Source organism: Microbacterium sp. Y547, from assembly GCF_057669785.1.
Genome location: NZ_JBYHFN010000001.1, coordinates 507635 through 563615, shown reverse-complemented (window position 1 = coordinate 563615; position 55981 = coordinate 507635). Strand labels below are relative to the sequence as shown.

The 55981-nt window shown below is 71.1% G+C and carries 52 protein-coding genes (2 of these 52 cut by a window edge); 20 read left to right on the top strand and 32 right to left on the bottom strand.

What is annotated here, in order from left to right; all coding sequences use genetic code 11:
* On the top strand, window positions 1–725 hold the 3' portion of the coding sequence (locus tag AC25Y0_RS02755) for a tryptophan-rich sensory protein (RefSeq protein WP_488134147.1). Its footprint begins 82 nt before the window's first position; only the last 725 of its 807 coding nucleotides appear in the window; its start codon lies off the left edge, out of view; the stop codon is at window positions 723–725.
* Window position 726: 1 nt separating this feature from the next.
* Here the strand turns inward: AC25Y0_RS02755 and AC25Y0_RS02750 are convergent, their stop codons facing one another.
* Window positions 727–1467 (bottom strand): glutamine amidotransferase-related protein, encoded by a 741-nt coding sequence (locus AC25Y0_RS02750; protein ID WP_488122819.1) that lies wholly within the window; start codon window positions 1465–1467, stop codon window positions 727–729.
* A gap of 114 nt (window positions 1468–1581) precedes the next feature.
* Here AC25Y0_RS02750 and AC25Y0_RS02745 point away from each other — a divergent pair, with 114 nt between their 5' ends.
* The 4 genes from AC25Y0_RS02745 to AC25Y0_RS02730 are packed head-to-tail and all read left to right on the top strand — an operon-like array spanning window position 1582 to window position 6899.
* Window positions 1582–2199 (top strand): RNA polymerase sigma factor, encoded by a 618-nt coding sequence (locus AC25Y0_RS02745; protein WP_488122818.1) that lies wholly within the window; start codon window positions 1582–1584, stop codon window positions 2197–2199.
* Window positions 2189–2659, top strand: coding sequence for a hypothetical protein (locus AC25Y0_RS02740; protein WP_488122817.1), 471 nt, complete (start codon window positions 2189–2191; stop codon window positions 2657–2659). The genes AC25Y0_RS02745 and AC25Y0_RS02740 overlap by 11 nt, the downstream gene beginning before the upstream one ends.
* Window positions 2660–2679: 20 nt before the next feature.
* Window positions 2680–4371, top strand: coding sequence for a S8 family peptidase (locus tag AC25Y0_RS02735; RefSeq protein WP_488134146.1), 1692 nt, complete (start codon window positions 2680–2682; stop codon window positions 4369–4371).
* A 29-nt stretch (window positions 4372–4400) separates the two neighbouring features.
* A complete protein-coding gene (locus AC25Y0_RS02730; RefSeq protein WP_488134145.1) occupies window positions 4401–6899 on the top strand; it encodes a CHAT domain-containing protein in 2499 nt (832 codons plus the stop codon).
* A 244-nt stretch (window positions 6900–7143) separates the two neighbouring features.
* Here the strand turns inward: AC25Y0_RS02730 and AC25Y0_RS02725 are convergent, their stop codons facing one another.
* The 3 genes from AC25Y0_RS02725 to AC25Y0_RS02715 all read right to left on the bottom strand — a co-directional run bounded on the left by AC25Y0_RS02725 (window position 7144) and on the right by AC25Y0_RS02715 (window position 8422).
* Complete coding sequence (locus AC25Y0_RS02725; protein WP_488134144.1) at window positions 7144–7860, bottom strand: LysR substrate-binding domain-containing protein; 717 nt, start codon at window positions 7858–7860, stop codon at window positions 7144–7146.
* A gap of 60 nt (window positions 7861–7920) precedes the next feature.
* Window positions 7921–8091 (bottom strand): hypothetical protein, encoded by a 171-nt coding sequence (locus AC25Y0_RS02720; protein ID WP_488122813.1) that lies wholly within the window; start codon window positions 8089–8091, stop codon window positions 7921–7923.
* Window positions 8092–8173: 82 nt separating this feature from the next.
* Window positions 8174–8422 carry a hypothetical protein gene (locus AC25Y0_RS02715; protein ID WP_488122812.1) on the bottom strand — a complete coding sequence of 83 codons (249 nt, stop codon included), beginning with the start codon at window positions 8420–8422 and terminating at the stop codon, window positions 8174–8176.
* A 43-nt stretch (window positions 8423–8465) separates the two neighbouring features.
* On the opposite strand from AC25Y0_RS02715, the gene AC25Y0_RS02710 reads away from it, so the two are divergent.
* From AC25Y0_RS02710 to AC25Y0_RS02695, 4 genes are all read left to right on the top strand, one after another.
* Window positions 8466–8921, top strand: coding sequence for a MarR family winged helix-turn-helix transcriptional regulator (locus tag AC25Y0_RS02710; protein ID WP_488134143.1), 456 nt, complete (start codon window positions 8466–8468; stop codon window positions 8919–8921).
* An 87-nt stretch (window positions 8922–9008) separates the two neighbouring features.
* Entirely contained in the window at window positions 9009–9485 is a 477-nt protein-coding gene (locus AC25Y0_RS02705) for a DUF2975 domain-containing protein (protein ID WP_488122810.1), read from the top strand.
* The gene (locus AC25Y0_RS02700) at window positions 9485–9706 is read left to right on the top strand and encodes a helix-turn-helix domain-containing protein (RefSeq protein ID WP_488122809.1); all 222 of its coding nucleotides are present in this window, start codon (window positions 9485–9487) and stop codon (window positions 9704–9706) included. Before AC25Y0_RS02705 ends, AC25Y0_RS02700 begins: the two co-directional genes overlap by 1 nt.
* Window positions 9703–13281 (top strand): SCO7613 C-terminal domain-containing membrane protein, encoded by a 3579-nt coding sequence (locus tag AC25Y0_RS02695; protein ID WP_488134142.1) that lies wholly within the window; start codon window positions 9703–9705, stop codon window positions 13279–13281. The genes AC25Y0_RS02700 and AC25Y0_RS02695 overlap by 4 nt, the downstream gene beginning before the upstream one ends.
* 40 nt (window positions 13282–13321) lie before the next feature.
* Here the strand turns inward: AC25Y0_RS02695 and AC25Y0_RS02690 are convergent, their stop codons facing one another.
* A complete protein-coding gene (locus AC25Y0_RS02690) occupies window positions 13322–13729 on the bottom strand; it encodes an LbetaH domain-containing protein (RefSeq protein ID WP_488122807.1) in 408 nt (135 codons plus the stop codon).
* Window positions 13730–13805: 76 nt separating this feature from the next.
* On the opposite strand from AC25Y0_RS02690, the gene AC25Y0_RS02685 reads away from it, so the two are divergent.
* The gene (locus AC25Y0_RS02685) at window positions 13806–14549 is read left to right on the top strand and encodes a formylglycine-generating enzyme family protein (protein WP_488134141.1); all 744 of its coding nucleotides are present in this window, start codon (window positions 13806–13808) and stop codon (window positions 14547–14549) included.
* A 120-nt stretch (window positions 14550–14669) separates the two neighbouring features.
* Window positions 14670–16289 carry a PucR family transcriptional regulator gene (locus AC25Y0_RS02680; RefSeq protein WP_488134140.1) on the top strand — a complete coding sequence of 540 codons (1620 nt, stop codon included), beginning with the start codon at window positions 14670–14672 and terminating at the stop codon, window positions 16287–16289.
* Window positions 16290–16311: 22 nt separating this feature from the next.
* Here the strand turns inward: AC25Y0_RS02680 and AC25Y0_RS02675 are convergent, their stop codons facing one another.
* From AC25Y0_RS02675 to AC25Y0_RS02615, 13 genes are all read right to left on the bottom strand, one after another.
* A complete protein-coding gene (locus AC25Y0_RS02675) occupies window positions 16312–16662 on the bottom strand; it encodes a cupin domain-containing protein (protein WP_488122804.1) in 351 nt (116 codons plus the stop codon).
* Complete coding sequence (locus tag AC25Y0_RS02670) at window positions 16659–18095, bottom strand: NAD(P)/FAD-dependent oxidoreductase (RefSeq protein WP_488122803.1); 1437 nt, start codon at window positions 18093–18095, stop codon at window positions 16659–16661. The genes AC25Y0_RS02675 and AC25Y0_RS02670 overlap by 4 nt, the downstream gene beginning before the upstream one ends.
* On the bottom strand, window positions 18092–19753 hold the full coding sequence (locus AC25Y0_RS02665) for an amidohydrolase (RefSeq protein ID WP_488122802.1): 1662 nt from the start codon (window positions 19751–19753) through the stop codon (window positions 18092–18094). The genes AC25Y0_RS02670 and AC25Y0_RS02665 overlap by 4 nt, the downstream gene beginning before the upstream one ends.
* A gap of 17 nt (window positions 19754–19770) precedes the next feature.
* Window positions 19771–20673: an ABC transporter permease gene (locus AC25Y0_RS02660; RefSeq protein WP_488122801.1), complete on the bottom strand. Its 903-nt coding sequence runs from the start codon at window positions 20671–20673 to the stop codon at window positions 19771–19773.
* The gene (locus AC25Y0_RS02655) at window positions 20670–21614 is read right to left on the bottom strand and encodes an ABC transporter permease (RefSeq protein ID WP_488134139.1); all 945 of its coding nucleotides are present in this window, start codon (window positions 21612–21614) and stop codon (window positions 20670–20672) included. The genes AC25Y0_RS02660 and AC25Y0_RS02655 overlap by 4 nt, the downstream gene beginning before the upstream one ends.
* Window positions 21607–22791, bottom strand: a complete 1185-nt coding sequence (locus AC25Y0_RS02650; RefSeq protein WP_488122799.1) for a polyamine ABC transporter substrate-binding protein — start codon at window positions 22789–22791, stop codon at window positions 21607–21609. Before AC25Y0_RS02650 ends, AC25Y0_RS02655 begins: the two co-directional genes overlap by 8 nt.
* A 50-nt stretch (window positions 22792–22841) precedes the next feature.
* A complete protein-coding gene (locus tag AC25Y0_RS02645) occupies window positions 22842–24008 on the bottom strand; it encodes an ABC transporter ATP-binding protein (RefSeq protein WP_488122798.1) in 1167 nt (388 codons plus the stop codon).
* A gap of 147 nt (window positions 24009–24155) precedes the next feature.
* Entirely contained in the window at window positions 24156–24929 is a 774-nt protein-coding gene (locus AC25Y0_RS02640) for a DNA-formamidopyrimidine glycosylase family protein (RefSeq protein WP_488134138.1), read from the bottom strand.
* Complete coding sequence (locus tag AC25Y0_RS02635; protein ID WP_488134137.1) at window positions 24922–29643, bottom strand: ATP-dependent helicase; 4722 nt, start codon at window positions 29641–29643, stop codon at window positions 24922–24924. The genes AC25Y0_RS02640 and AC25Y0_RS02635 overlap by 8 nt, the downstream gene beginning before the upstream one ends.
* A gap of 207 nt (window positions 29644–29850) precedes the next feature.
* Window positions 29851–31461 (bottom strand): ABC-F family ATP-binding cassette domain-containing protein, encoded by a 1611-nt coding sequence (locus tag AC25Y0_RS02630; RefSeq protein ID WP_488134136.1) that lies wholly within the window; start codon window positions 31459–31461, stop codon window positions 29851–29853.
* A 400-nt stretch (window positions 31462–31861) separates the two neighbouring features.
* Window positions 31862–32899: an alanine racemase gene (locus tag AC25Y0_RS02625; RefSeq protein WP_488134135.1), complete on the bottom strand. Its 1038-nt coding sequence runs from the start codon at window positions 32897–32899 to the stop codon at window positions 31862–31864.
* A complete protein-coding gene (locus AC25Y0_RS02620) occupies window positions 32896–33558 on the bottom strand; it encodes an alanine racemase (RefSeq protein WP_488122793.1) in 663 nt (220 codons plus the stop codon). The genes AC25Y0_RS02625 and AC25Y0_RS02620 overlap by 4 nt, the downstream gene beginning before the upstream one ends.
* Window positions 33555–34226, bottom strand: coding sequence for an alpha/beta hydrolase (locus AC25Y0_RS02615; RefSeq protein WP_488134134.1), 672 nt, complete (start codon window positions 34224–34226; stop codon window positions 33555–33557). The genes AC25Y0_RS02620 and AC25Y0_RS02615 overlap by 4 nt, the downstream gene beginning before the upstream one ends.
* A gap of 39 nt (window positions 34227–34265) precedes the next feature.
* Between AC25Y0_RS02615 and AC25Y0_RS02610 the strand changes: the two genes are divergently transcribed.
* Entirely contained in the window at window positions 34266–34853 is a 588-nt protein-coding gene (locus tag AC25Y0_RS02610; protein WP_488122791.1) for an NUDIX hydrolase family protein, read from the top strand.
* A gap of 57 nt (window positions 34854–34910) precedes the next feature.
* On the opposite strand, the gene AC25Y0_RS02605 is transcribed toward AC25Y0_RS02610, so the two are convergent.
* The 3 genes from AC25Y0_RS02605 to AC25Y0_RS02595 are packed head-to-tail and all read right to left on the bottom strand — an operon-like array spanning window position 34911 to window position 38184.
* Window positions 34911–36008 (bottom strand): threonine aldolase family protein, encoded by a 1098-nt coding sequence (locus tag AC25Y0_RS02605; RefSeq protein WP_488122790.1) that lies wholly within the window; start codon window positions 36006–36008, stop codon window positions 34911–34913.
* Between the two features lie 27 nt (window positions 36009–36035).
* Window positions 36036–36761 (bottom strand): SDR family NAD(P)-dependent oxidoreductase, encoded by a 726-nt coding sequence (locus AC25Y0_RS02600; protein ID WP_488134133.1) that lies wholly within the window; start codon window positions 36759–36761, stop codon window positions 36036–36038.
* A complete protein-coding gene (locus AC25Y0_RS02595; protein ID WP_488134132.1) occupies window positions 36754–38184 on the bottom strand; it encodes a DUF6421 family protein in 1431 nt (476 codons plus the stop codon). The genes AC25Y0_RS02600 and AC25Y0_RS02595 overlap by 8 nt, the downstream gene beginning before the upstream one ends.
* 79 nt (window positions 38185–38263) lie before the next feature.
* Here AC25Y0_RS02595 and AC25Y0_RS02590 point away from each other — a divergent pair, with 79 nt between their 5' ends.
* Window positions 38264–38710 (top strand): Lrp/AsnC family transcriptional regulator, encoded by a 447-nt coding sequence (locus tag AC25Y0_RS02590; protein ID WP_488122787.1) that lies wholly within the window; start codon window positions 38264–38266, stop codon window positions 38708–38710.
* 5 nt (window positions 38711–38715) lie between these two features.
* Here the strand turns inward: AC25Y0_RS02590 and AC25Y0_RS02585 are convergent, their stop codons facing one another.
* The 6 genes from AC25Y0_RS02585 to AC25Y0_RS02560 all read right to left on the bottom strand — a co-directional run bounded on the left by AC25Y0_RS02585 (window position 38716) and on the right by AC25Y0_RS02560 (window position 46055).
* Window positions 38716–40215 carry a CoA-acylating methylmalonate-semialdehyde dehydrogenase gene (locus AC25Y0_RS02585; RefSeq protein WP_488134131.1) on the bottom strand — a complete coding sequence of 500 codons (1500 nt, stop codon included), beginning with the start codon at window positions 40213–40215 and terminating at the stop codon, window positions 38716–38718.
* Between the two features lie 47 nt (window positions 40216–40262).
* Window positions 40263–41579, bottom strand: a complete 1317-nt coding sequence (locus tag AC25Y0_RS02580) for an aminotransferase class III-fold pyridoxal phosphate-dependent enzyme (RefSeq protein WP_488134130.1) — start codon at window positions 41577–41579, stop codon at window positions 40263–40265.
* A gap of 120 nt (window positions 41580–41699) precedes the next feature.
* Window positions 41700–42650 (bottom strand): ABC transporter substrate-binding protein, encoded by a 951-nt coding sequence (locus AC25Y0_RS02575; RefSeq protein ID WP_488134129.1) that lies wholly within the window; start codon window positions 42648–42650, stop codon window positions 41700–41702.
* A 78-nt stretch (window positions 42651–42728) separates the two neighbouring features.
* Window positions 42729–43745 (bottom strand): TIGR03842 family LLM class F420-dependent oxidoreductase, encoded by a 1017-nt coding sequence (locus AC25Y0_RS02570; protein WP_488134128.1) that lies wholly within the window; start codon window positions 43743–43745, stop codon window positions 42729–42731.
* Between the two features lies 1 nt (window position 43746).
* Complete coding sequence (gene hydA / locus AC25Y0_RS02565) at window positions 43747–45210, bottom strand: dihydropyrimidinase (RefSeq protein WP_488134127.1); 1464 nt, start codon at window positions 45208–45210, stop codon at window positions 43747–43749.
* A complete protein-coding gene (locus tag AC25Y0_RS02560; RefSeq protein WP_488122781.1) occupies window positions 45207–46055 on the bottom strand; it encodes a nitrilase-related carbon-nitrogen hydrolase in 849 nt (282 codons plus the stop codon). Before AC25Y0_RS02560 ends, hydA begins: the two co-directional genes overlap by 4 nt.
* Before the next feature lie 162 nt (window positions 46056–46217).
* On the opposite strand from AC25Y0_RS02560, the gene AC25Y0_RS02555 reads away from it, so the two are divergent.
* Window positions 46218–47390 carry a sensor histidine kinase gene (locus AC25Y0_RS02555; RefSeq protein ID WP_488134126.1) on the top strand — a complete coding sequence of 391 codons (1173 nt, stop codon included), beginning with the start codon at window positions 46218–46220 and terminating at the stop codon, window positions 47388–47390.
* Between the two features lie 43 nt (window positions 47391–47433).
* Entirely contained in the window at window positions 47434–48072 is a 639-nt protein-coding gene (locus AC25Y0_RS02550; RefSeq protein ID WP_488122779.1) for a response regulator, read from the top strand.
* 28 nt (window positions 48073–48100) lie between these two features.
* Here AC25Y0_RS02550 and AC25Y0_RS02545 read toward each other — a convergent pair whose 3' ends face one another.
* A complete protein-coding gene (locus AC25Y0_RS02545; RefSeq protein ID WP_488122778.1) occupies window positions 48101–48790 on the bottom strand; it encodes a hemerythrin domain-containing protein in 690 nt (229 codons plus the stop codon).
* 134 nt (window positions 48791–48924) lie between these two features.
* On the opposite strand from AC25Y0_RS02545, the gene AC25Y0_RS02540 reads away from it, so the two are divergent.
* Window positions 48925–49698, top strand: coding sequence for an ABC transporter ATP-binding protein (locus AC25Y0_RS02540; protein ID WP_488134125.1), 774 nt, complete (start codon window positions 48925–48927; stop codon window positions 49696–49698).
* Complete coding sequence (locus AC25Y0_RS02535) at window positions 49695–51164, top strand: ABC transporter permease (RefSeq protein WP_488134124.1); 1470 nt, start codon at window positions 49695–49697, stop codon at window positions 51162–51164. Before AC25Y0_RS02540 ends, AC25Y0_RS02535 begins: the two co-directional genes overlap by 4 nt.
* A gap of 15 nt (window positions 51165–51179) precedes the next feature.
* Here AC25Y0_RS02535 and AC25Y0_RS02530 read toward each other — a convergent pair whose 3' ends face one another.
* Window positions 51180–51677, bottom strand: coding sequence for a hypothetical protein (locus tag AC25Y0_RS02530; protein WP_488122775.1), 498 nt, complete (start codon window positions 51675–51677; stop codon window positions 51180–51182).
* 33 nt (window positions 51678–51710) lie between these two features.
* On the opposite strand from AC25Y0_RS02530, the gene AC25Y0_RS02525 reads away from it, so the two are divergent.
* A complete protein-coding gene (locus tag AC25Y0_RS02525) occupies window positions 51711–52337 on the top strand; it encodes a 2-phosphosulfolactate phosphatase (RefSeq protein ID WP_488122774.1) in 627 nt (208 codons plus the stop codon).
* Between the two features lie 4 nt (window positions 52338–52341).
* On the opposite strand, the gene AC25Y0_RS02520 is transcribed toward AC25Y0_RS02525, so the two are convergent.
* The 3 genes from AC25Y0_RS02520 to AC25Y0_RS02510 form a co-directional block, all read right to left on the bottom strand.
* Window positions 52342–52830 (bottom strand): SprT-like domain-containing protein, encoded by a 489-nt coding sequence (locus AC25Y0_RS02520; RefSeq protein ID WP_488122773.1) that lies wholly within the window; start codon window positions 52828–52830, stop codon window positions 52342–52344.
* Window positions 52831–52859: 29 nt separating this feature from the next.
* Window positions 52860–53384 (bottom strand): CD225/dispanin family protein, encoded by a 525-nt coding sequence (locus tag AC25Y0_RS02515; protein ID WP_488122772.1) that lies wholly within the window; start codon window positions 53382–53384, stop codon window positions 52860–52862.
* Between the two features lie 91 nt (window positions 53385–53475).
* Window positions 53476–54342 carry a spermidine synthase gene (locus AC25Y0_RS02510; RefSeq protein WP_488134123.1) on the bottom strand — a complete coding sequence of 289 codons (867 nt, stop codon included), beginning with the start codon at window positions 54340–54342 and terminating at the stop codon, window positions 53476–53478.
* Between the two features lie 65 nt (window positions 54343–54407).
* Between AC25Y0_RS02510 and AC25Y0_RS02505 the strand changes: the two genes are divergently transcribed.
* Together AC25Y0_RS02505 and AC25Y0_RS02500 are read left to right on the top strand one after the other, a co-directional pair.
* Window positions 54408–55163: a 5-oxoprolinase subunit PxpA gene (locus tag AC25Y0_RS02505; protein ID WP_488122770.1), complete on the top strand. Its 756-nt coding sequence runs from the start codon at window positions 54408–54410 to the stop codon at window positions 55161–55163.
* Window positions 55157–55981 carry the 5' portion of a 5-oxoprolinase subunit B/C family protein gene (locus tag AC25Y0_RS02500; protein ID WP_488134122.1) on the top strand. Its footprint extends 774 nt past the window's final position, so 825 of the gene's 1599 nt are visible here — the first part of the coding sequence; it begins with the start codon at window positions 55157–55159; its stop codon lies off the right edge, out of view. Before AC25Y0_RS02505 ends, AC25Y0_RS02500 begins: the two co-directional genes overlap by 7 nt.

Sequence of the window (55981 nt, the reverse complement as noted above, 5' to 3'; positions counted from 1 at the left end):
GCCAGGGACTGATCGGCGGCACCGCGGTTGCTGACGCGCAGGGCGGTGCGCTCGGATCAGAGGCGACCCTGCTCACCCCCGCCTCGACGGCGTTCGCGATCTGGAGCGCCATCTATGCGCTGATGATCTGGTACGCCATTTGGCAGGCGCTGCCGTCGCAGCGGACGCGTGAGCGCCAGCGCGCCGTCGGCTGGTGGATCGCGCTGTCGGCCGTGCTCAACGGAGTCTGGATCCTCCTCGCCCTGTACGCGACGCTGCTCGTGAGCGTCATCGGCATCGTCGCGCTGCTCATCGTGCTGTGCGTCGCCTTCCAGCGCACGGTCGCCTACCCCGCCGAGACCTTCCTCGATTCGTTCGTGACCGATCTGGGCGTGGGGCTGCACCTGGGGTGGGTCTCGCTGGCGACGGCGGCTAACGTGTCCTCCTGGCTCACCGAAGAGGGGCCCGCCGAGTGGGCTGATTACGGGACGCCGCTCGGCGTCGCCGTCGTCATCGCCGTCGGAGTGATCGGGCTCGCCGTCGCATGGCGATCGGGCTGGCACGTGTCCCCCGGCCTCGCCCTCGCGTGGGGCTTGGGCTGGCTCGCCTACAACCGGCTGGCGCTCGAACCGCGCGACACCGCGATCGGTGCGACGGCGATCATCGTGGGCGTCCTCGTCATCCTTGTGCCGGTGGTCGCGATGCTCGCGAGCCGCCTCAGCGGCGCTCGCAACGCCTCGGCGTGAGTCAGGCGGGGCCGAACCGCTTCGCGAACGCACGCAAGAGGCGCGGCGGCTCGGTGACGGAGGCCGCCAGCACGCGCCCCGCGACGATGTCGTAGTCGTCGGTGTCGAAGTAGCCGTCGTCGCGGTACACGGCCATCCGATCGACCAGTGCGCGCGGCGTGAGCTCGGGGTGGAACTGCGTCGCATAGAGGTTGTCGCCGACGCGGTACGCCTGCACGGGACAGGCCTCGTTCGTCGCAAGCAGGACCGCGCCGGGAGGAGCGACCGCGGCGCCTTCCTTGTGCGCCGTCAGCGCGGTGAACCGGTGCGCGAGCCCTCCGAAGAGGGGATCGCTCGTGCCGGCGTCGGTGAGCTCGATGACCGTTGGGCCGGTTCCTTCGGGGTGTGCGCGGCTGACCTCACCGCCGAGGAGTCGCGTCACGATGCCGATCCCGTAGCACGTGAACAGTGCCGCCGTGCGGCCTTCGAGCGTGGCCTGGGCGAGCTCGGCGAGTTCGCGCTCGACGCGTAGCTGGGTGTCGGGCTTGGTCGACTCGGGGTCGGTCACGCTGAAAGGGCTGCCGCCGACGACGAATCCGCTGTAGCGGTCGAGGGCGTCTTCGGGCAGGGGCGCCTCGACGAGGTCGTGCTGCGAGATGCCGTCGACGTCAAGTCGCATGCCCGCCCGAAACGACTCGTATTCGGCCTCGGCGGTCTCGCGCTGCGGTCGTACGCAGAGATAGAGCAACGGGGCGTTCGTCATGGCGCGAGTCTAGGTCGAGCCGCTCGCAGTCGCGAGACGGTCACGTCGACGGGATATCCGATGTATCGGAGCAGGTCTTCCGTGCTCTGTATCCGTGTGGACACAATGGGCGTCATGACGCACACCGGGTCTGAGGCATCCGCCCCTGCGACCGAGCCGAGCCGCTGGGAACGAGCCGCCGACCTCTTCGAGCACTGGCGAGACGGCGACAGCCGCGCCATGGACGAACTCGTGCGTCTCATGACGCCCGTGCTGTGGCACGTCGTGCGCGGCTACGGACTCGAACGCACGCTCGCCGAAGACGTCGTGCAGACGACCTGGCTGACCCTCGTGCGGGCGCACGCGTCGATCTCGCAGCCACGCGCGGTGGCCGGGTGGCTCACGATGTGCGCCCGCCGTGAAGCGTGGAAGGTCAGCAAACTGCACAGGCGCGTGGACGCCACCGACGCCGACGCGCTCGAACCGCATCTGCCGACGGGCGAATCCGCTGAGCGGACGGCCGTGCGCGACGACGAGACCCGCCGGCTCTGGGCAGGCGTGCGCTCGCTCGACGAGCGTTGCCGTCGACTGCTGCGGGTCGTGGCATTCGAGGAACGCCCCGACTACGCCCGCATCGCCGAAGACCTCGCGATGCCGGTCGGATCGATCGGTCCGACCCGGCAGCGGTGCCTCGGCAAGCTCCGCAAGAAGCTTGAGAGTGACGGATGGGATGAGGGTGCTCATGGCAACTGAGGATTTCGCTGCGGACGCGGCATTGTTCGCACGACTGCGTGGTGTGTGGGATGCCGTGGATCCCGCACCGGCTGACCTCGTCGACCGGATGGTCGCGGCGGTCGCCGTCGCTGACCTCTCGCGCGAGTACTCCTTGCTGACCCTCGTCGAATCGTCCGAGCGCTCGGCCGTGCGCACCGAGAGCGACACATCGACGCTGCAATTCAGCGACGGCACGACGACCGTGCTGCTGCACGTGACGAGAGCGGCCAGGGACAGCCGTCGCGTCGATGGGTGGGTCGATGCCCCTGCGCTGGCGGTGAGTCTGGTCCAGGATGGACACGTGCAGACGACGCAGGCGACCGAGCACGGACGGTTCGCCTTCGCCGACGTCGCCGCCGGTCTCTGGCGGCTGCGGCTCGCGGTGAAAGACGCCGCAGGCGAGTTCCGCGACTTCCAGACCCCGCAGTTCGAGGTCTGACCCCGACGAAAGGCGTGTTCATGGCGGACGACTCCGGCTTCCGGTCCTGGCGGGAGCGCGAAGCGGCCGCACTGGCTCGCGGCGTCGCGCTGGATCCACGGCGCGACCCGGTTCCCGGGATTCCGGCGTTCGGCACGGTGTACGCAGCAGGCCACCTGATCATCTCGGGCGAACCCGACGACGCGTACGCGACGCTGCGCGATGCGGGCGCCGAGCTCGGCTGGGACGTCGAGCTCGAGCCGATCCGCACGAGCGGTGAGCAACTCACCCGCGCGCGCATCGTCGAGGCGCCGAGGCCTCAGCGTGACGACGAGCCCGTGCCGCCGGTCGACGCATGGCGGCTGTTGCAGCATGCGCGTCGGCGCTCGCTCGAGCCGCGCGCCAAGAAGAGAGGGCGCCGCGAGGGAGAGAAGCTGGCCGACGCGAGGCGCCGTATCTCGCTCGCGGCATCGCGGTCCCTCGACCGGCCGGTGCGCGATCGGACCGCGGAGTCCGAGCGCGACGCCATCGCGGGCGACGAGGCACTGCGACGCACGGGCTTGGACCACGTGCTGTCGGTCGCTCCGATCGGGCTCAATCCGCACGGCAAGACGAATCCGCACGGCAAGACGAACCCGCACGGCAAGACCAATCCGCATGGCAAGACGAACCCGTCGGGCACCGACGGGTACGCCTACCCGGGTTCGGGCGGCCTCGAGGTCGTCGACTACATCGGCCCGGGTCCTGTGCGCACCGCGTCGCTCGCCCGGGGCGGGCGACGCCCCGTCATCGCGTTCTTCGATACCGGATGCGGCGTACACGAGCCGTGGCTGCCGGCCGAGACCGGGTCCCGCGACGTCGTCCGGCGACGCGTGCCGTCGCCCACGCGCCCGGGTGAGGTGATCGGCGTCGAGAACCCACTGACCGACCCCGAGGTGTACGGCGATCAGGCGGGTCCGCGCGACGGTTGCCTCGACGACGCGGCCGGCCACGGCACATTCGTCGCCGGCATCCTGCGTCAGGTCTGTCCCGAGGCCGATCTCGTCTCGATCCGGGTCGCCGACAGCAACGGCACGGTGCTCGAGAGCGAGCTCATCGACGCGGTCGAAGAACTCGTGGTGTGGGCCCGGAGCAACCCGCTCGACGTCGTCAATCTGTCGCTCGGCTACTACCACGAGACCCCCGAGGACGGCCTGTTCTCGCTGCGGCTCTATGACGCGCTGCGCCGCCTGCGCGCCCTCGGCGTCGTGGTCGTGTGCTCGGCGGGCAACGATGCGACCGACCGGCCGATCTTCCCTGCGGCGCTGTACGGGTGGGGTGACCCCGACCTCGGCATCGACGAGAAGAAAGGGCTCGCCCGACACCTCGCGGTGGGGGCGCTCAATCCCCAGCGCACGTCGGTCGCGCTGTACAGCAACATCGGAGCGTGGGTGAACGTCTACGGCCGCGGCACGTCGGTGCTGAGCGCCTTTCCCGCGCTGACGGGCGGTATGCAGTCGGGCTCGCGTGCCGACCTGCTCGGGCGCCGTCGGCAGAGCCTCGATCCCGATGACTACTCGGCGGGGTACGCGATCTGGAGCGGCACCTCGTTCGCCGCCCCGTACGTTGCCGCGCGCGTCGCCGCGTCGCTCGCGCCCGGGCTCATGGCGAACGCGGCGCACAGGCCGCGCGATGTCGTCGGAAAGGCGCTGGAAGGGATCGCGGCCGAGGACCGCTCGCGCATCGAGTCCTGACGATGCGCGGCCCGCCCCGACGGGCCATCATGGGGACCGTGACCTCGAGCGCCGAACACCTCTCTGCGCGCGGCGTCGAACTCGTCAACGCGGGTCGGTACACCGCAGCGCGGGCGGTGCTGACGGATGCCGCCGCCGCAGCCGCGCGCGAGGGCGACAGCGACATGCAGGCCAAGGTCGCCGGCACGACGGCGTACCTGCTCGCGCGACGAGGTGACGTCGACGGTGGTGTGGCGCTGTGCCGCGAGGCGCTCGCGCGTCCCGGCCTCAGCGCGGAGACGCGCGCGATCCTCGCCGGGCAGATGGGCGCCCTCGAGCTCGAGCGAGGGGCACTGGACAGCGCCGTCTCGTGGCTCACCGACGCGATCGACGCGTTCGACGGTGATTCCGTGCGCGCGGCCAACATGCGCATGAACCGCAGCGTGGCCGACATGCAGCGCGGACGGTGGGAGGACGCCGCCGCCGATCTGCACTGGGCCGAAGCGGCGTATCGCGCCGCGGGGCGCCCGCGCGAAGCCGAGCAGGCGGTGCACAACCGCGGGTACATCGCGATGCTCGCCGGCGACCTCGTCACGGCGCTGTCGCTCATGCAGGCGGTGCGGGAGCCGCTCAATGAGGTGTCGGACTTCTGGGCAGCCGTCAACGAGATCGACCACGCCGAAGTGCTGCGGGACGCGGGCCTGCAGACCGAGGCCGAACACGCCCTCACCCACGTCGCGAGCGCGCTCGGACGCCACCGCGCCCCGGGGGAGCGGGCGCGTGCCGAGTACCAGCTTGCGCGCTCGCTGCTCGACCATGACCCCGGCCGTGCCGCCGCGGTCGCCCTCGCATCGGCGCGCCGGTTCCGCGGTCAGGGCAGCCACGCCTGGGCGGCCCGTGCCGACGGCATCCGACTGCGGGCACGTCTCTCGCGCGGTCGCCTCGACCGCACCGGAACGCCGCTCGCGGTCGGTCGCGCCCCGTCGCCGGGCGCCGTCGTGGTCGTCGCTGACGCGCTGGAGGAGCACGGGTTTCCGCACGATGCCGCCGCCCTGCGGCTGACCGCGGCCCTGGCCGCACTGCGCCGGGGCGAAGAACCCGGCATCCGGGTACCGCGCCTGCGGCCGGGCGCACCGCTGGAGACCGCCCTGCTGACGCACGAGGTCGCCGCCGAGCGTGCTCGGCGCGACGGACGCGAGAGCGTCGCACGCCGGCGCGCTGCCCGGGGCATCGAGGCGCTCGAGCAGTCCCAGCGGCTCGGCGCGAGCCTCGAGCAGTCGGGGTCGATCGCTCGGCAAGGACTCGGGCTCATCGTGACGGGGCTCGCGTCGGCGCTGCGGTCGCGGCGGCCCGACGTCGTGTTCGAGTGGTCGGAACGCTCGCGGCACCTGCACACGCAGGTCGTGCCTCTGCGGCCGCCGCCCGATCCGGTGCTGGCCGCCGAGCTCGAAGAGCTGCGTCGCATCCGCCTCGCCGACCCCGACGGGGACTGGCTCGCCGACGCGCGCGTCGACGTGCTGCGCGCCCGTGCCCGCGAGCGGCAATGGGCGGCCATGCGAACGGCGGCCGTGCACGACCGCGTCACGCTCGCTGCGGCCCGCGCGGCTCTCAGCGAGGACACCGTGCTCGTGTCCTTCGTCTTCGACGGGCGGTCGCTCGTCTCCCTCGTCGCCGATCGCACCTCCGAGCGGCTCGTCGACCTCGACGCGGCGGGTGTGCGGACCGCGATCGAGGGGCTGCGCGCCGACCTCGACGTCTCAGCCGCGGTGCGCTCGGGTCCGATGGCGGGGGTCGTGCAGCACGCGCTCGCGAGGCGCCTCGAGCAGCTCTCGCGCGAGACGGTGGGCAAGGTGCTGGCGGACGCGGGCGATCCGGCGCGCGTCGTACTCACGGCTCCCGGGCTGCTCACCGGCATCCCGTGGACGATGCTGCCCGCCATGCAGGGGCGCGCGCTCACGATCGCGCCGTCGGCGTCGCGGTGGGTGGCCGAGTCGAGGTCGAGCGCGCGACGGGTGGGAAGTGCCGTGTTCGTCGCCGGGCCGCGCGTCGCCCGCGGCGACGAAGAGGTGCTCACGGCGGCCGATGCGTGGGACGAGCGCATCGTGCTGCGCGGCGGCGAAGCGACGGTCGCCGCGCTGGCGGCGTCGGCGGCGACCGCCGACGTGCTGCACGTCGCGGCGCACGGCCGGCACGCCGCCGACCATCCGCTCTTCTCGGGGCTCGAACTGGCCGACGGCACGCTGTTCGGGTACGACGTCGACCTCATTCCCGAGGTGCCGCAGACGGTCGTGCTGTCGGCGTGCGAAGTCGGCCGCTCAACCGTGAGGTGGGGCGAGGAGGCGGTCGGCATGACCCGCGTGTGGTTGCACGCCGGCGCGCGCGCCGTGGTCGCAGCGCCCGTCGTCGTGGCTGACGACATCGCCTGCGAACTGCTCGCCGCGATGCACGCGGGCCTCGCAGCGGGCGAGAGTCCGTCCGTGGCGCTCGCGTCGGCGACCTCGCGCACCGGGATCATGGCGCCCTTCCAAGTGCACGGCACGGGGTTCTGAAAGATCGGTGCCGGCATGTATCACCGCCGCAGGACCCCGCTCTTCTCCTAGCGGACGGTCCATGCCGGTGAGGCTCAGGGGTTTCTCGCCGTCGGGGGCACCGAAGACTCAGGGGCGCACGATCCGTGCGTGTCATCGGGGACCGATCCGTCGGGGGATGCCGCGGTTCGGCTTCGCGCGCGGCATCCCCCGGATTCCGCTCTCCCCGCTGGGCTCGCCGCTCGCTCGATCTCGGTGTGAGGGGTCAGGTGCGGGAGGAGTTCGCGGTGCGACCGCGCACGATGCCGACGAAGGTCTCGACCGACGGCGTCGTGCGATCGGCGACCCACGCCAGCGCCACGGTCGAGGATGGGCCGTCGCGCAACGGTCGCGCGGTGGCGTCCTTGCGCTGGTGCATCCGGGCCAGCGACATCGGCACGATGACGACCCCGACGCCGGCGGCGACCGTCGCGATGGCCTCCTCGGTCGTCGCGGGCGGCGCGAACGCCGGTGCGACTGCGCCCGGCACCGTCGTATGCAGCACGTCGTCGAGAGGCGTGATGAGAACCTCGCCCACGAGGTCGTCGAGCGTCAGCTCGTCGGCCGCCGTGAGATGCGACTCGCTCGAGGTCACGACGACCGGAACCTCGTCGTAGAGCGAGATGACGTGCAGTTCGTCGCGCTCGATCGGCAGCCGTACGAGGGCCGCGTCGACGTCGCCCGCCATGAGGGCCGCGCGCTGATCAGGGACGGCGAGCGGCACGAGGTCGATGGGCTGGCGAGGCATCCGCTCGATCCAACGGTCGATCCATGTGCCCGGCGTCGCGCCGGGGATCAGGCCGAGGCGGAACGGCCCGGCGGGAGGTTCGGGTGCGGCGGCCGGCGCGGGCGCCGGCTTACGGCGCGGGCTCGCGGATGCCGCGCGTCTCGGTCTCTGCGCCGGTTTGCGCCCGCCGCCTCGCGGATTGCCGCCCTTCGCCATGTGCTCCAGCGTATCGGCGTGAGCGGCGGCATCCGTTCGCCGCGGTGACGGCGCGACAGATCAGCGCGCGTTCTTCTCGCCCCGGTGGTCGAGAGCGCTGGCGATGAGCGGCGTCGCGAGAGCCGCCGACACCATCAGGATCCCGAGCACGAAAAGCAGCGGGGCGAACTCGGGGATGTTGAACGACAGGCCCGTGACGTACATGCCGCCGACGAGCAAGATGAAACTCAACGCAAACAACATTGCGCCACCTCCTTGGTTTTTCTCACTCTAGGGGTGGCGCGTCGCCAGGGCCAGCACGGCGGTGACACCGTCACGGGCAGTGCATGAGGGGCTTGGGCCCGGACCGGTCGAACGTGTGCTGGTTGACGGGGTGGCCGCACAGCGGGCAGGCGCGTTCGGCGCGTGCTGCCGAACTCGGCGGCGGCGTGGTCTCGTAGGGTCCCACCGAGGCGGGGCCGGCCAACCGGATCAGCCGTGAGTTCCACCAGGCGTACCAGCCGCCGGCGGCCTTCACGCGCTCACGGAACGAGCGCGGCGGTTCGTGGGGATCGGTCGTCATGATGGTTAGTGTACTAATGATCTGTGTGCGATACAGTCCGGGCATGAGTTTCCCGTCTACAGAAGCCGATGACGACCTGCTTCTGCTCGAGAACCAGCTGTGCTTCGCGATCGTGACCGCTGCCCGCAACATCGTTGCGCTCTACCGACCCGTGCTCGAGCCGCTCGGCCTCACTCATCCGCAGTACCTGGTGATGCTCGCCCTCTGGGAGCGCTCGCCCCGATCGCTGCGCGGTCTCGCCGACGATCTGGCGATGGAGCCGGCGACTCTCTCGCCGCTCGTGAAACGACTCGAAGCACAGGGGCGCGTGACCCGGTCACGCAGAGCAGACGACGAGCGCATGCTGGACATCGCCCTCACCGATGCAGGTCGCTCGCTGCGCACGCAGGCACTGCGGGTGCCCGAGCAGATCCTCGAGGCCGTGGACATGGACGTCGCCGACCTCGAGCGGTTGCGCGACGGACTCATTCCCTTCGCGGGTCGTCGCTACCCGGAGTGACGTCGGCTGCACGGCGGCGCTTGCGGACGGGTCGGCGGTAGCCTATCGTTTTGCGATAGATCATTGCCGTATATCGATAGGTAGCCCATGAACCGCGCCACGATCGTCTGCCTCAAAGCCCTCATCGCCGTGCTCATCGGCCTGCTGCTGTTCTGCCAGGTGCTCGTCATCCCGGCGACCGCGGCCGCCATGGCCGACCGCTACCCCGAGCTGGCGCAGCTGCAGATCCCGGGCATCCTCATCGGGACCGTGTTCACGCTGTGCGCGCAGGTGCTGCTCGTCTGCGTGTGGCGGCTGCTGTCGCTCGTCGGCGTCGACAGCATCTTCACGCCGCGTGCGTTCGTCTGGGTCGACGTCGCGCTCGCGGTCGTGGTCGTGGCATCCCTGCTCGTCGTCGCAGCCCTCGCCCTGCTGTGGGCTGCCGGCGCCGCGCCGCCGTCGATCGCCATCCTCTGCCTCATCGGCATCGTCGTCGGTGCGGGACTGTCGCTCCTGATCGTCGTGCTGCGCGGGCTGCTGCGCAAGGCGACGCAGCTCGAGCAGGACCTGTCGGAGGTCGTGTGATGCCCATCATCATCAACCTCGACGTCGAGCTCGCGAAGAAGAAGATGTCGGTCGGCGACTTCGCCGCCGCGATCGACATCACCCCCGCGAACGTCGCGGTGCTGAAGAACGGCCGGGCCAAGGCCATCCGCTTCACGACGCTCGACGCGATCTGCCGCGTGCTCGACTGTCAGCCCGGCGACATCCTGCAGTGGGTCGACGACGATCCGGAGTCCCCGTGAGCACCGTCGCGATCCGGCCGGGGTGGAGTGAGGCGGCCATCGCCCATCTCGACGATCAGCTGTCCTGCCCGCGCTGCGGATTCCGCGTCGATGAGCAGTACTGCCGCCGCTGCGGAGCCGACTTCACCGGCACGATCGGGGCAGAGCTGTGGGATGCCTCGCAGACGGCCTCGGCCGCCCTTCGCGCTCGTCAGGCGGTGCTCGACCGCGTGCCCTCGCTCGTCGCCGCTCCGCGCCTCGCACCGGCGTCCGCCGCTGCGCGCACCCTGACGCCCGCCACGCCGGCGGGGGCCAGTGCGACCGTGCAGTCCGTCCTCGCCGTCGCGGGGGCCGGGCTCGTCGCCGTCGCCGCCGTCGTCTTCACGTTCTTCAACCCCGACCTCACCGACCCGCTCGCGCGCGGCCTGATCGTCGCCGCCGTGACCGTCGTCTTCCTCGCCGGCGCTGCCGTGCTCGTGCGCCGCGGCCTGCGGTTCTCGGCCGAAGCGGTCGGCGGGCTCGGTGTCGTCTTCGTCGCGCTCGATGTGCGTGCCCTCGCGCTCGCGGCGCCCGGTGCCGAATGGGGTGTCGCGGCCGGGACCACCCTCGTCGTCGGCGCGGTGCTTGCGGCCGCTGCCCTCGCGCTGCGGCTGCGCGCCTGGCTGTGGGCATCGCTCGTCGCGCTCGCCCTCGTGCCGGCCATGAGCGGCGCGGCCGCCACCGCGCCCGTGCTCGGCGCCCTCGGCACGGCGCTCGCGGCGTTCGCCCTGCTCGCGCTCACGCCACGTTTCGCCGCGCGGCTGTCGACGACGCTGCGCACAGAGCGGGTGAGCCTCACGGCCCTCGAATTCGGCGCGATCCTGCTCGCCCCCGTGCAGGGCGTGTTCTTCGGGGCGTTCCCCGCCGACGCGATCGCCCCGGCGCTGTGCGGCGTGCTCGCGGCATCCGCCCTGCTCGCCGTGTTCTCGACGCGACACCCGGCGCGCCGGATGTGGAGCTTCACAGCGGGGCTCCTCGGCACCGCGGCGGTCGTCGTGCTGCCCTTCACGGTGCTTCCCGTGAGCACGTGGTGGGTGACGGCACTGACCGCAGCCGCCGTCGTGGGCGCCATCACGGTCGCCGTGCTCGCGCCGATGCCCTCGGCGGTCGCGCGCGGCGCCCTCGCGGGCGGCGCGATCGCCACCGTCGCTGTCACGGCCGTCCCGCCGACGATGGCCGCGGCGATCTTCGGCGGCGCGGCGGTGCTCGGCACCGACATGCTCTCGGCCGACGATCCGGCATCGATCGCCGTCGCGCTCGGTTCGCTCGCTGTCGGCCTCGTCATGTTCGCGCTGCTGCGCGAGCGCCTGCACGGCCCGCACGTGCGTGCCGACGGCATGACGGTGCCGACCGGCACGCGCTGGGTCGGCTACCTCGGCCTCTGGTACGCCGCGATCGCCGTGCTCACCGTCATGACGATCCCCAGCATCACGGTGCCCGGTCGCGTCGCGCTGGGACTCGCCGTCGCCGCCGCCGTGAGTCTCATGACCTTCCGGATGCCGCGGCTGCGGCCCGTCGCCGTGCGAACACCGCTCGTGGTCGGCGCGCACGTGCTCGTGCTCTTCGCGCTGATCCTGTCGTGGCGCGAGAGCGCGCTCGCGGTCGCGGCGGGCGTCTTCGTCGTCGCAGCGATCGGCGCGCTCGCGCTCTCCGTTTCGGCTCGGGCCCGGTTCGTGCACGTGGGGGTCGCGTACGCGTACGCGCTCATCGTGCTGGCGACGGCGCTCGGACTGGCCGGTGCCGGCGACATCGCCCGCCTGTGCCTGACGACGTCGGCGGGCGCCGTCGTCGCGATCGTCGTGACGTTCGTCGGCCGTATCGGCGTGCGGGCGTGGCATGCGATCCTCGTCGTGACCGCCGTGCCCTTCCTGATCGGCGTCGCGCAGGTCGTGTTCGAGCGCAGCGGCTGGACGGCGCTGTCGACCGGGCTCATCTTCCTGCTCGCGCTCACCCTCGTGACGACTCGCCGCGCGGGGCTCGGCACGGTGCTGCGCCTCGCGGCCGCTGCCGTGCTCGTTCCGGCGCTCGCCGTCGTCGTGGTGTGCCTCGGCGCACAGCTGTTGGTCGGAAGCGGGTCGCCGGTCGTGCTGCCCGTCGTCGCTGTCATCGTCGCGGTCGCGCTCGCCAGCGGATCCGTCGTGCACGCCGGTCTCGCGCCTCGCGTGGGGGAGCGCGACGCCGCGCTCGTGCGCATCGCGGTCGAGGCGTCCGCCCTCGTGACGGCCGCGATCGCCGTGCTGCTCTCGGTGCTGCGCGCCGCCGCGGGCGCCGAGACGGCCCTCGTCGTCCTGACGATCCTCGGCGTCGGAGGTCTCGCGACCGCGGTCGGAGCGGGCCGTCGGTACGGATGGTGGTTCGCGGGGGCCGCTTTCACGGGCGCACTGTGGAGCGTCTGGCAGCTGACCGGTGTCACCCTCGTCGAGGCATATCTGCTGCCGCCCGCGCTCGCCGCTGCCGTCGTGGGCGCCGTGCTGACCGTGCTCGGGATGCGCGGCGTCCGGCTGTACGCGGTCGGGCTGTTCGCCGCGATCGCGCCCGTGCTCGTGCTCGCCGCCGTCGTCGGCCCTTCGGTCCGGGCTCTCGCCCTCGTCGGCGCGGCGTGGGTGCTGCTACTGATCGGCGCGGCATCCCGCGGGCGGATGCGACGGCTTCGACCTGTGACGCTCGCGGCGGTCATCGTCGCGGGCGCGGCGGGAGCCGTCGCCGGTGTGCGGCTGGGTCTGGGGCTCGACACGGCGCCGATCGCGGGGCCGCTCGTGCTCGTGTGCCTCGGCGTCGCCGCCGCGGGAGCGCTGCCGTCGCTGCTCGCGGGTCGCAGCCTGCGCCGGTCCGCGGCGGCGCGAACCCGGTGGCTCACCGCCCCGGCGTTTGCGATGCTCGCCGTGGGCACGTGGCCCGCGATCGAGCGTGACTGGCTCACGATCTGGACGATGTGGGGCCTCATGCTCGCCCTGCTCGTCGCCGTCGTCGTCATCGCCCGCCGCGGTATGCGCGGCGAGACGGCTCTGCCGCCGGTCTGGTTCGTCTTCGCGCTCGCCTTCGCGACGGCCGTCGTCGCGTGGAGTCCGCGCGACCTGCGCGTCGAGTGGTTCTCGCTGCCGCTCGGCGTCGCCCTGCTGGCGGCCGGGGCGTGGGCGTTGTCATCGACGGATGCCGCGGGTCGCGGCATCCGCTCACTGGGCGCATGGCCTGCCGGTTTCCGCGGGTCGTGGGCGCTGCTCGCGCCGGGGCTTGGCGTGCTGCTGAGCGCGTCGATCGCGGCGACGTTCACCGACCCGCTGACGTGGCGGGCGATCCTCGTCATCGCGCTCGCACTGCTCGCGATCCTCGTGGGGGCGTCTCAGCGCCTCGCGGCGCCGTTCCTCATCGGCATCGTCGTGCTGCCGGTCGAGAACGTCTTCGCGTTCGTCGTGCAGATCGGTCGCGGAATCGAGTCGATGCCGTGGTGGATCACGCTCGCCGTCGTCGGCGCCGTGCTGCTCATCATTGCGGTGACCTACGAGCGCCGCGCGGGCGAGCAGTCGGGCCTGGCCGCACGCCTGCGCGATCTCGCGTGAGATACGGACGGTTCGGGTGGGCCTGGGGGTTTGGGGAGGATCAGGCCGCCAGACGGAGTCCGCGCGGGTCGGTCGCGACGCGCTCGCCATCGGCGATCGTCTCGTCATCGCCGATGAGCGCGCCCCCCGCGACCCTGGCGCCGACGCCGACCTGGACGCGGATGCCGATCTTGGCCCCCGCACCGATGGCGGCACCCGTGCAGATGTGCGCGTGCGGGGCAATCTGCGCCGCGGGTCCGATGACGGCGTCGGTCTCGACCCACACACCGCGGCTGACGCGGGCGCCCGCCGCGATCTGCACACCCGGTTCGACATACGCACCCGCCTCGACGACGGCTGAGGGGTGCACCTTCGCGCCGTGCGCGACGAGCCCCCGGCCGTTGACGTGCTTGCGGTAGCGCAGCACTTCTCCGCGGTCGTTTTCGATGTCGATATAGTTCTTGCCCACAGATCCCTCCCGATCGAGCGAACAATGACATAACCTCGCCGCGTCACGGTCCATTCCCGCATGGCATACTTCCGCCGTGGCGGACATCGAGATGGCGGCGATCCCGGCGGGATCGGTCGCGCTGCACGACGCGCGGCGCGACCGGCGCTGGAGGGTCGAGCTCGAGCCCTTCGAGGTCGGGGTGTACCCCGTGACGCAGGCGCAGATGGCCGAACTGCTCGGCGAGACGGCGACGCACCCCCGGCGGCCGGCCGTCGACGTCAGCTGGCTGCGTGCCGTGCGGGTGTGCAACGCGGCATCCGAATGGGAAGGGCTCGATCCCGCCTACACATTCGAGGGCGAGCAGGTGACGTGGCACATCGACTCCGACGGCTACCGTCTGCCGACCGAGGCGGAGTGGGAGTACGCCTGCCGCGCGGGTTCGACCGGGCCCCACTACGGACCGCTCGCCGATGTCGCCTGGACGGCCGCCGACGGCGTGACGCAACCGCAGCCGGTCGGTGGGCGGCATCCCAACCTCTTCGGGCTCTTCGACACGCTCGGCAACGTGTGGGAATGGTGCTGGGACCCGCTCGATCCGGCGCGTTACGACGACTACCGCGTGTTCCGCGGTGGCGGGTTCGCCGACGATGCGTGGAGCGTGCGGGCGTCGACGCGGCGCGGCGGCGCGCCGCGGATGCACCACGACGACGTGGGTCTGCGCTTCGCGCGCGGCGGCTTCGACGCCGTCGACGCGGCGCAGGGCTGGTCGGCGCGGGCTGACCGCGAACGGTCCCTCGCCGATGGTCCGAGACCCTCGGGCTGGACGCCGCGGCGCTGAGGGGCGCGTCGGGACGGATCCACGGCGTCGTCTACGCTGAGGGCGTCCCGTGTCGATGGAGAGGCGGACGCGATGCTTCCCGCACCTCGTGATGAGAGTCCGATCCCGACGGATCGCCCGGTGGCCCGGGCCGCGCACGAGACCCGGCCGACGGTGCGCGACGTGCTGGCGCTCGACGCGGTCGCCGCCGGCGTTCCCGAAGTGCTCGTGGGCGGTGTCGCCCTCGATGCCCGCGTGCGGTGGCTTCACGTGTCGGACAGTGCGGGCGTGGCGCGTCTGCTCGACGGCCAAGAGCTGCTGCTGTCGACGGGGTCATCCTGGCCGGATGCCGCCGAGGACCGAGCCGCCTTCGCGCACGGCCTCGCCGACGCCGGTGTCGCGGGAATCGTGCTCGAACTGGGCACGCGACATCGGGCCGCTCCGCCGGAGATCGTCGCGGTGGCCGCGGACCGCGGGATGGCCATGATCGTGCTGCACCGAGAAGTGAAGTTCGTGAATCTGACGCAGGCCGTGCACAGCCGCATCATCTCGGATCAGCACGACGCACTGCGCGCCCGCGACGAGGTGCACGAGCGCTTCACGATGCTCGCCCTGCGCGGATCACCCGCGGATTTCATCGTGCATCAGCTCGCTCAGACCCTCGGCGCGCCCGTCGTGCTCGAGAATCGCGCGCACGAGGTCGTCGCCGCCGAAGTGCCGCTCTCCCTCGAGGAGGAGCTGTTCGCGCAGTGGGAGCTGCGCTCGCGCGCCGCGCACCGCCGCGCCGACCAGCGACGCGACAGGGGCGAGCTCGATGACGCCGAGGACTGGGCGGTCGTGCCCGTCGAAGCACGCGGCATCCGGTGGGGGCACCTCGTCGTGCTGCCGGGGCCGACGCACCCCGCCGGACGCACAGCCGTGCTCGAGCAGGCCGCGATCGCGCTCGCCGTCGGGCGTCTGGCCGACGGCGATGCCGATGAATGGGGCCGGATCGGGCGGCGCCGGCTCATCGACGGACTGCTCGCTGGACGCTTCGCCGGCATCGGCGGCGCATCCGCGCGCCTCGAGGCGGCGGGCATCCCGCTGCGCGGCGCGCACCTGTACGGCATCGTCGCCTGCGGCGTGCCCGTGTCAGCCGAAGCCGTCGATGGGGCCGCTCGCGCGCTGCGCGGTCGCGCCGTCGCGGGATCGGCGCCCGAGGGCATGGCGGCCCCTGCGACGACGATCCTGCTGTCGCTGCCCGCCGACGTCGCGTTCGACGATGCGACCGCCACGGGCTTCGCCCGCTCGCTCGTGGATTCGCCTGAGGCCGCCGACCGCCTCCTCGTGTCGATCGGGCAGGCCGCCGACACCGTCGAACGCGCTCTGGTCTCGCTGCACGACGCCGTCGACCTCGCGCACGGGCGACGTCGACGCGGGGGCCGCGGACCCGTGCTGCGCCGCTCGGACGACCGGCCGCTCGTGCACCTCGTGAGCGCGCTGCGCGGCGACCCGCGCGTGCTGGACCACGGCGAACGGATGCTGGCGCCGCTCATCGTGCACGACCTCGGCCGCGGCGGCGACCTGCTCGATGTACTCGAGGCGATGCTCGCGCATCCCGGCAACCGCACCGCCGCGGCGTCCGCTTCGCACCTCTCCCGGTCGGTGTTCTATCAGCGCATCGCCCTCATCGAGGAGCTGCTGGGTGTTGACCTCGATGACGGAGAAGTGCAGACGGCGCTGCACATCGCGCTGCTCGTGCGCCGGTCGGCGGGGCGCTGACGCGTCCGTCGCCGGTGGCCCATCACGGCGCGACGTAGACCTTGCGGAGGGTCTCGCGCACGGTCCAGACCGTGCGCATCCCCTCCTCGAGGCGCACGATCGACCCCGCGCGCAGCACGATCGGCGGTAGCAGCGGATGCTCGAACTCGACCGTCGCGTCGCCCGCGAGGACGACGAACACCTCGTCTGACTCGACATCGCGCGAGACGCCGGGCGTGTGCTCCCACACCCCGACGACCCGGCCCGCCGCGTCGTCGAGGTCGACGGCGCGTGTCGCGGGGGAGCCGGCCACGACGTGGTCGAGCGGCACGGTCTCGAACGGCACCGGCAGGTGCGCGGCGTCGGCAGCGACCCCCGACGTCAGCCGGGTCATGAGTCGAACCCCAGTCCGAGCACGTCGAGGCTCTTCAGCAGCAGGTTGCGGCGCCCCTGGTCATGGTCGGCCCGGTCGAGCGACCAGCGCGTCGCCTGGATGCCGATCGAGGCGAGAGGCTCGGGCGGAAAGGGGAGCGGGCGGGTGCGCACCATCTGCAGCTGAGTGCGCGCCGTCTGCTCGCCGGCGAGCAGATCGAGCATGACCTCGCCCGCGAAGCGGGTCGCCGCGACGCCCAGCCCCGTGAAGCCCGCGGCGTAGGCGACGCGTCCGCCGCGGGCCGAGCCGAAGAAGGCGCTGAACTGCGTCGACGTGTCGATCGCGCCCGCCCAGCGGTGAGTGAACCGCAGTCCTTCGAGCTGCGGGAACAGCGTGAAGAAGTGGCTCGCCAGCCGCCGCCACGACTCGGGCCGGTTCTCGTACGCCGAGCGCACGCGGCGGCCGTAGTGGTAGACGGCGTCGTAGCCGCCGAAGAGGAGACGGTTGTCACGGCTCAGCCGCACGTAGTGGAACTGGTTCGCGAGATCGCTGAACCCCTGCCGCCCGGCCCATCCCACCGACGCGAGCTGCGCGCTCGACAACGGCTCGGTCATGAGCACGTAGTCATAGACCGGCACCGTCATGAGTCGGTTGCGCCGCAGCAGCGACGGGAAGACGTTCGTCGCGAGAGCGACCCGCGACGCGATGACCCGTCCCTGCGGCATCTGGACCGCGACATCGCCGCCCGCATCAGAGAGACCTCGCACGAGCGAATGCTCGTAGATCTCGACGCCGGCTTCTTCGGCGGCGCGCGCGAGCCCCGCCGCGAGCTTGCCCGGATGCACGAGCGCCGTGGACTGCTTCTCGAACACCGCGCCCAGGAACGCCGGAGACGCGATAGCCGCTCGCGTCTCGTCGACGCTCAGCCGCTCGATGCTCGTGTCGCCGCGGCGCGCGGCATCGGCCGCCCACTCGTCGAGCCAGGCGAGCTGGTGCGGTTCGGTCGCGACGCCGAGGGCTCCGGTGCGCTCCCAGTCGGCGTCGATGCCGTACGCGGCGATGTCCGCGCCCATCGCTTCGAGGTTGGCCATGCCCAGTCGATCGAGCTCATCGATCTCGCCGGGCCAGCGCGATGCTCCGTTGTCGCGGCCGTGCGTCAGGCTCGCGTCGCAGAATCCGCCGTTGCGTCCCGACGCCGCCCACCCGACCGTGCGCGCTTCAACGACGATGACGCGGGCATCCGGTGCGCGCCGCTTCGCGAGCAGGGCGGTCCACAGGCCCGTGTATCCGCCGCCGACGACGACGAGCTCGGCGGCACCCGTGCCCGTGAAGACCGGCCGCTGCGGCTGAGCGGGCAGGTCATCGAGCCAGAAGACGCTGTGCCGGGTGTCGGCGAGGCTCTCGGCGATGACGGATGCCGCGGGCCGCTGCCGCTCGTAGACCGTCGTGCTCATCGGGTCGCCCCTGCCTCGTAGACGCGCTCGCCCGCGACGAAGGTCTGCAGAACCCCGGTCGCGCCGATCTCGTCGGCGGGACCGGCGAAGGGGTCTCGGTCGAGCACCACCAGATCGGCGTGCTTGCCGACCTCGATCGTGCCCGTCACGTCGTCCAGGTGGTTCACCCACGCCGAGCCCGCCGTGTACGCCGTGAGCGAGGTCGCGAGATCGATCGCCTGCTCGGGCAGGAACGGGTCGTACTCGCCCTCTTCGTAGCCGGGCGCTGCCGTGCGGTTGACGGCGGTGTGGATCGCGGCGAGCGGGTTCGGCGTCGACACCGACCAGTCGCTGCCCGCCGCGAGCACGGCCCCCGCGCGCAGCAGATCGCCGAAGGGGTACTGCCACGCGCTGCGCGGCTGCCCGAGGAAGGGCAGCGTGAGATCGACCATCTGCGGCTCGAGCGTCGCCCACAGGGACTGCATGTTCGCCGCGACCCCCAGTTCGCGAAACCGCGGCACGTCATCGGGGTGCACGACCTGGATGTGGGCGATGTGGTGACGGTTGTCGCCGCGGCCGTTGCGCGCGATCGCGTGCTCGACGGCATCGAGGCACTCGCGCACGGCCCGGTCGCCGATCGCGTGGAAGTGCACCTGGAACCCCGCAGCATCCAGCAGCGGCACGGCCTCGTTCAGCACGTCGGGGGGCACGAACGAGATGCCGGAGTTGTCGGTGGGGTGGCCGTGCCCGTCGCCGTAGGGCTCGAGCATGGCGGCGGTGAAGCTCTCGGCGACCCCGTCTTGCATGATCTTGACGCTCGTCGCGGCGAAGCGTCCTCCACGGTAGCGGTCGCGGCGCTCGACGAGCGAGGGGATCTGCTCGATGCCCTTCGTGCGGTCCCACCACAGTGCTCCGACGACGCGCGCCGTCAGTGTGCCAGCCGCCGCGGCGGCGAGGTAGGCGGGGCCGGGATCGCCGGCGTCGCCGTACGGACCGACGATCGCGTCCTGCCAGGCCGTGATGCCGTACGAGTGCAGGTGGCGCTGACCGGTGAGGAGGGCTTCGACGAGTCGCTCCGGCGGTTCTTCCGGCAGGAGCCGGTTGACCAGCGACATCGCGCCCTCGTGGAGGGTTCCGGTCGCATGACCGTCGATGTCGCGCTCGATGCGGCCGTCTGCGGGGTCGGGGGTGGCCCGGTCGATCCCGGCGAGCCGCATCGCGGCGGAGTTGACCCACGCGCCGTGCCCGTCGCGATTGGGGAAGAAGGCGGGGCGATCAGCCACGACGGCATCGAGCGCGGCGGCTGTCGGGGTGCCCCCGGGAAACGCCGACATCTGCCAGCCGCCCCCGAGGATCCACGCGTCGTCAGGGTGAGATGCCGCATAGCGCGCGATCGCGGCGAGATACTCCTCAGCTGTCGCGTGGTCGGACAGGTCGCAGCGCAGCATGTCCAGTCCGCCCCAGACCGGATGCACGTGCGCGTCCTGGAACCCGGGCACGAGCAGGCGCCCGGCGAGGTCGACGACCTCGGTGCGGGGCCCGATGAGGCTGCCGATGTCGTCGCCGCCGACCGCGACGATCCGTCCGCCGGTGACGGCGACCGATCGCGCGCGCGAGCGCACGGCATCCGCGGTGAACACGGCCCCTCCGCGGAAGACCAGGTCTGCTTCGGGTCGCATGGGGGAAGAGGACACGATCAGCCGCCCGTCATCGTGCGGGCGATCTGGGTCGCCGAGTCGCCGGCGCGCTTGAGGACGAGCGCTACGAGGGCCAGGGCGACGAGTGTGAGCAGCAGCATGATCGTCGACACCGCAGCGATCTCGGGACGCAACCCGGAACGCACAGCGCTCAGCACGTAGACGGGCCACGGCGTCGTGCCCGACACCTGTACGAACGCCGCGACGATCGTGTTGTCCAGTGCGAGGGTGAACGCCAGCAGGAAGCCCGCGAGCACGGCGGGCATCGCGAGCGCGAGCGTGATGCGGCGGAACGTCGTGACCGGCTTCGCGTACAGGTCGCCCGAGGCCTCTTCGAGGTTCGCGTCCTGCCCGATCAGCCGCGCTCGCACGATGTACGACACGACCGCCGTCGAGAACAGCGACGAGCCCACCGAGAGGCGCACGATGCCGTCGTTGAACATCGACAGACCGAGGTCCTGCCCGAGCCAGACGAGGAACGGCAGCAGGGCGACGGCGTCGACGATCTCGGGTGTGACCGATACGAGCAGCAGCAGTCCCAGTAGCCACCACGCCCACTTGCCCGGGTAGCGTGCCATCGCGATGCCGGCGAGCGTGCCGAGCACCGTCGCGATGAGCGCCGAGATGACAGCCGTGATGATCGACACGCGCACGGCATTCTGGATCGCGGGCTTGTCGAGGATCGTCCGGAACGCGTCGAACCCGAAGCCGTCCCACGCGACGAGCAGCCGCCCCGTGTTGAACGAGTAGATGACGATGACGATGATCGGCGCGAACAGGAAGAGCAGCACGAGGATGCCCCACACGTTCAGCAGCACGTCGGTCCAGGGCCGCTTCGCACGCGGCCCCTTGGTGCGGCTGCGTGCCCGCAGGATCGTCTCGGTCGAGGGGTGGGTGCTCATACCCGCACCTTCTCGCCCGCGGGAGCGGGGGCATCCGTCGTCTCCGTCGTCGCGGGCGCCGGCCCCAGCACGAGGCGGTTCGCCGATCGGAACGGCAGCGTCACGAGCCACAGCACGAGGCCGACGAGGGCGATCGTGGCGGTGATGACGAGCATGAGCAGCACCGCCATCGCCGAGCCCAGAGCCCAGTTCTGGGCCGTCTGGAACTGGCTCGCGACGAGCTGTCCGACCATGTTGCCCTTCGCCCCGCCGAGCACCGTCGCGGTGATGTAGTCACCCATCAGCGGGATGAACACGAGCAGCACACCCGCGATGACACCGGGCCGCGACAGCGGCAGCGTGACCCGCAGGAACGTGCGCACCTTGCCGGCACCGAGATCCTTGGATGCCTCGCGCAGGGCCGGCCCCACCCGGTCGAACGCGACGAACAGCGGCAGCACCATGAGCGGCAGGTAGTTGTAGACGACGCCGATGACGACGGCCGTGCGCGTGTACAGCAGATCGAGCGGGCCGTCGAGCACGCCGGTCGACTGCAGCATGGTCGACAGCCATCCCTCGGGGGCGATGATCACCTGCCAGCCGATCGTCCGCACGAGGAAGTTGGTCCAGAACGGCACGAGGACGAGCGCGATCAGAAGTCCGCGGCGGCGAGGGGGCACCTTGAAGGCCATCCAGTACGCCACCGGGGCGCCGATCAGAAAGCACAGGACCGTGCCGATCAGCCCGACCCACAGGGTGTTCTGAAACGTCGTGAAAAACGTCGGCGACATCGCCTCGATGTAGCGATCGAACGACAGGACGTCATTGGCGTGGGTGCCGAAGATGCCGGGCTTGTAACCGAAGCTGAACCACACGACCATCGCCACGGGGGCGACGAAGAAGATGACCAGCCACAGCCACGCGGGAATCGCGAGGAGGGGGCCCGGGGAGCGTCTACTCACCCGCGGCGGCCTTCATCGCGTTCCAGATCTCGACGCGCACGGTCTGCGAGTCGTTGAGCACCTGCTCATGCATCGTCTCGAGCTGGTCGGGGGTGAAGAAGATGAGATCGGTCAGCTCCAGGCCGGCATCGATCGCGCCCTGCTCCATGTCCTTCCCGCCGACGTGATATCCGATGTAGTCGAGGTTCAGGAAGAGGTTCTCGGGAGCGAGAGAGAAGTTGATGAAGGCGTGTGCGGCCTCGGGGTTGGGAGCGCCCTCGGCGATGCACCAGTTATCCATCCACAGCTCGGTCACCGGCCCGGGCAGTACCCACTGCCACCGCTCGGGATCGGGACTCTCGAGGATGCCGAGGCGCGCATCGCCGTTCCATGACTGCACGAGCGCCTGCGTGCCCTGCGGGATGGCGTTCGTGCCGGGGTACGAGTCGAACGCCGAGATGTGCGGGGCGATCTGGGTGATGAGGAACTCGCGGCATGCCTCGAGCTCGGCGGGATCCTCGGTGTTCCAGTCCATGTCGTTGGCCCAGAAGTACGCGCCGACGATCCCGGCCGGATCATCGGACATCGAGGTGCGGCCGCTCGCCTCGTTCTGGGCGGCGTCGAAGAAGTCCCCCCACGTCGACAGCTCCCGCGTGATGACGTTCTTGTCGTAGACGAATCCCGTCGTGCCCCATGCCTTGCAGATCGAGTAGGCGTTGTCGGGATCCCACGCGCGGCCGAGCACCGACGGGTCCATGTTGTCGATGTTGGGGAGCAGCTCCTTGGTGAACGGCAGGAGCAGGCCGTTCTCGATCATCTGCGGGATGAAGACGCCCGTCGGCACGATGATGTCGTACCCGCTCGTTCCGCGCGCGGCGATGAGCTTGGCGATGAGCTCTTCGTTGGATGAGTACGAGTCCAACGTGACGCGCGGACCGAGCTGCTCGGTGAACGCCGTGATGACCTCGGGGGCGTCGTAGTCACCCCACGTGTAGACCGACAGGTTGGCTTCGAGGTCGCCCCCCGTCGCGCCGGGCGCGGGCGCGGCGCTGCCGCCCGGGGAGCACGCCGCGAGCATCGCGGTGCCGCCGGCGAGGGCGGCGAGACCGAGGAAGCGCCGCCGGGACAGTTCTTGCGCGATACGCGGCACGGCGCTGTCGTGCGCGAGGATGCGGACGGGGGTGCGTGAGGCGGTCATCGGTGTCTCCTTGTTCGGGTCGGAGCGCGAGCGCCGGTGTGAGGCGCGGGCTAGAGGGTCGGTGGCGCGAGGTACCCGCCCTCCTCAGCGGCAGCGTCGGCGGGAAAGAGCATGACGTGCGCGGCCGACCACGTGCACGTGACGGTGTCACCGACCTGCAGAGCGGGTGCCTCAGGCGTCGGGCGCCGCACGATGAAGGACTGGTCGAGGCCGAGTCGCACGAGGTACTGCATCGTGTCGCCGAGGTGGGACAGTCCGATCAGTTCACCGCTGACGGTGTTGGCCCCCCGAGTCGTGGCGGCATTGCGCTCGATCGCGATGAATTCGGGACGGATGGCGGCTTCGCCGTGCGTCTTGCCGGCCAGGGCCGCCTCGACTCCGCGGACCGTGGCGTGCGGAGTCGTCACGGTCGTACCACCGTCGGCGACCTCGCCGCGGAAGAAGTTCTGCTGTCCGACGAATGCCGCGACGTACGCCGACGCAGGGCGTGCATAGATCGTGTCGGCGTCGGCCAGCTGCTCGATGTGGCCGGCGCGCATGATGGCGATGCGGTCGCTCATCGACAGCGCCTCACCCTGGTCGTGCGTCACGAAGACGAAAGTGATGCCGAGGCGGGACTGCAGCAGCTTCAGCTCGAGCTGCATCTCTTCGCGAAGCTGCCGGTCCAGCGCCCCGAGCGGTTCGTCGAGCAGCAGTACGGCCGGACGATTGACGAGCGCCCGGGCCAAGGCGACCCGCTGCTGCTGGCCGCCGGAGAGCTGTGTCGGCCTGCGGTCGGCGAACGGACGCATCTGCACGAGCGCGAGCGCGTCGGCGACCCGCTCGCGCACCTCGCTCTTGGGCGTGCGGCGCTGCTGCAGTCCGTACGCGACGTTCTCGGCGACGGAGAGGTGGGGGAAGAGGGCGTACGCCTGGAAGACCGTGTTGACATCGCGGCGATAAGGCGGGGCCGACAGCACGGACTGACCGGAGATGCGGATGTCGCCCTCATCGGGATTCTCGAACCCGGCGATCATGCGCAGCGTCGTCGTCTTGCCGCAGCCCGACGGGCCCAGGAACGAGATGAACTCGCCGGGCTGGATCACGAGCGACAGATCATCGACGGCGGTCTGGTCGCCGTAGCGCTTCGTGATCGCGTCGAGGACGACGGATCCGCGCGCGGTGGGCGCATCGCTCGGAGAGTCACGGGTCGCCTGCACGTCGGTCGCGGTCGCCACGTCGAGCCTCCTGGTCACCGCGCCTCAGTGCGCAGTACCGGGTATTCAATCCAGCGAAATCCGCGCGGCGCAACGCCCCGGCGACCGAACCGGACGATCCGAAAGGGCGGTGTGCGGTGTCTGACAGATCGTCCGGGAGAGGTGGCTTCAGGTCTGGCAGACAGGACACCAGAACACGTTGCGCTCACGGGTCGCGTCGGCGCCGAGTGTCGTCGTGCGGATCGGGGTTCCGCAGCGTCGGCACGGGGCGTTCTCACGCCGGTACACCCACGTGCGGCGGCCTGGGCGGGAGTCTCCGGTGAAGGTGCGGCCCGATCGGTCCCGGTTCGCGCGGATCATGCGCACGCCCGTGTCGATGAGCGCAGCGGCGTCGACCTCGTTCGCCGGGGTGGTCGGCAGGATCCCGCGGACGAACAGCATCTCGTTCGCGTAGACGTTGCCCCACCCCGCGACGTTGCGCTGGTCGAGGATCGCGACGTGCGCGGCTCGCGGATCGGACTGCAGCCGGCGGACCGCCTCGCCGGCATCCCATTCGGAGGAGAGCGGGTCGGGGCCGAGGTATCCGACGAGGTCGTCTTCGCGCGCCGTCGGCACGACCTCGATGTCGGCGAGGTCGAAGCCGACCGCCTCGTGCCCTGCCGTGCCGATGACGGCGCGGGCTCGGAAAGCGGGCGCGCGCCAGCGCTCGCCGCGGCGATAGATGTGCCACTCGCCCTCCATCTTGAGGTGCGAGTGCAGCGACCACGGCCCGATGCGGTGCAGCAGGTGCTTGCCGCGGGGCACGACCCCGTGCACCGTGAGTCCCGTGAGGTCGATCGTGGCGGCCTGCGGCACGCGCAGTTCGAAGCGCGTCACTTCGGCGCCGGCGAGCACGTCGTCAAGCCGCCGTGCCGCGCGGTAGACGGTGTCGCCCTCAGGCACGCGTCGCCTGCCGTGCGGCATCGCCGGCCGTGAGCCGGCGCAGCGTGAGGCCTCGGGGCGACTCGACGAAGCCCGCCGCTCGCAGCAGACGGTCGACCGCCGTGCCGAAGACGAGCGTGCCGTTGACCTGCTCGATCGTCAGGGTCTCGAGTCGACGCGCGCGCGCCGTGGCGGCGAGCTCGCGCGTCGCCGCCTCGAGAGCCTGCTCGTCGTCGGTGAACGCCAGCGCCGACTTGCCGCCGCGCTCGAGGTAGAGCACGAGCGCGCCGTCGACGAGGACGACGAGGGCGCCGGCCTTTCGCCCGGGGCGATGCGATACGCCCTCGAGGGCCGGCCACGCCAGTGCCGCTCCGTACGGATTCGCCGGATCGGTCGCCGCGAGCGCGACGGCGTGCCGCGGCGGCGGGTCGGGCAGACCCGCGAACTCGCGCAGCCGGTCGACGGTCGCCGAGGCGGCGAACTGGGCGGCGCCGAGCTTCTCGATGACATAGCCGCGGCGGCAGTGGCCGGCCTCTTCGAACCTGGCCAGCACGCGGTACACCTGCGCGAATCCACCCGGCACGCCCTCGGACTGCACGGACCCGCGGGTGACGACGCCGTACCGGTCCAGGAGCAGGCTCGCGCTCGCCGTCGCGCGCAGCGTCGGGTCGGTCTCAGCCGCAGGCAGCAGCGACCACCGACCCCCGAGAGCGGGAGGCCGCGGCGGCACCGAGGCTGCGAGGGTGCGCGAGGCGGTGCCGCGATACATGCGTGCCCGCGGTGCGCGGCGGGCCACCCGATGGGCCTGCGAGCCCCCGCCGGTGAGGGTGCGCACGGGCGAGAACGTGTCGTTCGTGATGCGCCCGGCCCACGTGAGGCTCCAGAGTGCATCGATGACGGCCTGCTCGCTGGCGGCTCCGGTGAGCTGCCTGAGCTGGGCGGCGAAGTACGCCCCGCCCGCCGACAGGGTCTGCAGCAGCTGGTCTTCGAGTGAGCCGGGCGCGACGTCGTCGTCGGGCAGCGCGAGGGTGAGGGGTGCGGCATCGACGGGATGCAGGGCGATCCAGCCGTCGCGACCGGGCAGCGTGCCGTGGCCCGACCACACGACCTCGCCCGACGACGTGAGCTCGTCGAGCATCGCCGGGGCGTAGTCGGCCACGCGGGCGGGCAGGATGAGCGACTCCCACGCACTCGCGGGGATCGGTACGCCCGCGAGCTGCTCGATGACAGCGGCGACGCCGTCGACGCCCTCGAGAGGGCGGGTGACGTGCTGCCACACGGGAAGGAACCGGGCGAACGCGTCGGGGGGCACGGGCTCGACGCTTCCGCGGATGGCGGCGAGCGAGCGCATCCGCAGACGCCGGAGCACTTCGGAGTCGCACCATTCGAGGTCATCGCCCGCGGGTTCGTCGCCGACCCGGGACCCGGTCGATGGCTCGGGCAGGAAGTAGCCGCTGGAGACCCGCCCCTGGGACTCGAGTCGCTGCAGGGTGAGACGGGCGACGGCAGGGCCGATGCCGAGCCGCTGGGCCGCGGCATCCGCACGGAAGGGTCCGTGGGTGCGGGCGTAGCGAGCGACGAGGTCGCCGAGCGGGTCGGGCAGCGGCTCGAGGAACGCCGTCGGGATTCCGACGGGAAGCGCGACTCCGAGCGCGTCGCGCAGTCGCCCGGCGTCTTCGATCGCGGCGTAGCGGACCGTGCCTGCGATGGTCACCCGGATCGCCCGCCGCGCATCGACGAGCGCGTCGAGCAGGGCGGCTGCATCGTCGCGGGTCGCGTGCTCCGGCACCGTGTCGTCTGCAGGCACGTCGTCGCTCTGCAGACGCAGAGCCGCCTCGTCGGCGTCGAGGGGGCCGAGCAGGCGCAGAAGATCCGCCGTGCCCTCGATTCCGCGGGCGCGACGCTCGGGGTCGAGTCGCTGCACTTCGCGGGCGAACTGGGCGATGATGTCGGGGTCGAGCAGCTCGCGCATCTCGACCTTGCCGAGCAGTTCGCCCAACAGTGCGGGGTCGACCGACAGCGCGGCGGCGCGTCGCTCGGCGAGCGGGGAATCACCCTCGTACATGAACGCGCCGACGTAGCCGAACAGCAGGTCGCGCGCGTACGGCGACGGCTGAGCGGGCTCGGTCTCGACGAGACGGATGCGACGGTCGCCGATGCTGCGGGCGATGCGCAGGAGCGCGGGCACGTCGTAGACGTCTTGCAGCACTTCGCGGAGCGTTTCGAGGATCACCGGGAAGGTCGGGTAACGCCGAGCCACCTCGAGCAGCTGCGCCGAGCGCTGGCGCTGCTGCCACAGCGGACTGCGCCGGCCCGGATTGCGGCGCGGCAGCAGCAGGGCGCGCGCTGCGCACTCGCGGAAGCGGGAGGCGAACAGCGCCGACCCGCCGACCTCGTCGGTCACGAGCTGTTCGAGCTCGTCGGGTTCGAAGACGAAGAGCTCGGCGCCGGGGGGTTCTGCCGTGGCATCGGGAACCCGCGCGATGATGCCGTCGTCGCTGGCCACCGCCGACCCCTCGACTCCGAGGCGCTCGCGGATGCGCGCATTGACGGCGAGAGCCCAGGGTGCGTGAACCTTCATTCCGTATGGGGAATGCAAGATGATCCGCCAGTCGCCGACCTCGTCGCGACCGCGCTCGACGGTCAGTGAGCGGTCAGTCGGCAAGGTGCCGGTGGCTTCACGCTGTTCGGCGAGATAAGCCAGCAGGTTGCCCTGTGCGAGCGGGTCGAGCCCGGCTTCTTCCAGCCGGGCGCGGGACTTCTCGGGCTTCGCGGTCGAGAGCTCGCGCGCGAAGCCGCCGAGTGCTTCGCCGAGCTCGGCCGGTCGGCCGATTCCGTCGCCGTGCCAGAACGGCAGCTTGCCCGGCTGCCCGAATGCCGGCACGACGTTGACCCGGTCGTGCGTGATCTCGACGATCCGCCAGCTGGTCGTGCCGAGGGTGAAGACGTCGTTGATACGCGACTCGTAGACCATCTCTTCATCGAGCTCGCCGACGCGCGCGTTCTGCGATTCGCCCGCGATGAAGACACCGAACAGTCCCCGGTCGGGGATCGTGCCGCCGCTCGTGACGGCGATGCGCTGCGAGCCGGGTCGACCCGTGAGTGTTCCGTGGTCTCGGTCCCAGACCAGGCGCGGCCGCAGTTCGGCGAACTCGTCGGACGGGAACCGGCCCGCGAGCAGATCGAGCGTGGCCTCGTAGGCCGACCGCGGCAGCGAGCGGAAGGGCGCCGAGCGCTTGAGCGTGTCGTACCACTCCTCGACATCGAGCGGCTCGAGGGCGCTTGCGGCGACCGTCTGCTGCGCGAGGATGTCGAGCGGGTTCTGCGGGATCGAGATGGACTCGATCTGCCCCGCCAGCATCCGCTCTGTGACGATCGCCGTGTGCAGGACATCGGCGCGATTCTTGGGGAACAGGGCCGCACGGCTGACCTCGCCGACCTGGTGGCCGGCGCGCCCGATGCGTTGCAGACCGGATGCGGCACTCGGTGGCGCCTCGACCTGGATGACGAGGTCGACCGCCCCCATGTCGATACCGAGCTCGAGGCTGCTCGTCGCGACGACGCAGCGCAGGACACCGCTCTTGAGCTCTTCTTCGACCTGCGCACGCTGCTCTTTCGACACCGAGCCGTGATGCGCTTTCGCGAGCACCGGCTCTGCACCCGCCGAGGAGCCCGCCTGTGCCATCATCTCGGCGGGGACGGCTGGCTCGGGCAGGTCGAGGCCGAGCCGTTCGGAGTAGATCTCGTTGAGGCGGCCGGTGAGGCGCTCGCCGAGCCTGCGCGAGTTGACGAAGACGATCGTGGATCGATGCTGCAGGATGCGGTCGACGATGGCCTCTTCGACGTGCGGCCACACCGAACCGGTCACCTCGGTCTGACCGGCGTCTGCGAACCAGTCCGCGTCGCCCTCGGCGCCGGGCTCAGGGGTGCCCGGCGGGGGCGGCGGGTTGAGCATGTCTTCGACCGGCACGACGACGGACATGTCGAAGGCCTTCGTCGAACGTGGCGCGACGATCTCGACGGGCGACGAGCCGCCGAGGAACCGGGCGACCTCGTCGATGGGCCGCACCGTCGCCGACAGTCCGATGCGCTGCGCGGGACCGATCTTCGGATCGTGCGCGCGGCGCAGCGCGTCGAGCCGCTCGAGGCTGACGGCGAGGTGCGCACCTCGCTTCGTCGCGGCGACGGCGTGGACCTCATCGATGATGACGGTGTGCACGTCGCGCAGGGTTTCGCGCGCCTGGCTGGTCAGCATGAGGTACAGAGATTCGGGCGTCGTGATGAGGATATCGGGCGGGGCCGTGACGAGCTTGCGGCGATCCGACGACGTCGTGTCGCCCGAACGCACGCCCACCGAGACGCCCGGCACCGCGATACCGAGGCGCCGGGCGGACTGGTCGATTCCGACGAGCGGCGAGCGCAGGTTGCGCTCGACATCGACGCCGAGCGCTTTGAGGGGCGAGATGTACAGGATGTGCGTGCCGGGCGCAGGACCGGAGCGGCGCCGGCCTTTCGCGGCGGGCGGGCGTGCGGCATCCTTCTCGCGGAAGATCCGGTCGATCGCCCACAGGAACGCCGCGAGGGTCTTGCCTGAGCCCGTCGGAGCGACCACGAGCGCGTGCTTTCCGGCGGACACGGCTCGCCACGCGCCCGCCTGAGCTTCGGTCGGCGCGGCGAACGCCCCGCGGAACCAGTCCTGGGTCGCGGGGCCGAAACGCTCGAGCACGTCGCTCACCCCTCCATCTTCGTCGCTGCCACCGACATCGGGCCGGGCCTTGCAAGATCCGTCGTGCGGGGGATAGCCGGCGCTGCGCCGAGGCGTACCGATGCCCGTGCACCGTGTCGGGTCTGTGCCGCGACACGCCGGCCCGGCGTTCCTGCTTCACGGCGTGTCGTCCCGCGGGCCCGACAGTGTGCCCGCTCGGTGCTCTATGCCCCGGGCTCACACCTCTCTCAGCGTCCCATCGCGCGACAGCTCGACCGTCAGGTCGACGCCGATCCGCTTGAGGAACGCGTCGTCGTGGCTCACGACGAGCACGGCGCCGCGGTACGCCGACAGCGCCGCGACGAAGCGGTCGACCGTGTCGAGGTCGAGGTTGTTCGTCGGCTCGTCGAAGACGAGCAGCTGCGGCGGCGGGTCAGCCAGCAGCAGCCGCGCGAGCGCGACCCGGAACCGCTCCCCGCCCGACAGCGTCGACACGGGCCGTTCGACGGCCGCGCCGCGGATGAGGAACCGAGCGAGCCGGTTACGCAGCTCGACCGCTCCGACCCCCGGGGCGACCGCCGCGACGTTCTCGAGAACGGATGCCGCCTCATCGAGCCCGTCGACGCGTTGCGGCAGGTACCCCACGCGGTCGGTGTGCAGCTCTGCGTAGGCGCCGCCGAGCGCGGCGGCGCGAGGCGGGGACGCCCCGACGAGCCGCTCGAGCAGCGTCGTCTTGCCGCTGCCGTTCGGGCCGATGAGGGCGACCCGCTCGGGCCCCTGCACGATCCAGGCGCGCTCGCCGTCGACGAGTGTCGCGATGCGGCGCCCCGCCGCGACACCGGGGTCGGGCAGGTCGATCACGACGGCGTCATCGTCGCGCACGCGCCGCTCGGCGGCGTCGAGCGCTGAGCGCGCCGCCGCTTCGCGCTCGGCCTTCTCGCCGCGCAGCTTGCCGGCCGAGACCTGCGCCTCGCGCTTGCGTGCGTTCATGACGATCTTCGGCAGTCGCTTCTCGGCGTGCGCCTTTCGGCCCATCTGCTGTCGCCGGGCGATCGTCGTCTCGGCCTCGATCCGCTCGCGCTTCTCGCGGCGCACGGCCTGGACCGCCGCGCGCTCCGCCTGACGCGCGGCATCCTGCTCGGTGTCGAGCCACTCCCGCCACGCCGAGTAGGGGCCGCCGAAGACCGACAGCTCGCTGTCGTACAGCTCGGCGGTGTCATCCATCAGGTCGAGCAGCGCCGTGTCGTGACTGACGACGACGAGGGCGCCGCGCCACGTGCGCACCATGTCGTACAGCCGAACCCGGGCGTCGCGGTCGAGGTTGTTGGTCGGCTCATCGAGCAGTACGATCGGCGCCGCCGAGAGACGGATGCCGGCGATCGCGGTCAGCACGGCTTCGCCGCCGGATAGCTCGCCGACGCACCGGTCGAGCATGGTGGGGTCGAGCCCCGCCTCGGCGAGGGCCGCGTGGGCGCGCGCCTCGACGTCCCACTCGTCGCCGACGGCGTCGAAGCGTCGCGGGTCGGGGTCTCCGGACTCGATCGCCCGCAGGCCGCGCAGCGCGTCGCCCACGCCGAGTAGGTCGGCGACAGGGCGTGCGACGTCGAGGGTGAGGCGCTGCGGAAGGTATGCGGCATCCGCTGTTCTCGTGATGTGCCCGCTGTCGGGCACGAGGTCGCCCGCGATGAGGCGCAGCAGCGTCGACTTGCCCGAGCCGTTGCGGCCGACCAGGCCCGTGCGGCCGGAGCCGAACGCGCCCGAGACGTCGCTGACGGCGATCGTGCCGTCGGACCAGGCGTACGAGACGCGGTCGAGGATGAGGGAGGGGGTGAGGGTGTGAGCAGGCATGCGGCTCCGTTCGTGTCGGGTGCGCAGACACACGACACCGACGCGGCACGCACGGCGAAGCCGGGTGCAGAGCGGAGGATCGACTGTCAGCGCGAGGGGAGGGGCGCCGACAGCGGGTCCTGAGCAGCCGTGGCTGCGTCGAAGGACGACGGATGCGGCGCGATTACAGCGCGGGCGCGTCGATTCTCTTCAACGGACTTCCTCACACGAGGGACAGGAGCGCACGACACGATACCGGATGCGGTGCGCCGGCGCACCTGTGCCCGGTGCCCCGTGCCTCGCGCGCCGTGCACAGTGTCGGGTGGTCGTGGCGACACGCCGGTAGGGACGAGCTGCGACGCGGAGTGTCGGCTGGCAGGCCCGACGCTGTGCACGCCCACGCCCCCGCCGCCGGCTCCGATCAGCCGCCCGTGTACTCGCGGGGGATGAGCGGCGAGACCCGCACGAGGATCTCTTCGCCGACCGTGTCGATCGCCTCGCCGAGCGTCGTCGGGTCGGATTCGCCGTGCGTGCCGGGACCGAACAGGGTCACCTCGTCGCCGACCTGCGCGTGCGGCCACGCGTCGACGACGCTTTCGGCGAGGTCGACGCGACGCAGCGCGCGTGCTCCCGCAGGCGTCCCCACCGTGATCCGGCCGCCGAGTGTCGAGGGCAGTCCGTCGAGGGCCCCGAGACCGACGACGGCATCGTCGCCGTCGACGCGTACGACGGGGGCGACGAGCGCCGCGGAGGGCACGATGCCCGGCAGCACAGGACCGTCGGCGGACCGCACGCCGTAGCCGAACGCCCCGAAGCGCACGAGGTCGTTGCGGAACTCGGGTCGCGCGTGGCCCGCGGCGCTCGCCGCGAGGTGCCGCACGTCAGGGGTGAGGCCCGCGGCGCGGGCGAGATCCACGGCGCGGTCGAACTCTGCGCGGGCGCGGTCGTCGTCGGCGTCGCTCGCTTCGGCGATGTGGCTCCAGATGCCCGCCACGACGATGTCGCCCGCCGCCTCGTACTCGGCCGCCCGCCCGACGAAGACCGGCCAGTCTTCGGGCCGCACGCCGTTGCGGTGCAGTCCCGTGTCGATCTTGAGGTGCACGCGCACGGCGCGCCCCGCGGCGCGCGCCGCGACGAGGTCGAGATACCCGGCGTCGCCGACACCCAGGTCGAGGCGCGCATCGATCGCCGCGTCGACCTCGGCGGCGGATGACGTCGCCCACGCGAAGATCCGTGCGGCCGGCACTGCCTCGCGGACGCGCAGGCCCGTTGCGATGCTGAACGATCCGAACCAGTCGATTCCCGCCGCCGCAGCGGTCAGGGCCACGGCGTCCACTCCGTGCCCGTATGCGTCGTCCTTCACGACGAACATGACATCGGCCGGGGCGACGCGCTGCCGCAGCGTGTTGAGGTTCGCTCGGATCCGGTCGAGATCCACGCGCAGGACGGGGCCGCTCATGCGGCATCCACCCGTCTCGTGTGCAGCCCGATGGCGCAGACGATCTCGGCGGCGCTCAGCCCCGACGCCTCCGCCCATCCCGCCAGCCCAGCCCTCCGGCCCTCGCCGCCGAAGTACACGACCTCGGCGCCGACGCCGACGGGGGCCTCGCCGATGTCGACGACGCAGACGTCCATCGCGATGCGACCGACGACGGGGTGCGCTGCGCCCTCGATGTCGACCGACACGGCGTTGCCGATCGCGCGGGGGAGTCCCTGACCATACCCCCCCTCGACGAGCGCGACGCGCGTGTCCCTCGCTGCGCGGTGGGTGAACCCGTACGAGACGCCCTCACCGCGGCGCAGCGACTTGATCGACAGCACGCGCGCGGACAGCCGGAGCACGGGTATGCCGCCTGACCCGGGCAACCCGAACAGCAGGGCGCCGTTGATCGTCGGCTCGGTCGCCGCCGTGAGTCCGGCCGCCGTCAGGGCGGCACGATCGACCTCATCGATCGCGGCCGCACGCACGCCCGCGCCCGCGAGCACGTCGGCGACGAGGGGCAACCCGTGCCCCCACGCGTCGCGGCGCAGGTCGGCGACCCCGTCGCCCTGCGCGAGGGCGGATGTCGCGTTGCCGGCCAGCGCCGACCGCGAGATGTGCGCCGTGAGGCTCGTCACGCGTCGCCTGACTCGAGCTGCTTCGTCAGGAAGGCCCGCACATCGGCGACCTCGTCTTCGGAGACCCCGTGCGCCAAGCCGGGATAGACGCGGCCGCTCAGCTCGACATGGTCGGGCATCCACTGCGTCGTGTGCATGACCAGCGGGGCGGGAATGACCTCGTCGAGCGTGCCGCGCCCCCAGAAGACGGGCGGGCGCCGTTCGGCGAGCTCTTCGTCGCGGGGCAGCTCGCCGGGCGAGACATAGCCGCTCAGTGCGACGGCGAAGGCGAACCGCGCGGGGTCGAGGCGCATCGCCTGCACGGCGATGGCGGCGCCCTGTGAGAACCCGAGCAGCCCGACGGTCTCGCTCTCGGCCGTGGCATCCACCCACTCGAGCACCCGGGATGCCGCCGCGGTGAGGTGCCGCGGGTCGCGGCTGTCGAGGCCTTCGATCGGGTACCACGAGTAGCCCGGCGAGGGCCACGGCGGGGCGAGCGGAGCGCGCACGGAGGCGACGACGTATTCGTCGGGGAAGTGCGTCGCGAGCCCGAACAGGTCGTGCTCATCGGCCCCGTAGCCGTGCAGCAGCACGAGCAGAGGCCGACCTGCACGCTCACCGCGCGGGACCGACCACTGCACGACGGTGGAATCCAGTGCCGGCGTCTCGAGTGCGGGGAACTCAGCCATGCGACCATCTTTCCAGGCATCGTGAGGTATACAGAAAGCATGTCCGTGCGCACCCCTGATCCCGAACCGGCAGACGAGCAGCCGTTCGGCTCGTCGCAGGGCGATGTCTCGAATCCCGGCTGGCTGTCCGACGTCGAGCTCGCCGAGTGCCGTCGCCGCCTGCCGATGCTCTATGTCGAGGGCATCCCGGTGCGCGTCGACGGCATGGGGCAGGTCATCGATGTCGGCATCCTGCTGCGTGCGACGCCTCTCGGCGAAATCAAGCGCACGATCGTGTCCGGCCGCGTGCGCTACGGAGAGACGGTGCGCGACGCGCTGTTCCGCCACCTCGAAGATGACCTGGGGCCCATGGCGTTCCCCCTCCTGCCGCCGCAGCCGACGCCGTTCACGGTCGCCGAGTACTTTCCGATCCCGGGCGTGAGCCCGTACCACGACGACCGGCAGCACGCCGTGTCGCTCGCGTTCGTCGTGCCCGTCACGGGCACGTGCGAACCGCGCCAGGATGCCCTCGAAGTGACGTGGATGCCGCCGGAAGAAGCAGCATCCGACAGTCTCGCCGCCGAGATGGAGGGCGGTCGGGGCACGCTCATCCGCCTCGCTCTCGCGAGTGTGGGCGCGCTGCGCTGACGCCGGGACCACGATGCGGCCCCGGCGCCGCGTCGATGGTCAGCCCGCGAGCTAGATCTACGCGGCCGCCGTCTCGCGCGCGATCGCCGCGACGAAGGCGTCGATATCGGACTCGGTCGTGTCGAACGAGCACATCCAGCGCACCTCGGTCTCACCCGTCGGCTTGCCGTCGTCGTCGGTGGCGGCGCCCCAGTCGTAGAAGCGGAATGTCTCACGCAGACGGTCGCCGACGCCGGCGGGCAGCGTTGCGAACACGCCGTTGGCCTGCGTCGGCTGCGTGAACGCGACACCGCGGATCGAGCCGTCGGCGAGTCCCGCCTCGACGCCGGCACGCAGACGCTGCGCCATGGCGTTCGAGTGCGACGCGTTGCGCAGCCACAGGTCGCCGTCCAGAAGGGCGATGAGCTGCGCCGAGACGAACCGCATCTTCGACGCGAGCTGCATGTCGAGCTTGCGCAGGTAGGTGAGGCCGGTCGACGCGGCGGGATCGAGGACGACGACGGCCTCGCCGAGCATCGCGCCGTTCTTCGTGCCGCCGAAGCTCAGCACGTCGACGCCGGCGTCGCGCGTGAACGCGCGCAGCGGCAGGCCCAGCGAGGCGGCGGCGTTCGAGATGCGTGCGCCGTCCAGGTGCACGCGCATGCCGAGCGCGTGGGCGTGGGCGGTGATCGCCTGAATCTCGTCGACCGTGTACAGGGTGCCGAGCTCGGTCGACTGCGTGATCGACACGACGAGCGGCTGCGCCCGGTGCTCGTCGCCCCAGCCCCACGCCTCTCGGTCGATCAGGTCGGGGGTGAGCTTTCCATCGTCGGTCGGCACCGTGAGCAGCTTGATGCCGGCGACGCGCTCGGGGGCCCCGCCCTCGTCGACGTTGATGTGCGCCGTGCCGGCGGCGATGACGGCGCCCCAGCGGGGGAGCATCGACTGCAGACCGACGACGTTGGCTCCCGTTCCGTTGAACACGGGGAACGCTTCGACTCCGTCACCGAAGTGCTGCGCCATCACGGCCTGCAGGCGTTCTGTGTAGACGTCTTCGCCGTAGGCCACCTGGTGCCCGTCGTTCGCTGCGGCGATGGCCGCGAGCACGTCGGGGTGGATGCCGGAGTAGTTGTCCGAGGCGAAGCCGCGGACGGCGGAGTCGTGGAGCGTGGTCACGAGGGTCCAATCTAGTTCGAGATCAGGTCACAGGGTGGGGTCGGTGAGCTCGACGACCGTGTCATTCACCTCGGCGGCGTCGGTCATCCACAGATCGGTGAACCTTTGCGCGAGGGCCTCCTCGAGACCGGACAGGCTCTTCACGCGAAAGACCACGGATGCCGCCCGCAGCGGCTCGTCTGCGTCACGGGCCGCCTTCGCGAAGCCCTGAGCCACGGCGCGCGCCCAGGCCTCGCTCGCGGCTTTCACGGCAGCGTAGTTCGCCCCGCCCGCGAGGGGACGTGCGACCGCGGTCGACGACACGATCGCGAGGCGTCCGGCCTCGGAGGACCGCAGATCCGCGTCGAAGGCGCGCGACACGTGGCGAAGCGCCGTGAACGACTGTTCGAGGAACCGGTAGTCCGCGTCGGACTGTCCGGCCAGGCCTCCGCCTCCGCGCCATCCGCCGACGAGGTGCGCGACGCCGTCGACCGGACCGTCTGCCTCGTGCACGCGCTCCGCGAGCGTCTCGACGGCAGCTTCGTCGGTGAGGTCGCACAGCTCGGTCCGGACGCCGCCGACATCGCTCGCCGGTTCGTCGGCTCGCCGAGGGGCCGCCCCGAGGTCTTCGAGCCGCTGCAACGCCGCGGCATCCCGCCCCACCGCGACGACGCGGGCGCCGGCAGCGACCAGCGCCCGCGTCAGCGCCAGACCGGCGTCGCTGGTCGCCCCCGCGATCAGGACGAGGCGTCCGCGCACCCCGGGCTCACTCATCGCCCGCGCGGATTCCCGTCGTCGACTCGATGACCGGACGCATCTTCTTCTCGAGCGCCTCGAAGAACATCGACAGCGGGAACTCATCGTCCATCACGGCGTCGGTGTAGCCCTTCGGGGGCCCGGCGAGCACTTCGGTCGGCAGTCCGCGCGCCCATTGCGACGCCGGGTTCGGCGTCAGAGTGCCGCGCACGAGGTCATAGGCGGCGAGCCAGTGCGCCGTCTTCGGGCGGTCGATCGAGCGCCAGTACAGGTCGTCGATCGCATCGCCGAGTGCGACGACGGCGGACGGCACGTCGTCCCAGTCGAATGTGAGGGCCGTATCGGTCCAGTGCAGCACGCCGCGCTGGTGGAGCCACGCGAACAGCAGCTGCCCCCCGAGCCCGTCGTAGTTGCGCACGCGCGAGCCCGTGATCGCGAACCGGAAGATCCGGTCGAAGATGACGGCGTACTGCACGAGCCCGGCGTGTTCGAGCATCTCGGATTCGGTCGGCGTGAGGGCATCCGCGGCGTTCAGGCGCTTCTCGATCGCAACGCTCTCGCGGAAGGCCGTGAGATCGCAGCGCAGCTCTTCGAGCGAATACAGGAAGTACGGCATCCGCTGCTTGATCATGAAGGGGTCGAACGGCAGGTCGCCGCGCATGTGCGTGCGGTCGTGGATGATGTCCCACATCACGAACGTCTTCTCCGTGAGGTCCTGGTCATCGAGCATGCGCGCCGCATCGGCCGGCAGGTCGAGCTTCGTGATGTCAGCCGCCGCACGTACGACCCGCCGATAGCGCGCCGCTTCGCGGTCCTGGAAGATCGCACCCCACGTGAACGTGGGGACCTCGCGCATCGCCACGGTCTCGGGAAAGAGCACGGCCGAGTTCGTGTCGTACCCCGGCGTGAAGTCGACGAGCCGCAGCGAGACGAAGAGCCGGTTGGTGTACTCGGTCTCGAGCTGGGCGATGAACTCCGGCCAGATCGCCTGAACGATGAGCGCCTCGACGAAGCGGTTCGGCGACCCGTTCTGCGTGTACATCGGAAAGACGACGAGGTGGCGGGTGCCGTCGATGCGGTTCCGCTGTGGCTGGAAGGCCACGAGAGAGTCGTAGAAGTCCGGCACGCCGAAATCCGCGGCGGCCCAGCGCTCGAAGTCGCGCACGCTGGCCTCGAGGTACTCCGCGTCGTGCGGGAATCGCGGTCTGAGCTCGCGGATCGCTCCCGTGATCGCCTCGACGTGGTCGCGGGCGGCGTCGTGGTCCGGGGCCGCGGGGACGGAACCGTCCTTGGCCTGGATGGCCTGCAGTGCGATCGCGGCATCTTTCAGACGCAGCCATGCGGCGCTGGTCTCGACGCCGGCGCTGGTCGGGGCGTCGTCGACGACCTCGGGCTCACCGACGACGACCTGCGCGGCACGGGTGTGCTGGGTCAGGGACATGGAGACCTCCGATCGCTCTTGGCTGCAGCCACCGGAATATTTCCGGCAAACAGGCTCTGCTGCCGGTATTCTTCCACGTATGGAAGATGCTGTCGACCTCCGCATCATCGAAGCGGTCTCGCTCGATGCGCGCGCCACCCTCGCTCAGATCTCCCACGCCGTGGGGCTGTCGGTGTCGGCGGTGCAAGCGCGACTGCGGCGGCTCGAGACGCGCGGCGTCATCGTGGGATACCGGGCGCTCCTCAACCCCGAGGCGGTCGGAAAATCGCTGTCGGCGTTCATCGAGATCACGCCGCTCGACCCGGGCCAGCCCGACAACGCTCCCGAGCTGCTGGAGCACCTCCGCGAGATCGAGGCGTGTCACTCGGTCGCCGGTGAGGCCGCGTACATGCTGTTCGTTCGCGTCGCGAGCCCGCGCGACCTTGAAACGCTCATCCGGGACATCCGCCAGGCGGCATCTGTCAGCACCCGGACGACGGTCGTGCTGCAGACCTTTTTCGAGAACCGCCCCGTCGAACCGGCGTGAGCCGGTCAGTCGTGCTGGGGGAAGCCCAGGTTGAGGCCGCCGTGCGACGGGTCGAGCCAGCGTGACGTGATGGCCTTCTCGGCGGTGAAGAAGTCAAACCCGTGGGGGCCGTATGCCTTCGCATCACCGAACAGCGACGCCTTCCACCCGCCGAACGAGTGGTACGCGACGGGAACCGGGATCGGCACATTGACGCCGATCATCCCCACCGTCGCCTCGCGCTGGAAGCGTCGAGCCGCGCCGCCGTCGTTGGTGAAGATCGCCGTGCCGTTCGCATACGGGCTGCCGTTGATGATCGCCACGCCCTCTTCGTAGCCCTCCACGCGCACGATCGACAGCACAGGGCCGAAGATCTCGTCGGTGTACACGGTCGACGACGTGGGCACCCGGTCGATGAGGGTGGGGCCGAGCCAGAAACCGTCGGCCTCGCCGTCGACCTCGACGTCTCGTCCGTCGACGACGACCTCGGCGCCATCGGATGCCGCGACATCGATGTAGGACGCGACCTTGTCGCGGTGCACCTTCGTGATGAGGGGCCCCATGTCGCAGCCGCGCATGCCGTCACCCGTGCGCAGCGTGCTCATCCGCTCGGCGATCTTGGCGGCGAGCACGTCGGCGACCGCGTCGACGGCGAGCACGACCGAGATGGCCATGCAGCGTTCTCCGGCCGAGCCGAACCCGGCGTTGACGGCGGCATCGGCGGCGAGGTCGAGGTCGGCGTCAGGCAGCACGAGCATGTGGTTCTTCGCGCCGCCGAAGGCCTGCACGCGCTTGCCGGAGGCCGTCGCCGTCTCGTAGACGTACTTTGCGATGGGCGTCGAGCCCACGAACGAGACGGCGCTCACGTCGGGGCTCGCCAGCAGCGCGTCAACGGCTTCCTTGTCGCCGTGCACGACGTTGAACACTCCGTCCGGAAGCCCTGCCTCGGTGAAGAGCTCGGCGAGCCAGTTCGCCGCGCTCGGGTCCTTCTCGCTGGGCTTCAGCACGACGGCGTTGCCCGCCGCGACCGCGATCGAGAAGAACCACAGCGGCACCATCGCCGGAAAGTTGAAGGGGCTGATGATGCCCACGACGCCGAGCGGCTGGCACAGCGTGTACACGTCGATCTGGGTCGAGACGTTCTCGGAGTACGCGCCCTTCGTCAGGTGCCCCAGTCCGCACGCGAACTCGACGACCTCCAGGCCTCGCGCGATCTCGCCGAGGGCGTCCGAGAGCACCTTGCCGTGCTCGGCGGTGAGGATCTCGGCGAGTTCCTGTTTGCGCGCATTGAGCAGCTCTCGGAAGGCGAACATGACGGTCTGGCGCTTGGCGATTGACGCGTCGCGCCAGGACAGTGCGGCATCCGACGCGATGTCGACCACCGCGGCGACATCATCGGCCGAGGCGAAGCGCACCGACTTCTGCACGGTGCCCCGTGCGGGGTTGTAGACATCGCCCATGCGGGTCCCGGTACCGGCCCAGGCAGCCCCGCCGACCCAGTGATCGAGGATCGTGTGCTCGGTCATCGTGTTTCCCTCCTCGTCGACAGATTCGAACGAGCGAACGCGCCTGCTCAGGCGAGATCCGCTTCGACGCTCGCCAGCGCATCGTCGTAGATCGCCATGGCTTCGGCCACCTCATCGACCGTGACGATGCACGGCGGCACGACGTGGATGCGGTTCTCCGCCGTGAAAGGCATGAGCCCTCGTGCCATGAGCTCCTTCTTGAGCCGGGCGATGGTGTCGCCCCCGACGGGTTCGCGCGTCTCGCGATCACTCACGAGGTCGAGCGCCCAGAACACGCCCTCGCCGCGCACCTCGCCGATGAGTGGATGGTCCTCGGCGAGCTGCGCGAGGCCGGGCCCGATGGCCTCGTCGCCGATGCGCCGTGCGTTCTCGACGATCCCTTCGTTCTGCATGGCATCGATCGCCGCGATGATGGATGCCGCCGCCAGCGGGTGCCCCGAATACGTCAGGCCACCGGGGAACACGCGGTCATCGAAGGTCTCCGCGATCGCGTCGGAGATGATGACGCCGCCGACGGGGACATAGCCGGAGTTGACGCCCTTCGCGAAAGCGATGAGGTCGGGCTCGCCACCGTGGCCCTCGAAGGCGAACCAGTTGCCCGTGCGGCCGAAGCCGGCCATCACCTCGTCGAGGATGAGGACGATGCCGTGCTTGTCGGCCAGCGCCCGCACGCCGGCGAGGTACCCCGGCGGCGGAGGAATGATCCCCGCCGTGCCCGGCACCGACTCGAGCAGGATCGCCGCGATCGTCTGCGGCCCCTCGGACTCGATGACGCGCGACAGGTGGTGCAGAGCGCGCTCGCATTCCTTTTCGGGCGTCGTGGCCCAGAACTCGGTGCGGTACAGGAAGGGCCCGAAGAAGTGCACGTGTCCGCGCGCGTACTGGTTGGGAAAGCGGCGCCAGTCGCCGGTCGCAACGATCGCCGCGCCGGTGTTGCCGTGGTACGACCGGTACGTCGACAGCACGGTGTCCCGGCCCGTGTGCAGGCGGGCCATGCGGATCGCGTTCTCGACGGCGTCGGCGCCGCCGTTGGTGAAGAAGACCTTGTTCATCCCCTCGGGCGCCTTCTGCGCGATGCGCTCGGCGGCGCGCGCCCGCGTCAGATTCGCCGTTGCGGGGCCGATCGTGGCGAGCGTCGCGGCCTGCTCCTGGATGGCCGCGACGACGGCCGGATGCTGGTGACCGATGTTGACGTTGACGAGCTGGCTCGAGAAGTCGAGCAGGCGGTTGCCGGCGTGATCCCACACCCGCGCGCCCTGGGCGCCGGCGACGACCGGCAGCGACAGCGAGCCCTGCGCCGACCACGAGTGGAACACATGAGCGCGGTCGAGGCGCGTCGTCTCAGCATCCAGGTCTTCTGTCATGTCGTTCTCCAACCGGTGGCGCGGGGTCTCCTGGCTACGTTGGTCCCCCGGCGGCGCGGGGTCAAGGTACAGAAGAGGTCATCGACGGCGGATGCGAGACGGAACGTCCGGCCGCGGACTTCAGCGGCCGTCGCCGGTGATGTCGATGCGCTCGCCCTCGAGGGCGTCCAGCGCCCGCTCGATGTACTCGTTCGTGTACGGCACGGCCGGGCCGTCGCCATCGAGAAGACGACGGGGCGCGTCGGCCAGCGTCTCACGGGCGGCCTCGACGGCTTCCTGCCATTCTTCGTCGTCGATGATGCCGAAGCCCGCTTCGGCCGGCCAGAGCAGGGCGTTGACGTCTCTCAGCGTCGGTGATCCGTCGGGCGCCGGGCCGGCGGCACGAACGATCTTGGCCGCCTCGTCGGGGGAGTCCCGGGCGTAGATCCAGCCCTTCGTCGAGGCCGCGATGAAGCGTACGGCCGCATCGGCGTAGTCCTCGTCGGCCTCGATTCGCGCCGCATCGGCCCAGACCGCGTCGGTCCAGACCGCGTCGGACCCCGCGGGGGCGGCGGATGCCGCGGCGACGAAGTTCTGGGCGATGGCGAGCACGGTGTCGTTCCCGTCCGAGTCGGCATCGGGGTCGATGTCGGGTTCTTCGGGGTCGCTGTCCTGGGGGTCGGGCTCGTCGGGGGCGGTGTCCTGGGGGTCGGGCTCGTCGGCGCCGGATTCGTCGGCGTCGGCGTCGTCGGCGTCCGCCTCGGCCAGAGTGATGGCCCAGGCCAGGTCGGCGACGGTGAAGTCCGGCAGCTGCTCGGACGGGAGATCGGACGGAGGCGTCTCGTCGTCGGGCACGACGATCTCGACCTCGAGGCCCGCATCGGTGTAGTAGCCGAGATCGACAGCGACGACGTAGCCCGCGACACGCGCGCCGCCCGTGTCGGGCAGGTGCAGCGTGATCGGCACGAGCTCGACGGCGTCGTCGTCTTCGAGCGCTCGTACGGGGGGCGGCGCCTCGCCATCGACGGTGCATCCGGTCGCGACGAGCCCGATCGCGAGTGCGATCGCGGCGCCCCGGACGCTTCGCCTCATCCCTTCGCTCACCGTTCCACGCTAACCCCTCGCGCCGACGCGGCGGACGCCCGTCCCGGGCGTACACCGGCCCCGTGATCAGCGCGTGGCGGGGGCGTGGCCGGTGAGGGCGGGGATGACGGTCTCGCCGTAGACGCGCAGCGTCTCTTCCTTGCTGTCGTGCTGCAGGTAGCCCGCGAACTGCGTCACGCCGAGATCCCGCAGTCGCTTCAGCTTGGTGATGTGCTCGTCAGCCGTGCCGAGGATGCAGAAGCGGTCGACGATCTCGTTGGGCACGAAGTCGACGTGGTCATTGTCGGCCTTTCCGTGCGTGTTGTAGTCGTAGCCCGTGCGCCCCGCGATGTACGCCGTGAGTGCGTCGGGCACCGCGCCGTGGTGACCGTACTTCGCGACGATGTCGGCGACGTGGTTGCCCACCATCCCCCCGAACCACCGGCACTGGTCTCGCATGTGCGCGACGTCGTCGCCGACGTACATGGGCGCCGCGACGCAGATGGCAAGCGAGTCGGGGTCGCGGCCCGCCGCGGCGGCGGCATCCTTCACCGTCGTGATCATCCATTCGGCGATGTCGAGGTCGGCCAATTGCAGGATGAACCCGTCGCCGACCTCTCCGGTCAGTCGGAGCGCCAACGGGCCATATGCCGCCACCCAGACATCCAGGCTCGATCCGCGGCTCCACGGGAACTGCAGCGTCGCGCCGTTGTGTTCGACCGCGCGCGAATTGCCGAGTTCGCGGATGACGTGGACCGCCTCGCGCAGCTCGGCCAGGGTCGTGGGTTTGCCGCCCGTGACGCGCACGGCGGAGTCGCCGCGTCCGATCCCGCACACGGTGCGGTTGCCGTACATCTCGTTGAGCGTCGCGAAGACCGACGCCGTCACCGTCCAGTCGCGCGTCGCGGGATTGGTGACGAAGGGGCCGACTGTGACGCGATGCGTCTCGGCGAGGATCGCAGAGTGGATGACATACGGCTCCTGCCACAGCAGGTGCGAGTCGAAGGTCCACACATGGCTGAACCCGTGCGACTCGGCGAGCTTTGCCAGCTGCACGGTGCGCGCGGCGGGCGGATTGGTCTGCAGAACGACGCCGAAGTCCACGTCACACCAGGTACTGCGACAGGCCGCGCTTGAGGAACCGTCCGTCGCCCTTCGCGCCGAGATACTCGCCGCCATCGACGATGACCCGCCCGCGCGAGAGCACGGTGTCGACGTGCCCGTCGATCTCGAACCCCTCCCACGCCGAATGATCCATGTTCATGTGGTGGGTGCGGCCCGTGGGGCTGCCGTTCTCGTCCACCGGCATCCCGATCGTCGTGTGCCCGTGCGGGTCGTAGACGACGACGTCGCCGTCGGCACCGGGCTGGATGACGCCCTTGCGCCCATACAGCCCGAACATGCGCGCCGGCGTCGTCGACGTCAGCTCCACCCACCGCTCGAGGGTGATCCGACCCGTCACGACCCCCTGGTACATGAGGTCGATGCGGTGCTCGATCGAGCCGATGCCGTTCGGGATCGCACGGAAGTCGCCGAGCCCGAGCTCCTTCTGGTCCTTCATGCAGAACGGACAGTGGTCGGTCGACACCATCTGCAGGTCGTCCGTCCGCAGCGCCTGCCACATGTGATCCTGGTGCCCCTCGGCGCGCGAGCGCAGCGGCGTCGAGCACACCCACTTCGCCCCCTCGAACGCCCCCCACCGCTCGCTCGATGCGCCCAGCTGCTCTTCGAGCGACAGGTAGAGGTACTGCGGGCATGTCTCGCCGAACACGTTCTGGCCCTTGTCGCGCGCCCAGGCGAGCTGCTCGACGGCCTGCTTCGCGCTGACGTGCACGACGTACAGAGGCGCGCCCGTGAGGTTCGCGAGCATGATCGCGCGGTGCGTGGCTTCTTCCTCCATCTGCCAGGCGCGGGCGATGCCGTGGAAGTACGGGGAGGTCTCGCCGCGGTCCACGAGCTGCGCCGCGAGGACGTCTATCGCCGGCCCGTTCTCGGCGTGCATCATCGTGAGCATGCCCGTGTCGCGACTCACCTGCATCGCGCGCAGAACCTGCGCGTCGTCGGAGTAGAAGACACCCGGGTACGCCATGAACAGCTTGAAACTCGAGATGCCCTCGTCGACGAGCCCGCGCAGCGCCTGCAGCGAGTCCTCATCGACACCCCCGACGATCTGGTGGAAGCCGTAGTCCACGGCGCAGTTGCCCGCCGCGAGCTCGTGCCAGCGTGCGAGGCCGTCCTGCACGCGCTCGCCCTGGCGCTGCACGGCGAAGTCGATGATCGACGTCGTGCCGCCCCACGCTGCCGCGCGCGTGCCCGTCTCGAACGTGTCGCTCGCGTTCGTGCCGCCGAACGGCAGCTGCATGTGGGTGTGCGCGTCGATCCCGCCCGGGATGACATACTTGCCGGTCGCATCGATCACCCGGTCGACGGATGCCGCGACATCGGTGCCGAGCAGCTGCGAACCCGGCGCGAGCACGGCCGCGATCGTCTCACCGTCGATCAGCACGTCGGCCCGCGCGCGCCCCGTCGCCGAGACGACCGTGCCGCCGGTGATGAGTGTCGTGCTCATGGCTTCGCGATCCCGGTGTAGGAGTCGGGCCGGCGGTCCCGGTAGAACTGCCAGTCGTCGCGCATCTCGAGCACCATGTCCATGTCGAGGTCGCGCACGAGCAGCTCCTCGTGCTCGCCCGAACCGCGCTCGCCGACGAAGTCACCGCGGGGGTCGATGATCTGGCTCGTGCCGTAGAAATCCACGGCGAGGTCGCCGTACTCGTTGTCCTCCCGCCCGACGCGGTTCGGCTGAAGCACGAAGTACCCGTTGGCGACAGCGGCGGCCGGTCCTTCGACCTCCCACAGCCGGTTCGACAGCCCCGGCTTGGTCGCGTTCGGGTTGAACACCATGTGCGCGTCGTTGAGACCCAATTCGCGCCATCCCTCGGGAAAGTGCCGGTCGTAGCAGATGTACATGCCGACGCGACCGACCGCCGTCTCGAAGACGGGATAGCCGAGATTGCCCGGACGGAAGTAGAACTTCTCCCAGAACCGGTCGAGGTGCGGCAGGTGGTGCTTGCGGTACGTGCCCAGGATCGTGCCGTCCGCATCGACGAGGACGGAGGTGTTGTAGTAGACGCCGGTCGCGGCTTCTTCGTAGATGGGGAGCACCGTCACGATGCCGAGTTCCTTCGCGAGCGACGCGAAGCGCTGGACGATCGGGCCATCCGCGGCTTCGGCGTAGCGGTAGTACTTCTTGTCTTGCGTGATGCCGAAGTACGGGCCGTAGAACAGCTCCTGGAAGCAGATCACCTGCGCGCCCTGCGCTGCGGCATCCCGCGCGAAGCGCTCGTGCTTGTCGAGCATCGACTCCTTGTCGCCTGTCCACGTCGTCTGCGAGATCGCCGCGCGTACCGTCGTCATCGTGTCTCCTTCGTCGACCGGATCGTCCTCGATCAGGTCCCGCCGCTGGATTCAGCCCGTCTCGGGACAGTAGAGCCTGGTGCCGACACCCGGCAAGGGGTCCAGTCGGGATACATCGCCAGACGGATGCCGCGGCCTGCGCTCTCCCGTAGCGTGAAAGCCGTGTTCCGTCGCCTGAAGCCCTACCAGATCGTCGTCGATGCGACGGCGGCGCTGATCTTCTTCGCGGTGGCGCTTCCGCTCGAGCTCGTCACGTCTGCCGGCATGGGGGTGTACCCCTCGAATGACGTCCTCGGTGCGCTCGCCTTCGTCGTGCCCTTCACCGTCGCCGCTGCCCTGAGCCGGCTCGCTCCCGGCCTCGCGCTCGGGATCGCCTGGCTCGCCGCAGTCATCCAGATGTCGCTCGGCCGGCCACCGACTTTCGCCGACCTCGCCGTGTTCGTCGTGCTGTTCACCGCAGCGGCGTACGGGTCGGACCGTGTGTACTGGATCGGCCTCGCGTCGTCGCTCGTCGGCGCGGTCGTCATCACGGTGTACCTGCTGGCCGAGAACCTCCTTGCCGGCGGAGCGGTCACGTGGCAGGCGATTCCGCTGGCCCTCCTGATCCTCGTCGCCGGCGTCTTCGCACTCGGGCTCGCCTGGACGATCGGCGCGCTCGTGCGCGCCGCGCGTCGCGCCCAGGCGAACCGTCAAGCGCAGGAGCGCGCCGAGGCCGAGGCCGTCGTCGAGCAGGAGCGCGTGCGGATCGCCCGTGACATGCACGATGTCGTCGCCCACTCGCTCGCCGTCGTCATCGCGCAGGCGGACGGCGCGCGATATGCCGCGGCTGCCGACCCCTCCGCCGCGACCACCGCGCTCGGCACGATCTCGACGACGGCGCGCTCGGCGCTGGCCGACGTGCGGATGCTGCTGACGCAGCTGCGCCACAGCCAGGGCGACGGCCCGCAGCCGACACTCGCCGACCTGGAGCAGCTCTACGCGCAGGTGCGGGCCGCGGGCATCCAGCTGGGCGTCTCGGTCGAACCGGTGGCCCCGGGCGAGCCGCCTGCCGCCGTGCAGCTGGCCGTGTACCGCATCCTGCAGGAGGCGCTCACCAACGCGCTGCGCCACGGTGCCGGTGTCGTCTCGGTGCTGCTGGCCTGGCATCCCGATCGGGTCGAGGTCGTCGTGCGCAATCCGCTCCGCGCGGGCGAACGCTCCGCCGGGAGCGGTCACGGCCTCATCGGCATGCGTGAGCGCGCGCACCTCATCGGCGGGCGGCTCGATGCCGCTGAACGCGGCGACGAGTTCGTCGTGGCGGCGATGCTGCCCATCGGTCAGGCGCCGACCGCATGACGCCTGACACCACACCCACCCGACGACGGAAGGGAGCCGGCGGATGATCCGTGTCGTGCTCGTCGATGACCAAGCGCTGTTCCGCGCCGGCATCCGCATGCTCGTGGCCTCGCAGGCCGACCTCGACGTGGTGGGCGAAGCCTCCGACGGCCGCGAAGCGATCGATGTCGTGCGGGCGACGCGGCCTGACGTCGTCCTCATGGACATCCGCATGCCGATCATGGACGGCCTCGCGGCGACGGCAGAGCTGCTCGCCGATCCGGACCCGCCGCGGATCGTCATGCTCACGACGTTCGACCTCGACGAAGCCGCGGCACGCGCGATCCGGCAGGGGGCGAGCGGCTTCCTGTTGAAGGACGCCGAGCCGGAGCTGCTCCTCGCCGCGATCCGCACCGTGCACGCGGGGTCGGCCGTCATCGCGGCATCCGCCACCCGCGATCTCTTCGCGCATTTCTCGCAGCCCGCCGCCGTGAGCGTTCCGCCCGCCTACGAGGCGCTCACCGAGCGCGAGCGTGAGATCTTCGCGCTCGCGGCGCGCGGATTGTCCAACGCAGAGATCGCCGGGCGCGAATACCTCTCCGAGGCGACGGTCAAGACGCACATCAGCCGCATCCTCACGAAACTGGGCCTGCGCGATCGTGTGCAGCTCGTCGTCTTCGCGTTCGAGCACGGGCTCACCTGACGCGCGCCCCCGCGGGGAGGGCGCTCGGTCAGCGACCCTCGAGCGCCGCGCGCGTGCGCTCGTAGCGGGGCTTGCCCACCCACCGCCACATCACACGCACCGGAGCCGGAAGGTTCTTGCGCAGCCATGCATCGCCGCCGTCGGGCTGCGACGAAACGATCGCGCCGAGCGCGTTCCACGTCTGCCCCTTCGGCGTCGAGGCGCGCCCGTGCTCAGAGAACCACTCGACCTCCTTCTGCGTGATGGTGCGCTCCATGACGGGCACGATGTTCTGCTCCTCGTCGGGCAGATGGATCGCCAGAGCCCCGTTGATCCCGTCGAGCGCCGCGAGCAGCGGTGCGGCGGCGGTGGAGGTCGCGGAGGCGCGCCACGCGGGCAGAGCGGCATCCATAGCCGTCAGCTCGGCGAGCATGGCGGCGTGATGCTGCTTCATGCGCTCCACGTGGACGGCGCAGGCGGGGGAGCGCTCGACGAGAGGACCCCACAGCCTCTCGTCCTCGCCGTCGTGGTGGGCGTGCAAGGCACTCGAGAGAAGGTCGAGCTGCGTGGCGACGACCTCGGCGTGCGCCGTGTTCCCCGTCCGCACGCCCCGCACGAGGGGCGGTCCTTCGCGAAATCCCTTGAGGAACATGCGGTGGATCTCGGCCATGCCACTCGCGTCGCAGGTCTTCGGTTCCGGGGAGACAGCTCCGCTGGAGGGGAGGGGTGTCGCGGCCATGATCGCTCCTTTGCGCTGACGAAGCAGAGACTACGACCAGCGGGCGTCGCTCGGAAGAGGATCATCCTCCAGATGTAGTCGGATGCCCCGACAGGCCGACGCGGGCGGGAGCATCCGATTCGTACCGTCGGAGCATGGAACTGACATCGACCGATCTCGGGCTCGCCGCCCGGGTGCACCAGCTCACGAAAACCTACGGCACCGGCGCCGGCGCCGTCCGCGCGCTGGACGGCGTCAGCGTCGGCATCCGCCGGGGCGAGTTCACCGCGATCATGGGCCCGTCCGGGTCGGGCAAGTCCACGCTCATGCACATCATGGCCGGCCTCGACGCGCGCACGAGCGGTCGGGCATGGATCGGCGACACCGACATCACGGGTCTGTCCGACCTCGAGCTGACGATCCTGCGCCGCCGTCGCGTCGGCTTCGTCTTCCAGTCCTTCAACCTCGTGCCTACCCTCGACGCACGCGCCAACATCATGCTGCCGTTCGACCTCGACGGTCGTCGCCCGTCGGTGCTCGAACGGGCGCGCATCGAGAGGCTCATCGACTCTCTCGGACTCGCAGCGAGGCTGGGTCACCGCCCTCACGAGCTGTCGGGCGGCCAGCAGCAGCGCGTCGCGATCGCCCGGGCTCTCGCGACGGCTCCCGACCTGGTGTTCGCCGATGAGCCGACCGGCAACCTCGACTCCCGCAGCGGACGCGATGTGCTGCGACTGCTCGCCGCAGCGACGCGCGAGCACGGCCAGTCGATCGCGATGGTCACGCACGACCCCGTCGCGGCGAGCCACGCAGACCGGGTGCTGTTCCTCGGCGACGGCCGCATCGTCGCCGACAAGTCCCGCCAGAGCGCCGAAGAGATCTCCGCCTACATGCTCGCCACCGAGCTCGGTGCCGAGGTGTCGTCATGAGCTCCGCGACGATCGAGCGGATGCCGCGCCCCGACGTCGCCGCGACCCGCGCTGCGCCTCTCGGATACATGCGTGAGCGAGGCATGGGCGCCAGCATCCTCGTGGCGGGGATCTCCGCCGCCTTCGGCGTCGTGCTGCTCACGGCGACGAACTTCATCGGGGCGATGCTGCGCGCCGACCCGTACATCGGCGACAGCGAGACGCTCCAGATCGTCGTCTCCATCCTCACGGGGCTGCTGCTCGGCCTCGCCGTCTACGTCGCCTCGATCGTGACGGCGAACACCTTCGCCACCGTCATCGCCGGCCGCACGAGGCGGATCGCCCTGATGCGCCTCATCGGCGCCTCGGCCCGCTCGCAGCGCGCCGAGGTCGCACGCCAGGGCCTCGTCGTCGGCGCGGTGGGCGCGGTCATCGGGTTGGTGCTCGGAACCGCGCTGTCGGCGGCCGGCGTGCTCCTGGCCGAGACCGCGCTCGGGCTCGAGGGACTCGATTTCGTGCTCGTACGCCCCGACCTGATGGCGCCGGCGGGAATCGTCGTGCTCACGACGTGGGCCTCGGCGTGGGTGGGGTCGCGCCGCGTCCTGACGGTCACGCCGCTGCAGGCGCTCGGCAGTTCTGTCGAGATCTCGCACTCCGATGTGGCAGGCCGCACGCGACGCAACGTCGTCGCCGTCGTGCTGCTGGGTCTCGGCGTCGCGCTGCTCGTGCTCGGCGTCCTCGCGGGACTCGTCTCGCCCCTCGGCGTCATCGTCGCCTTCGCCGGCGGCGTGCTCTCGTTCACGGGGCTCGCCCTCGGGGCGACGGTCGTCATGCCGCTTGCGCTTCGGCTCGTCGGACGCGCCTTCGGTCGCTCGGCCACGGCACGCCTTGCCGCCGAGAACGCCCTGCGCCACCCGGAACGCTCGAGCCGCATGGCGATCGGGGTCGTCATGGGAGTGACGCTCGTGACGATGTTCGCCGTCGCGCTCGAATCGGCCAAAGCGGTTGTGGCCGCCTCAGGAGGCGGCACCCTCGACCCTGAGTTCGCCTTCGTCATCGACATGTTCTCGGCGGTCATGATGGGACTCGTCGCCGTGTCGGCCGTCATCGCGGCCGTCGGGCTGGTCAACCTGCTCACGCTCGGCGTCGTCCAGCGGCGACGCGAGCTGGGGCTGCTGCGCTCGCTCGGGGTCTCCAACGGACAGGTGCGGCGCATGGTGCTGCTCGAGGCGGCGCACATCACGATCACGTCGACCGCACTGGGCCTCGTGCTCGGCATCGCGTACGGCTGGGCGGGGGCCCAGTCGCTGCTCGGCGCTGTGCGCGTGCCGCCGCTCTGGCTGTCACCCACGTTCGTGCTGCCCGTCGTGCCGGTGTGGCCCATCGTGGCGATCGTCGTCGCCACGGCGGTGCTCACCCTGGTCGCGGCCGTCGTGCCCACGCGCATCGCCACGCGTGTCGCCCCTGTCGAGGCGCTCGCCGAGTAGGCCGCGGCGGCCGGGTCAGTCTGCGGGGTCGTGCGCCCACGAGGGGGCGAGAGCGCGGATGCGCGCACCGCGCCACTGCCAGGTCGCCCAGAGCACGGGCCAGAGCACGGCGGCCGTAGGGCCACCGATGACGAGGCGGTCGCGCCACAGCGTGCGGTCGGGTCGCCCGGGAATCGGCGAGACCGCCATCTGGTGGTCCCACACGTCGAGGCTCGACAGCGGACCGGTCAGCGGGATGCCGCTGTCCCGCAGGATCCGCACGGTGCCGGCGGGATCGGCGACGGTGCGCTCACTCACGTGGATGAGCTGCTGCCCCATCGGGATGGAGCCGAGTGCCGTGAGCTCGACGGGCATGTCGTCTCCGGGGGTCATGCTCGTGGGCAGGCCCTCCGGCGCCATCGGCGCGAGTTCGAGGAACGGGCCGTAGAGCTCGGCGACGGCGCGCGGCGAGTGCAGGGCACGCCACGCGGCATCCGGGTCGCAGGCGATCTCGAGCTTCAGCAGGATGCGCATGCTCCAGTGTTGCACCGCCCCTAGCATCGAGGGATGCCTTCACCGTTCGACCAGCACCGCTATCAAGTCCGGCTCGAGTGGGGCGCGGAGGGCCTGGCCCGGCTCGCCGACGCGGAGATCGTCGTGGTCGTCGACGTGCTCGGTCTCTCGACGCACGTGACCGATGCGCTCGCCGAGGGGACGCAGAGCGTCGCGGTCGCCGACGACTCGCGCGATGACGAAGCGGCGGCCCTCGTCCGTGCGGCCGCGCGGGCGGGAGCTCTCGTGCTCCTCGGATGCCTGCGCAACGCCTCGGCTACGGCGCGCGCCGTGCTCGCCGAGCAGACGCGTCGCGCGGGGCGCACGAGCATCGCCGTCGTGGCGGTCGGTCAGCGCGACGAGAACGGCACGCCGCGCTTCGCCGTCGAGGACTTTCTCGGAGCCGGCGCCGTCATCGACGCCCTCACCACGCTCGGCATCGACCACACGTCACCCGAGGCCGCCGTCGCGGCGGAGGGATTCCACGGCCTGCGCCGCGCGACCCGCCACCTGCTCACAGCGAGCGGGTCCGGTCAGGCCCTGCTCGACGACGGCGCGCGCGACGACGTGCTCGAGGCGGCCGCGGTCGACGTCGTCTCTGTCGTGCCGATTCTCATCGACGGCGTGTTCGTCTCGGCCTGAGCGCTCAGCGCGGCGTCATGGCGGCAAGACGCGCCGCCGCCGTGATCTCGCGGCGCGACCACGCGAAGAGGTTGCGCTCGTCGAACCGGGGCGCGCACGTCGCACAAGACATCGCTCTCGACGGGCGACGATGCCGGTAGGCGACGTGGCCCGCGGGGCACCGGCCGACCCATGGAGCGAGGTCGGTCGCCGTCTCGCCGCGGTGTGTCGTGCCGCCGACGTAGCCGAGGTCGCGGGCTACGCGCAGCCACTCGCGGCCGTGACCCGCCGTGGGGCCGGCCAGAGCGTGAGCGACCTCGTGCAGCAGGGTCTGATGATTGTCGTCGTCGTCGTAGCGGGCGGCGAGATAGCGCGACATGCTGATCCGCTTGCGCTGATAGTCGCACAGACCTGCTCGGCGCTTCGCGTTGTCGAACGCGAACGTCCACGACGGATCCAGATGGGTCGCGATGAGCGCTTCGGCCCATCGCCTCACGCGATGCAGTTCCGACATGCCGAGACGTTAGAACAAACCTGCGACACTCACCCGGTGAGGGCGGCCGCGCGGCGTCGGTCTGCGGCGTCGACGGCGAGCAGTGCCGATTCGAGCTGGGCGTCGGTCGCGCCGGCCTCCTGGCGCAGGAACAGGGCGCGCTTGAAGTCGCGGCGCGCGGCGTCGAAGTCACCGGCTTCGTAGCTGTTCCGTCCGCGGTGCTGGTAGGCGAAGGCCGCGATGCCCGACCAGCCCTGGCCGTCGGCCTCGTCGGCGCACATCGTCAGCTCCTGCTCGGCGGCGGCATGCGCTCCGCGCATCTGCACGACCGACGCGTGCAGGATGCGCGACCGCAGCAGATCCTTGCGCGTGCCCGCCATGCGCGCGACGCGCACGGACTGCTCCGACAGCACGAGCGAGTCCTCGATACGGCCGAGCACCTTGAGCAGCCACACGCGCTCCAGGAGTGCGGGCAGGCTGCGCTGCTCGCCGATCTCGTCCAGACGCGCCGCGCACTCGTGCGGGTCGACGATCTCACGCAGAGTCTCCGGGTCGTAACCCTTGATATAGCTCACGACGACTCCCTCCCGCGCACGATGCCTACTAGTGTGCCCCGGCATCACGCGGGCACCTATCCGGCACGCCGGGTCGGGGCATCCGGTGGGGTCAGCGTTCGAAGACGGATGCCGCGGGCTTCGGCGAGGCCGTCGCGGTGGCATCCGTCACGACCGCAGCCCCGCGCACGAACTCGTCGATCTCGGGGCCCTGCGCCACCTTGGCGGGGTGTGGTCCGGCCGCCATGAGTCGAGGCAGCCACTCGGTCGGAAGCGGCGCGGCCGAGGCGGCGACGACGAGGTTGCCGAAGCGTCGCCCCTTGAGCGTCTGCACCTCGGCGAGCACGGCGACATGCTCGAGCACGTGGCGGACCGTCGCGACCTGGCGCCGGGCGAAGGCGAGCCCCGCGCCGTCGGCGACATTGACGAGCAGGACGCCGTCGGGCGCGAGCAGCGTCGCCGCGTCGCGGTAGAACTCGACGGTCGTCAGGTGCGCGGGGGTCTGCGCCCCCGAGTAGACGTCGGACACGAGCAGGTCGACGTTGCCCGCGAGCGCGGCCGGCAGACGCGCGAGCCCGGCGCGGGCGTCGCCGATGCGCACGCGGATCGCCGCCCCGCGGGGGAGGGGGATGTGCTCGCGCACGAGATCCCACAGAGCGGGTTCGAGCTCGATGACCTGCTGGCGCGATCCGCGCCGCGTCGCCTCGATGTAGCGGGGGAGGGTGAGGGCCCCCGCGCCGAGGTGCACGACGGTGAGGGGCTGGCGCGGCATCCGCAGCTGGTCGATCACGGCGCCCATGCGCGCGACGTACTCGAAGTGCAGGTGGGTCGGATCGTCGAGGTCGACGTGGGACTGCGGCGTGCCGTCGACGACCAGTTCGAGTCCGCCGGCGAAGCGCGCGGGCACGACGCGGGCCGTCGTGCCGTCCGAGAGACGGGCGCGAGGCGCGTCGTCGGGTTCGAGCCGTGCGCGTGCCATGCCCCCACCGTACTGGGGTGGGCCCAGCCCGGAGCCAGGCTCTTCGCCCGGCTACCGTGGGACGCATGGTGGCGATCGATCTCAACGCCGATCTGGGCGAGACGGTCGACGGCGTGCCGACGGCCGACGACGAGGCGATGTTCGCCGTCATCTCGAGCGCGAGCATCGCGTGCGGCGGGCACGCGGGAGACACCGAGTCGTTGCGCGCCGCCGTCGAGCAGTCCGGGCGGCACGGCGTCGCCGTCGGCGCGCATCTGTCGTACCCCGACCTCGCCGGCTTCGGGCGCACGCGCATCGCCATCACCCCCGACGACCTCGCTGCTTCACTCGTGCAGCAGCTGGAGGCGCTCGTGTCGGCCGGGGCCGACGTGCGCTACGTCAAGCCGCACGGAGCGCTCTACCACGCGGTGACGCGTGACCCCGTCGAAGCCGCCCTCGTCGTGGACGTCGTCGTCGAGCTGTCGGCGCAGCTGGGTCGGGGCATCCCGATTCTGGGACTCGACGGCGAGGTCGGGTTCCACGCCGAGCAGCGCGGAGTGCCGTTCGTGCGCGAGGCTTTCCTTGACCGGGGGTATCTCGCCACGGGTGGGCTCGTTCCGCGCGGAGCGCCCGGCGATCTGCTGACCGATGCCGCCGAGATTGCCGATCGTGCCGTGCGTCTCGCGGTCGAGGGGGTCGTCGTCGCCGTCGACGGGGGGCGCGTCAGATCGGATGCCGCCTCGCTCTGTGTGCACGGGGATTCACCAGGCGCCGTGGCGATCGCCCAGTGCGTCCGGGCAGCGTTGGATGCCGAGCGGATCGAGGTTCGATCGCCGTGGTGACCGTGCGGCCGATGGGGGAGCGGGCTCTGCTGCTCGAGACCGACGCGCTCGCTGATGCGTCGGCGCTCTACGACAGGCTCGCGGCATCCCGCGCCGAAGGGGTCGTCGACCTCGTGCCGGCGGCGCGGACGGTGCTCGTCATCGTCGACCCGGCACGCTTGACGCTGCCGGCGGCGCGCGCGTGGGCGCTGGGCGTGGGCGCGGACGGACCCGAGCCGCCGCGCCGTGAAGACGCCGTCGTCGACCTCGAGGTCGTGTACGACGGGGCAGACCTGTCCGAGACGGCGGAGCTGCTGGGCATGAGCACGGACGAGCTCGTGCGCCGGCACGCGGGCGCCGAGTGGACGGTCGCCTTCACGGGTTTCGCACCCGGGTTCGGCTACCTCGTCAGTGAGGCGTGGACGTTCGATGTGCCGCGGCTGCCGACGCCGCGCACGCGGGTGCCGGCAGGCTCGGTCGGGCTCGCGGCGGGGTTCACGGGCGCGTACCCCCGGGAGTCGCCGGGAGGCTGGCGGCTCGTCGGCACGACCGCGGCGCCACTGTGGAGTGCTGCGGCCGAGGGTGCGGCATCCCCCGCTCTGCTCAGTCCGGGGACCCGCGTGCGCTTGCGCACCATCCCCGCAGCCGAACCCGGAAGGACCCCACGGCAGCCCGCGGCCGCGACGGCGGGCGAACCGCCCGGTTCCGCCGCGTCGGTGCCGTCTCGCGGTCAGGCGGCGGGCGGAGTGCGTGTCGAGGAGGCGGGGATCCTCGCGACCGTGCAGGACCTCGGGCGGGCGGGCAATGCGGCGCTCGGCGTCGCGCGCTCGGGCGCCGCC

Bases quoted from the DNA above. Each gene is read 5' to 3' on its own strand.
- AC25Y0_RS02750 (WP_488122819.1), bottom strand. From the start codon at position 1,467: ATGACGAACGCCCCGTTGCTCTATCTCTGCGTACGACCGCAGCGCGAG.
- AC25Y0_RS02745 (WP_488122818.1), top strand. From the start codon at position 1,582: ATGACGCACACCGGGTCTGAGGCATCCGCCCCTGCGACCGAGCCGAGC.
- AC25Y0_RS02740 (WP_488122817.1), top strand. From the start codon at position 2,189: ATGGCAACTGAGGATTTCGCTGCGGACGCGGCATTGTTCGCACGACTG.
- AC25Y0_RS02735 (WP_488134146.1), top strand. From the start codon at position 2,680: ATGGCGGACGACTCCGGCTTCCGGTCCTGGCGGGAGCGCGAAGCGGCC.
- AC25Y0_RS02730 (WP_488134145.1), top strand. From the start codon at position 4,401: ATGGGGACCGTGACCTCGAGCGCCGAACACCTCTCTGCGCGCGGCGTC.
- AC25Y0_RS02725 (WP_488134144.1), bottom strand. From the start codon at position 7,860: ATGGCGAAGGGCGGCAATCCGCGAGGCGGCGGGCGCAAACCGGCGCAG.
- AC25Y0_RS02715 (WP_488122812.1), bottom strand. From the start codon at position 8,422: ATGACGACCGATCCCCACGAACCGCCGCGCTCGTTCCGTGAGCGCGTG.
- AC25Y0_RS02710 (WP_488134143.1), top strand. From the start codon at position 8,466: ATGAGTTTCCCGTCTACAGAAGCCGATGACGACCTGCTTCTGCTCGAG.
- AC25Y0_RS02705 (WP_488122810.1), top strand. From the start codon at position 9,009: ATGAACCGCGCCACGATCGTCTGCCTCAAAGCCCTCATCGCCGTGCTC.
- AC25Y0_RS02700 (WP_488122809.1), top strand. From the start codon at position 9,485: ATGCCCATCATCATCAACCTCGACGTCGAGCTCGCGAAGAAGAAGATG.
- AC25Y0_RS02675 (WP_488122804.1), bottom strand. From the start codon at position 16,662: ATGACCCGGCTGACGTCGGGGGTCGCTGCCGACGCCGCGCACCTGCCG.
- AC25Y0_RS02670 (WP_488122803.1), bottom strand. From the start codon at position 18,095: ATGAGCACGACGGTCTACGAGCGGCAGCGGCCCGCGGCATCCGTCATC.
- AC25Y0_RS02665 (WP_488122802.1), bottom strand. From the start codon at position 19,753: ATGCGACCCGAAGCAGACCTGGTCTTCCGCGGAGGGGCCGTGTTCACC.
- AC25Y0_RS02660 (WP_488122801.1), bottom strand. From the start codon at position 20,673: ATGAGCACCCACCCCTCGACCGAGACGATCCTGCGGGCACGCAGCCGC.
- AC25Y0_RS02650 (WP_488122799.1), bottom strand. From the start codon at position 22,791: ATGACCGCCTCACGCACCCCCGTCCGCATCCTCGCGCACGACAGCGCC.
- AC25Y0_RS02630 (WP_488134136.1), bottom strand. From the start codon at position 31,461: ATGCCTGCTCACACCCTCACCCCCTCCCTCATCCTCGACCGCGTCTCG.
- AC25Y0_RS02625 (WP_488134135.1), bottom strand. From the start codon at position 32,899: ATGAGCGGCCCCGTCCTGCGCGTGGATCTCGACCGGATCCGAGCGAAC.
- AC25Y0_RS02615 (WP_488134134.1), bottom strand. From the start codon at position 34,226: ATGGCTGAGTTCCCCGCACTCGAGACGCCGGCACTGGATTCCACCGTC.
- AC25Y0_RS02610 (WP_488122791.1), top strand. From the start codon at position 34,266: ATGTCCGTGCGCACCCCTGATCCCGAACCGGCAGACGAGCAGCCGTTC.
- AC25Y0_RS02600 (WP_488134133.1), bottom strand. From the start codon at position 36,761: ATGAGTGAGCCCGGGGTGCGCGGACGCCTCGTCCTGATCGCGGGGGCG.
- AC25Y0_RS02595 (WP_488134132.1), bottom strand. From the start codon at position 38,184: ATGTCCCTGACCCAGCACACCCGTGCCGCGCAGGTCGTCGTCGGTGAG.
- AC25Y0_RS02590 (WP_488122787.1), top strand. From the start codon at position 38,264: ATGGAAGATGCTGTCGACCTCCGCATCATCGAAGCGGTCTCGCTCGAT.
- AC25Y0_RS02585 (WP_488134131.1), bottom strand. From the start codon at position 40,215: ATGACCGAGCACACGATCCTCGATCACTGGGTCGGCGGGGCTGCCTGG.
- AC25Y0_RS02580 (WP_488134130.1), bottom strand. From the start codon at position 41,579: ATGACAGAAGACCTGGATGCTGAGACGACGCGCCTCGACCGCGCTCAT.
- AC25Y0_RS02575 (WP_488134129.1), bottom strand. From the start codon at position 42,650: ATGAGGCGAAGCGTCCGGGGCGCCGCGATCGCACTCGCGATCGGGCTC.
- hydA (WP_488134127.1), bottom strand. From the start codon at position 45,210: ATGAGCACGACACTCATCACCGGCGGCACGGTCGTCTCGGCGACGGGG.
- AC25Y0_RS02560 (WP_488122781.1), bottom strand. From the start codon at position 46,055: ATGACGACGGTACGCGCGGCGATCTCGCAGACGACGTGGACAGGCGAC.
- AC25Y0_RS02550 (WP_488122779.1), top strand. From the start codon at position 47,434: ATGATCCGTGTCGTGCTCGTCGATGACCAAGCGCTGTTCCGCGCCGGC.
- AC25Y0_RS02545 (WP_488122778.1), bottom strand. From the start codon at position 48,790: ATGGCCGCGACACCCCTCCCCTCCAGCGGAGCTGTCTCCCCGGAACCG.
- AC25Y0_RS02540 (WP_488134125.1), top strand. From the start codon at position 48,925: ATGGAACTGACATCGACCGATCTCGGGCTCGCCGCCCGGGTGCACCAG.
- AC25Y0_RS02535 (WP_488134124.1), top strand. From the start codon at position 49,695: ATGAGCTCCGCGACGATCGAGCGGATGCCGCGCCCCGACGTCGCCGCG.
- AC25Y0_RS02530 (WP_488122775.1), bottom strand. From the start codon at position 51,677: ATGCGCATCCTGCTGAAGCTCGAGATCGCCTGCGACCCGGATGCCGCG.
- AC25Y0_RS02525 (WP_488122774.1), top strand. From the start codon at position 51,711: ATGCCTTCACCGTTCGACCAGCACCGCTATCAAGTCCGGCTCGAGTGG.
- AC25Y0_RS02520 (WP_488122773.1), bottom strand. From the start codon at position 52,830: ATGTCGGAACTGCATCGCGTGAGGCGATGGGCCGAAGCGCTCATCGCG.
- AC25Y0_RS02510 (WP_488134123.1), bottom strand. From the start codon at position 54,342: ATGGCACGCGCACGGCTCGAACCCGACGACGCGCCTCGCGCCCGTCTC.
- AC25Y0_RS02505 (WP_488122770.1), top strand. From the start codon at position 54,408: ATGGTGGCGATCGATCTCAACGCCGATCTGGGCGAGACGGTCGACGGC.